This window comes from Glycomyces rhizosphaerae (assembly GCF_042647865.1).
GTDB classification, from domain to species: domain Bacteria; phylum Actinomycetota; class Actinomycetes; order Mycobacteriales; family Micromonosporaceae; genus Glycomyces; species Glycomyces rhizosphaerae.
In genome coordinates this window covers 1-57671 of the sequence record NZ_JBHRWO010000009.1, presented here as the reverse complement: position 1 = coordinate 57671, position 57671 = coordinate 1, and the positions used below count along the sequence as shown (strand labels likewise).

Genomic DNA, 57671 nt, shown 5'->3' with positions numbered 1-57671 from the left:
CTGATGAGCGAGGGGATGATGATCGCCCAGGGCGTGTTCGTCAGGCCGAGGTTGCTGAAGAGCAGGAAGGTGGGGACCGCGAGGGCGGTGCCGGGCACGGCGATCGCGCCGAGCACGACGGCGAAGTAGGCCTTGCGGCCGGGGAACCCGTATTTCGCCAGGCCGTACCCGGCGAGTGTGGCGAGCAGGGTGGCGCCGCCCGCGCCGACGACGACGTACAGCAGGGTGTTGCCGAGCCAGCGCAGAAAGATCCCGTCCCGGTAGGTGAAGGTCTGGACGATGTTGTCCCACAGGGCGAACGAGTCGCCGAAGGCGAGCCCGAAGCCGGAGAACAGGTCGCCTTGGGTCTTGCTGGCGTTGATGAACAGCCAGGCGAGCGGGACGAGCGCGTAGACCAGGAAGACGACCATGACCAGGGTGAGCACGATGGACTTGCGCGGGGCCGTGAACGAGTGCGGGCGGCGGCGGGCCTTGGGGTGGATGGTGCGGTAGGCGGACATCAGCGGTCCTCTCTGCGGGTGCCGCGGAGCTGGACCGCGTAGGCGATCACGGCGGTGATGACGCCCATGATGATGGCGATCGTGGCGGAGTAGTTGTACTGCTGGCCCGCGAAGCTGAGGTTGTAGGCGTACATGTTCGGGGTGAAGGAGCTGGTGATGACGTTGTTCGCCAGCGGCTGGATGACGTTGGGCTCGTTGAAGAGCTGGAAGCTGCCGATGATGGAGAAGATCGTCGCGATGACGATCGCGCCGCGGGCGGCGGGCAGTTTGATGGCCTTGAGGACCTCGAATCCGCGGGCGCCGTCGATCTCGGCGGCCTCGTAGAGCTCGTGCGGGATGGTCTTCAGCGCGGAGTAGAAGATCAGCATGTTGTAGCCGACGAACTCCCAGGTGACGATGTTGCCGAGGGAGGCGAGGATCCAGTTCGGGGCGAACGGGGTGATGGCGTCGGTGCCGAGGAGCTGGTTGAGGTCGGCGGCGAGGCCGAAGTTGTTGCCGTAGATGAAGCCCCACATGAGGACCGCGACGACCGCCGGGACCGCGTACGGCAGGAAGATCACGAGGCGGAAGAGGCCGGTCGCGTAGAGGCGGGCGCTGTCGATCGCGAGGGCCGCGGCGAGCGCGAGGACCAGCATGATCGGGACTTGGACGACGAGGAAGAGCAGCACTCTCCCGAATCCGTCCCAGAAGGCGAGGTCCGCGATCGCGGTCGCGTAGTTGTCGAGACCGACGAAGACGGTGCCGCCGATCATCCGGTTCTGGAACAGGCTCAGCCAGAGCGCGTAGAGCAGCGGAGCGATGAAGACGAGGAGGAAGACGATCGCGAAGGGTGCGGCGAACTGCCAGCCGCGCCAGTCTCGCTTCAGCTTGTGCGGGCGCGTTCGCCGGGTGCTCACTGGGCTCGCCGCGCGTTCGGTGACGGCGGTGGTCACGGGTGGGTCCTTTCGTTCGAGTCGGCGCGCTGCTCGGGGCGCGCGGTGGTGAAGGTCCGGGTCGCCCATGCATCGAGGGGCACTTCGGTGCCGGCGGGGAGGAGTTCGCCGGTGAGGGCGTCGGTGACGGTGCTTGCGAGGCGGAGGCTCTGCGGCTTCCAGCCCCAGTTGAAGACGAACCAGGTGCGGCGTCCGTCTGGTGTCGTCCCGGAGGACACGGTCAGCGGGTGGTCGACCGAGTCGGCGAGGGTCGCGGCGGTGGATGCGCCCCCGGCCCATTGGAGGAGGCCTTCGGCGAGGGCGGGCGAGGGGACGCAGCCGACGACGGTGATGCGGCCGTCGCCGTGGGGGTTGGTGGTGACGGCGGGGAAGTCGCCGAACCGCGGGTGCTCGTAACGGGCGAGGGTTGCTGCGCCGGTGGGGATCAGGCCGTCGATCCACCATTTCGCGGTCGCGGACTCGTTGAGTTCGAGGAGGCCGGTGCCGTGGACGGCGACCGGCGCTTCCAGGTTGGAGAACTCCTCGTAGCGCACGCCCGCGGCCTCGTGGAGGTGGGCGGGCTGGATCGCGACGCGGGCGCGGGCCTCTTCGTCGGCGTAGCCGGTGCGGATGCCGAGGACGAGGTGCCCGCCGAGGTCCGCGTACTCGCGCAGCAGCGCGAGTTCGGCGTCGGTGGAGATGTAGAGCCCGGCGGCGACGAGGACGGGGAACCGCCGGGCCAGTTCGGGGGCGCCGAGGTCGAGCGCCTGGTCGAGGTGCATGATGCGCGCCTGGCGTCCGGCGTCGACCGCGCCGCGGTGGAAGGCGGTGACGATGTGCTCGTACGACTCGTCGTCGGCCTCGCCGCCGGTGTTCAAGGGCGGCATGTACTGCATGGCGAAGCGGCTGGGGTTCGACCAGAGGACCGCGACGTCGGCGTCGGGGACGTACCCGTCGAGGTTCCCTCCCAGTCGCCGCAGTTCGGCGCCGAGTTCGGCCACCTCTTCGTAGACGCGGCCGGGCTCCAGGCTGTGCGGCAGGATGCCGCCCCAGTACGTCTCCGCTCCATAGGGGAGGGTGTGCCAGTGCCAGTACTCGATCATCGCCGCGCCGCGTGAGAGAAACAAGTACGCGGCCTGCTTGAGCTGGCCGGGATAGGGCGGGAAGTTCGCGTCGGCGGTGCCGATGGCCTGGGCGTTGGTCTCGGTGACGAGGTAGCGGGCCTGCTTGGAGGAGTAGATCCGGTCGGCTTGGCGCAGGAGCCCGGCGACGCCGGTGGTGGTCCAGTAGTTCGGTTGCGGCAGTTCGCGAGTGGCGTCGAGGTGGTCCTGCATCCCGTAGTACGGGTTCCCTGCGGTCACGTCGAGGCGCCGGTTCAGCCGCTCGTCGTCGAGGCCGCGGCGCGGGTACTGCAGGCACGTGAACGTGAACTGCTCGTCGCGGCGGTATTCGGCGACGAGGTCGGCCTGCCAGGCGATGAACTCGGTGGTCTGCTCGGCCTGGAAGCGGCGCCAGGCGAGGTCGTACTGGGGGAAGGTGTTGCCGTCGGGTCGCCACAGCTCGGACCAGTCGTCGATCCGGTGCGACCAGTAGGTCAGGCCCCATTCGCGGTTGAGGGTCGCGACGTCGCCGTAGCGCGCCTTGAGGTCGCGCACGAAACGGGTGAAGACGCCGTGGTTGTGGAAGAGCTCGAGGCCCGGTTCGTTGTCGACCTGGTAGCCGATGATCGCCGGGTGGTCCGCGTACCGCTTCAGGATCGCCCGGATGACCCGCTCGGCGTGGAACCGGAACGCGGGATGCGTGTAGTCGACCTCTTGTCTTGCACCCCAAGGAATCTGCTCTCCGGTGCGGCGTTCGCCGGCGATCTCGGGGTGGGCGGTCTGGAGCCACGGCGGGACGGCGTACGTCGGCGTGCCGAGGATGACGTCGATGCCCCTCCGGTGCGCCCCGTCGAGGACGGGCGCGAGCCATTCGAGGTCGAACTCCCCGTCCCGCGGCTCCCAGGTCGACCACACCGACTCCCCCACCCGGATCACCGTGAAGCCGGCCGCCTGCATGAGGTCGAGGTCCAGCTCAAGGCGTTCCGACTGGTGGTATTCGGCGTAGTAGGCCGCGCCGAACAGGATCCCGGGCGGAAGGGGGGCTGAGGGGCTTGGGTCCATCTCGTGATCGCTCCGTTGCTGTTACCGATGAGAGTGGTGAGAAGACTAACCCGTAATGTTTTCGAAAACAAGGCCGGTTTGGTGGGATGTTTTCGATAAACTTTCCCTCGCGAACCAGACTGGCCCCACCGGGGCGCAGTGCGTTACATTTCGCCGTGTTGTGAGCCGGAATCGGACTCGGAGGTAGTGGATGGACGTGGACGCGATCGGCGACGGGACGCCTCCCGCGGGGGGCACCCCGGCGACCGGCGACCAGGCGGCCGCGGCCAAGCCGGCCACGATCTACGACGTCGCCCGCGCGGCGGGCGTCTCGCACCAGACCGTCAGCCGCTTCCTGAAGGGCTACGAGGGCATCCGGCCCCACACCCGCGAGAAGGTCGTCAAGGCCCTCGCCGAGCTGAAGTACCAGCCCAACCTGACCGCGCGTTCGCTCAAGAGCGGCCGCTCGCACCGGATCGCCGCCCTCACCCACGAGATCGACCAGGTCGGCCCGAGCCGCATCGTCCAGGGCGCCAGCGTCGCCGCGCGCGAGGCGGGCTACATGCTCGACATCGTCACCCTCGACATGACCGACGACGACGCGATCCAAGAGGCCATCGGACTGATCACGCAGCTCGACATCGCCGGCGTCCTCGCGCTCGCCTCGAACGACGCGATGACCGAGGCCTTCGAGCAGACCGAGTTCCGGGTCCCCGCGCTCCTCGCGGTGGAAGAGGACGACGCCCGCACCGGACACAAGACCGAGCTGTCCGCCGTCGGATTCCCCTCGCTCATCGCCTATCTGGCGGGCCTGGGGCACACGTCGTTCCTCCACATAGCAGGTCCGCGCGCGTGGTCGTCCTCGCGCAACCGCTCCCGCGCCTACGAAGGCTCGCTCGCCGAACGCGGCTTGACGTCCACCGGCATCGTCCACGGTGACTGGTCGGCGAAATCGGGCTACGACGCGATCATGAGCATCGCCGAAGACCTGCGGGCCACAGTGGTCGTCGCCGCGAACGACCAGATGGCGTTGGGCGCCATGCTCGCCCTGACCGAACTGGGCCTGCACGTGCCCGAGGACGTCAGCGTCACCGGGGTGGACGACATCCCCGAGGCCGCGTACTTCTCGCCGCCGCTGACGACACTGCGGGTTGACTTCGCCGCCCAAGGCCGTTCCGTAGTAAGGGAACTGCTCAGCCGCGTGGACCAGACGCCCCCGAAACGGCGCGCTCCGGCACTGCAGACCGAACTGGTCATCCGGAAGTCGACCACGTGGGCGGCGGGAACCGCGCCCTAGAGCCGCGAACGCCGAACGGGGCCGGTCTCGTCCCATTGAGACCGGCCCCGTTCGAATCTAGATCGCGCTCCAGCCGAACTGCTGGTTCTGGCCGCCGTTGCAGGCGTACTGCTGCAGACGGGTGCCGTCGACCAGGGAGCTGCTCGGCACGTCGAGGCACTTGCCGCTGTGCCGCGCCACGAGCCGAACGTAAGCGCCCGCGTCCTGCACCTCCCATTGCTGGTTCGCGCCACCGGTGCAGGTCCACTGGACGACCCTGGCGCTGTCGGCGGTCGAAGCGCTCAGCACGTCGAGGCACTTGCCCGAGTGCCGGGCCACGATCTGGTGGTAGCCGTTGCCGAGAGCCTGGAACTCCCAGGACTGGTTCGCGCCGCCGTTGCAGGTGTACTGGGCGATCTCGGCGCCGTTCGCAGTCGACGCGTTGAACACGTCGACGCAGTCACCGGAGTGCCGCGCCGTCAGGTTCACCGCTCCGGCGGCGAGGCCGTCGTCCAGTCGCCATTCCTGCGAACCGTTGCTGTTCAAGGGCTGCAGCGTCGCCGCCGCCCCTTCGGCCCCGCCCGTGAGGTAGAGACTCGTGTTCGCGGTCGACTGGAGCCGGTAATAGCCGCCGCTGGTGGCGACGAGATTCCATGTGCCCGTCCCGGTGTCGTCCACCCACGAGCCGATGCGCTGGCCGGCGGTCGCGCTGCCGGTCCAGATGCCCGCCGCGCGGCCGCCCGACTTGTTCAGCAGCGTCACCGAATCGCCGCCCTTGGTGGCGAGGTGCCAGAACTGCGTGTCCGGGACCGCCGTGGCGCCCGCGTCCTCCAGCACGACGTCGGGGACGTCGCCGTTCCCGATGTTCGCGTCGGTGACATTGCCGCCGGTCCCGAGGACCTGGCCGGTCTGCCGGTTGACGAGCTGGTGGTAGGCGCCTTCCGAGTCGCCGAGGTCGACCTCGCCGAAGCGGATGATCGCCGCGCTGGTGGGCCCGCCCCAGGTGCCCTGCAGGATGACCACGCGGCCGGTGTCCTCGACGTACTGGACAGTGCGGCTGTAGCCCGCGCCGATGTTCGTCTGGTACTCGGTCCACGTGCCGGTGCTCGAACCGGTCTCGTTCACCCAGACGCTGCCGCTGCCGGCGGCGTTGTACACGATCCGGCCGTCGGGGAGTCCGATGAGGACCGGGCTGCCTCCCGTGGAGAGCGAGCGCGAGCCGCTGGAGACGGGCAGTCCACTGATCTCCGAACCCGCTTGTCCCCCAGTGTTCCTGAAGTCGAGCGGGCTGTTGGCGATCTTGTACCGGATGTTCGAGCCGCCGCCCCAGTACTCGTAGGTGAGCAGCCACCTGCCGTCCGATGTGGGCGCGATGGTGGTCATGCCCGGGCGGCCGCCGCCGATCTCGGTCTTGCCGTTGCCCATGTTCTGCGTCAGGCCTTGGACGTCGACGACCGGACTGCTCCAGTTGGCGCTGGTCCCGTTCCAGGTCTTGTGAACGAGGATCTGGCCTTGCGAGTCGGTCGCCGTGGCGTTGGCGGGGTCGAGGATCGGCACGCCCGCGGAGGTGACGCCGGTGTAGTCGTTCTCGTCCGAGTAGTAGGCGACCAGTTGTCCGTTGTAGACCATCAGGAACGGCTCCCAGACGGGGTCGACCTGCCGGTACGTGTTCGCGGCCGCGACGTTGACGCCGGTAGCCCCCGCGCTGCCGCCCTGCCAACCGCCCGTGGCGATGATGTTCACGACCCGCCAGGTCGTGCCCTGGTCGCTGCTCGCGTAGAGCGCGAGCGCCATGTCGGAACGGTCGCCGTCGTTGTTGGGCACCCAGTTCGGGTCGGCCGCTTTGCGTTCCAGGAAGTAGTGGTCGTCTCCCGTGACGATGCTGGCGAGCAGCAGGGTCCCGGAGGAGAGGTTCCCGACCTGCTGCGGGAGGGCGTAGAGGTACGGGCTGCCCCAGTGGCTGATGTAGCGGTCGTACGCGGGGTCGCTCGAGAGGTAGGCGGGCGCGGGCACCTCGGCGAGGTGCTGCCAGCTGGTGCCGTCGTCGTCGCTCTTGTAGATCGGGAGGGTCTCCCCGTCGGCACTGCCGGACTGGGCTACGACCGCGTTCTCGAAGGCCGCGACCAGGCGCCCGCCCGGCAGCTGCGTCGCCTTCGGGTAGACCGCGCAGTTCCCCAGGCCCTTCAGGCAGTCCCGGTCGCCGAGGTCGTAGAGGACCCCGCCCATCGGGTTGTACGCCTGCGCGGGCGCCGTCGGCGCCGCCACCAGCGCGATCGCCGCTAGGCAGACGATCAGCGCCCTCCACAACACTTGCCGTTTCGGCTTCATTGCCACTCCTTCAGGGGTCGTCGGTCAACGATGCGAGAGCCGCGGAAAGGCCCGGCTCTCGCAGGTAAGGGTCAAGGTAGCAGAAATGTTATCGAAAACATAGACGGCCGTCGACATAGTTGCGGAGAGCTGCAAAGGAGTGAGGACGCCGCAGGGGCGCGGTTCAGTACGTCGCCCATTCGTCGCAGGCCGCGTGGGTTCGGCAGAGCACGGGACGCGCCCAGGCCAGATCGGGGAACTTGTTCGACACCCCGCCCACGAAGTTGGCACCGGCCTGCGCCGGGTTGTCCACGGTCCCTTCCCTGTAGGCCTCGATGCGCAGCCAGGTCACGCCCTCCACCGGCACATCGATCACCTCGGGCTCGCCCCGCGTCACCTTGACGTGGTCCTCGAAGAGCGGCGAGTCGTCGAGGTAGACCTGGAAGAACCCCTCCTGGTCGCCCTCCTCGGCGTCGGCGTTCACCGCCGCCATGACGACGAACCGGTCGTAGGCACCGCCGATCTTGTATTCCACGCTGGCGGGCGCGCTGTCATTGCAGTAGAGCTCGCAGCGGTACCAGAGGCTCTTGTCGTACTCGTCGTTGAGGACGGACACGATTCCCGTGCCGACATCGAGATGGGGATCGTTGGCCGCCAGGTCCACCAGGTAGGCGACGTCGGGAAGGGACGGCGGTCCAGTGGTCTCGGCGGCAGGAGTCTCGCTGGGCAGTTCCGATGCCGTCGGCTCCTCGGACGAACTCGTCTGCGACTGCGTGGGTTCCTCGGCGCTCTCGGCATCGCCCGGCCCGCCGCCGAATACGGCGGTGAGGCTCACCCCGAGGATGACGCACACCCCTGCGACGATGACGGGCCCGCGTTCGAGGCGGACCCATACCGTGCGGCCTTTGGGTTTGGCATGTTTAGCCATTGTGGGTACTCCTGGTTCGGGGATTGGCCGTTACTAGCTTCCCCTGCGCGGGCGAGGGAAAGTGACGCCGTGGTCGGTTTGGAGCCTCCTCGCCTCCGCGACGCTCAGGAGCGTGACCGCGGCTGCGCCGCAAGCAGCGGTCGTCGCTCGGAGGTGGAGCGGCAGCGAGCCGGGGCCCAGGATTTCGACGGCGGCCAGGGTCCAGGCGATCACCGGGGCGAGCACCGGCGGGAGCAGGGGATGGACGTCGCCGGCCGCGAATACCGACTTGAGGACCAGGTAGGTCCCTCGGATCATGAAGCCCACCAAGAAACCTCCCGCCGCCGCCACAGCGAGGCGCGCGCCGAAAGACGGCGCGTCGACGCTTGCCAAAGCGAAGAAGACGGCTGCGGCGACCGCGTAGATCAGCAGCGCGGGCAGCGAGCGGGAGCCCGCCCGGGCCAGGAGTTCGCGGCGCTGCGAAGGGTCCGGCGTTCGGGCGGCGAAGCACGCGGTTCCAGTGGCCAGCGCGACCAGGCTGACCGCGATGCCCAGGACCGCCTTGGTGCCCATGTCCTCGGTCAATTGGTCGACCCCGCGGTCGACGTGGACGACGTAGAGCACCGCGACGACCGCGAATCCGACGAGAGTGCGGGCGGTCTGCAGGCCCGCGATGCGGGGGTCGTCGGGGAAGAGCGGGTCCTTCGACCGCAGTGACCGGTTTGCGGCCAGGACACCCCAGGCGATCAGGAAGTAGATCGGGACGGCCGGGAGGAACAGCAGGAACAGGAGCCAGGTCCAGCCCCCGGCCGGTCGGGTCCAGTGCCATCGGTCGCTTGTGGACATGAACGGGCGCTTCGTCATTGGGTTGAGGTCAGGCGGCTGCGGAGGCGATTCACCGTGACCGCGAAGCAGACGATCGTGATGGCGGCGAGCATCATCAGGTTCAAGGTCCATTGGCCGGTGCCGGCGCTCCAGAGGGTGTCGTCGCGGACCCGCGTGATCTCTTCGAGGTGGGTCGACGAGGCGGCCGCTGCCATGCCCCAGCGGGCGGGCAGGAAGCCGCTGATCAGGTTGAGCACCTCGTTCCCGGTGATGTCCACTGTGGCTCCGTTCAAGGCGACCTGTGCGATCGCGGCGCCGGTGGAGATCGAGACGGCCTGCTCGGTCTTGCTCGACAGCGCGGAGGCCATGAGTCCCAGTGTCATCGCGGCGATCGAGGTCATCACGAGGTCCAAGGCGAGTTCGCTGAAGCCGCCGAGGACGTTCGCGTGGTCCGGTCCGGGCCGGAAGAGCACGTACACTCCTGCGGCGGTGAGCGCCTGGAGCGTCGCGACGAGCGCGAATACCAGCCATTTCGACAGCGCCACCGCGCCGATGCGGGTGCCGGTCCGATACTCGCGCTTGATGATCGGGAAGTCGGCGACGAGGTCGTTGTAGGTCAGCGCCTGGCCGCCGAGGACGCACAGCGTCACCAGCAGGTTCAGCGCGACGGGGGCCTCTCGGTTTCGCACGTCGCCGCCCGGGTCGCCCAGGCCGACGTCGCCGCTGACCGCTGCGGCGAGGATCGCCCCGATCGCCGCGATCACCAACGGCAGCAGGGCGACGAAGGCCGCTCTGCCGCGCTCCCAGAAGTGGTCGCGGGGGTTGCGGGACAGGCCGCGCGTCATCACCAGCGCCGCTTGGCGCTGGAGCAGGACGGGAAGCTGCCTGCAGAAGGCGACGAATCGCCAATAGCGAACCATCGCAGGGTGTTTCGGTGGCGAAGTCTGCTTCGCGGCGAGGGTCGCCTCGCGTTCCGCTTCAGCGGCTCTGGGGCCGTTCCGGTAGTCCTCGGCCAGGTCGGCGGCGTCCTCGTCGAGCGTCTCCATGAGGTCCGCGTACGAATCGACCCCCATCGCCTCGAACAGCGGCCGCTCTGGCGGTCCGCAGTAGACCGGCCTGCCGCCCTTGGCGACGACGAGGACCGTGTCATCTGGGGAGAGATGCTCGGTGGAGTGGGTGACCACGATGACGGTCCTGCCGACTCCGCTGTCCTCCGGCGAGGCGTACGCGCGGAGCTTCGCCATGATGTCGCGGTCCATGCCGGGGTCGAGACCCGAGGTCGGTTCGTCGAGCAGCAGCAGGTCGGGTTCGGAGATCATGTCCACCGCGATCGAGACGCGGCGCCGCTGCCCGCCCGAGAGCGTGGCCACGAGCTGGTCGATCTGCCCCTCGAGGCCGACGTCCTCGCAGGTGCGCGTGATCCGGGCAGCGCGCTCGGCGCGGTTGCCGTGCCCGCCGCGCCGAAGCCTGTACGCGTAGTCGAGCGCCCGCCGCACCGTCAGTGTGCGGTGGAGGTCGTCGTGCTGCGGGACGAAGCCGAGCATGTCGCGGATCTGGTCGGTGTGCGGTCCGAGCCGGTGCCCTTTGAAGTAGGCCTGGCCACGGGAGTCGACCTCCAACTCCCCCATCAGGGCTGAGAAGAGTGAGGACTTTCCGGCGCCGGAGGGACCGAGGATCACCAGGACCGACCCCTCCCGCTGCACCAGCGACATCCCCGCCAGCCGAGGCGTCCCCTTCCGGGTCTTGGCCGAAAGGTCGTGCACGATGAGATCGCAGAACGGGAGACTCGGACGCAGCCCGCTCCCGTCCGCGGTGAACTCATAGCGGGCCCGGGCCAGTTCGAACGCATCGCCGGGTTCCATTCGGGCCGAGCGCACCGCCACGCCGTCGACGTAGACGGGACTGCCCTCGCCGACGACCTTCAACCGGAATGCCTTGCCCGCGCGCGTGATGGTGACGTGCACCGGCATCACGCCGTCGCCGGGGATCACGTGATCGGCCGGCGGCGACGCCGAGCCGAGCATCGTGTGGTCCCCGAGCGGGAGTGGACTTGAGTCGTCCTGCCTTGGTTCCCGCACTGGAGGATCGGCTCTATGCCGGCCCGGGGGCGGCTCCGCGGTCCGGCGCGACTCGGCCCAACCGGGGACCTCGGGCTTGTCGAAGCCCATCTGGTCGTTGACCCAGGCCCCGTGCGGATGGACTTGGACGAGGCGACGCCGGTATGCCGCCATGCGCTGGTGGATGTACTCGTGGACCCGCTCGACACGGATGCGCGCCGCCGTCTGCTCCCGCTCGATCTCCCCCCGAACCGCGGCCGCCTCGGCCTCGGCGCGATCAACGGTCAATGTCGCTGCGGACACCTCCAAGGTCACCTCGGCGATCGCGCGATCGCGTTCCCGTTCTCGGCGTTTGCGAACCGTCTCCCGGTGCAGGCCCGACTCGCCTGGCATCCGCGACTCGAGCCGCGACGACCCCCACTCGGACCGGACCTCGGCCAGGCGCCCCTCGCGCTCGGCCAGCGCTTTACGGGCCATCGCGACCTCGAGAGCGGTGGTCTCCTCCCGTAGAGCGAGCTTTTCAAGGCGCTCCTGCAGGCGCAGGTGCTCGACGGTGAACAGGTGCTGGCCCGAGCGGATCAGGTATTCGCGATGGGGTGTGGTGGGCGGGTTGGGGATCGGCTGTCTCGGCGAGGGCCGTCCCGGCAGGCCCGCGAGGCCGTCCCGCCACCCGTGGTACCAGTCGGAGAACCGCTCCTGCGGCCGGTAGGGAATCGGCTCCATCGCCGTTCCCTAACCCGCCGGGCAGGCGAGCTCGACGACGACCGCGCGGTTCTTCGCGGCCGGGCCGGGCAGGAGTTCCCCGCCGGCGCCGATGTCGTTCTCCCGTCCGGGCCAGTGGGATCCGACGCCTTCGGTCGCGATCCTGTCCGCGGGGACGCCCAGGTCGACCAGGACGGCCTTGACCGCCTCGGCCCGCGACTCGGAGAGCACCATGTTGTCTTCGTCCGCGCCTTCGCTGGAGGTGGTGCCGGTCAGCTTGATGCTCAGGCGGTCGTCCGCGAGGGCGAGGTCGGCGATGCCGGACAGGGTCTCGCGGGCGGCGTCGGGGTCGACGAAGACGTCCTGGTCCACGTTGAACCGGAGTGCGCTGCTGCTGTCGTAGACGGTGGTGCCGCACTGCTCCGGGGGCGCGGGGCTCTCCGGGATCGCGGTCGGGGTGACCGAGGCGAAGTCGTCGTGAATCGGAGCGGCCGAGAGCGGCTCGTCGGGGAACTCGACGCAGCCGCCGGCCGCCTCGATCACGGCCGTCCAGATGCGGCGGAGGTCGTTGCGCTGCGGCGTGGGCAGGGCCTCCTGGGGTGCGGCGGTGTCGCCCAAGCCCACCCAGACCACGGTCTGCCCCTTGAGGTCGGGGAGGTAGTCGGTCTCCTCCAGGTAGGCGGCGACGTCGTCGGGTTCGGCCGCGAGCAGGCCCTCACCGGGGAAGTCGAGCGGGGCGAGCGTCTGCAGGCCGGAGTCGACGACGAGGATGACGCCCGGTTCGGTCATCGACCGGCCCGCCAGGGACAGTGCTCCGAGCGTGTCCGCTTCGGCCTCTTCGCTGCGGAGGGCGGCGAACTCGGCTCCCAGTGCCGCCCGGTACTCCTCGAACTCGAGCTTGAGGGCGTCGTCGTTGCCGGCGGTCGGCTCGAACTTGAACGTGGTGGTCCCGGTGGGTGCGCCGTCGGGGACGACGACTTCGACGGGCCTGGAGTCGGCGAGGGCGTCGTACAGGATCTGGTCGGTGGGGGCGGGCAGCTCCGGCGCCGGGTTGTTGGCGCGGGCTCCCCACACCAGGCTCAGGTGGTTCGAGGCCGGTTCGCATTCGAGGTCGGGCGGAGTGAAGGTGAGGCCGGACTCGCCACCGCAGGCGGCGATGAGCGGCACGAGCGTCGCGAGCGCTCCGGCGGCGGTCAGGCTTCTGGTCAGGGTGGACGTCGGCATGGGTGGCTGGCTCCAGGATGGTCGGTCGGTGGAACAGGGGGCGGTCCGCGGGGCGACTCAGTCGGCGGTGTTCAGGGGCGGTGACCGGAAGAGCGCGTCGGTCATCGCGGGGTCTTTGAGGATCTCGGCGATCTTGTGCCGCGCGAAGTTCTGCAACTCGTCGCCGACCAGGGCCAGGCGGACGCGTTCCTCGGCGGCGATCAGCTCGCTCTTCGCTTTGAGCTCAAGCAGATGCGCGTGGCGCTGCCGGATGCGGCTGAGCCGTTCGGCATCGGCCTCGGCTTCGAGGCAGGCCTTCTCATAGGCGTGCTTCACCCGGCTGTAGCGCGCATGCGCGGGATCGTGCAGCGCATAGGCGCCGGACGCGGCGATGATCCCCGCGACCAGGTACAACGCCGCGAACAGGATGGCGTTGAGGATCATGGTCTCGCTGGGCCCGGTCGACAGCGGTTCCGTCGGGGCGGCAGGAGTCTCGGTGGGGCTGAAGCCGCCGGAGTCGACGGCCGACAGCGCCGATCCGAGCGGTTCGACGGTGAGCCGGATGTAGCAGGCGATCACGCCGAGCCCGAGCCAGGCCACGGCCATCCCGAGCGCGACGCCGCCGGGCCGCCATCGGCCCTCTTCGGCGCGGTGGCGGATCGACACGCCGATCATATGGGCCAGGAAGACGACCGCGAGCGAGATGGCCGCGGTCATCATGATGTGGAAGGACTCGGAGTTCTCGGGGATGGCGAGCTTCATGATCTGGTAGAACGCGACGACATCCGCGCCGAGCGCGACCACCAGCGCCACCAGGTAGAACCAGGTGGCGCGGGAGCGTCCGGCGAGGATGATCTTCTCGACCATGCCGTTCCTGCGCGCGGGTGAGGGCTCGGAAGCAGCGGTCGGCTTGAGCTGCACCGTGTCCCCGTCCGGTTCAGGTGCGGCCGCGGCCCAGAAGTCGTTCTTCGGCGGCGCGGGCACGACGGCTTCGCGGACGGTCTTCGCGTCCTCGAGCCGGCTGCGGAAGATCTCGTGGCGGTGCCAGGCGGCCTGGAGCCGGGCCTCCGCGACTTCGATCCGGCCCTGAAGGGCCGCTTGGTAGACGTTGAGCTGCCGGTCGATCTGGCCGATCCACTGCTTGACCCGGTCGCGAATGGCCTGGTCGTAGGGCGCTGCCAGCGAGCCCTCGTCGAGCCCGTCGGGCACGAGCCGGGCGATCCGGGCCTCGATCTCGCGCTCGAACTCGCGTCGGCCGGTGTCGTCGACCGGCGCGAACGGGGCCGGATCCGGTCCTTCGGCAAGGGCGTCGCGGCGCCGGTCGCGGATCGTCCGCATCCATACGTTCAAGTGGTCACCACTCTCGGGGTTCGCTGTCGAGGTCGTCAACGCGGTCCTGTTCGGACAGGACCAGCCGCGGGTCGTCGACCCACGCGGGCAGGTCGGGCTCGGCCTGCTGGAGGAGCCGGTTGAGGCGCTTGCCCTCCGGATGGGTCCGCACCAGCTGCTGCGAGTAGATCGAGCGGCGGATCTGGTAGTGGTGCCAGTACGCCCGCGCGCGGTGCGCCGCCGCCTGGCACAGGGCGTCGATGTCCTTCCGGTGGGCGTCGGCCGCGGAACGGGCCCGGTTGAACTCGTCCCACCTGGCGATGTACGCGGCATCGGCCCGGTCGTACTCGCGCCGATGGTCCGCCAGCCGGCGCCGCCGGACGGTGTCCTCGGTCAGGTCCTCGCGGCCCTCCTCGAAGGAGCGCCGCAGCGGCGGTTCGGTGGTGTCGGGTTTGCCGATCGCATCGCGGCGGGTCAGGGCCGCGCTCACTCTTTCGCGCAAGGCGCCGAGCCCGTTCAGGGCGGCGGCCTGCCGCTTGGACGATTCGACGCAGGCCTCGACGCACGCCTTCCGCACCGCGGCGACCTCTTGCTGGGCCTGATTGGTGAGCATCGAATGCATCTGGCTGACGTTGATGCCCGACTCGGCAATCGCTGTCACCGGGGGTTCGGATCCGTGCGGCGCATTGCCTTCGTTCACATTGGCCACAGGAAGCTCAGGAATGCCTTTCCTGCCGTCACGCCACCCGTGCCACCGGTCCATCATTCGCCGGGAGAACGAATAGGGGATCGAGAGGTCCGTCGACCGCGATGACCTCGGCGATCGCGGAGAAAAGGAACCATTCGGACCGGGGGAATCATTGATCATGAGCGGCGGCCTCGGGGGCAGAATGCGAAGGGGCTGCCAAGGTTATATCGCGTTCGCCGCCAACCGCATTCGGGGTGCCCCGAGTGCGGTCGCAAATTGATCTTGGGCTTGCGCCGATCAGGCGAATGCCGTCGTCACGTCTCGCATGCATGACTCATTCTGCAATGAGCCATCACGAGTTCTTCATGAGTTCCCACGGAAGGATTCGTGAAGGAATCAGGATGGCGATCCTGCCGATCCATGCCATTCCATCCGCGATGGCCGATCGCCCGGTGCAGCCGAAAGGGGGCCCGTCGCCGGGCCCCCTTTCGGGTCGGTCACTCGCCCGAGGGCGGGTTCAAGACTCGGCCGCTGGGGACCGGGGTGCCGAAGTTCGGGGTGCCGTCGGCGTTGAAGGTGAAGGGCTGCACGCGGGTCTCGCGGTTGGAACCGCAGCCTTGGCCCGTCTGCGGGTTGGCGTGGTAGACCAGCCAGTGCTGCGAGCCGTCGGGCGAGGTGAAGAACCCGTTGTGGCCCGTGCCGTAAGAACCGGCGGCCTGCTGGAACACCGGCGTGGAGCGCTTCGTCCACGACGAGGCGGCGACCGGGTTCGAGCCGGTCAGCTCGAGCAGGCCCAGCTTGTAGTCGTCCGTCGTGCACGACGAGGCCGAGTACGTGACGAAGGTCCGGCCGCCGTGCTGGAGCACGACCGGGGCCTCGTTCACGTTGGCGCCCACGGTCTCCCAGCTGAGCGTCGGCGTCGCGATCGTGACCTGCGAGCCCGTCACGGTCCACGGGTTCGACATGGCGGCGATGCGCACCGACTGGTTCGCGCCGACCCACTCGCTCCACATCAGGTACAGCGAGCCGTTGACCTCGAGGTAGGTGCCGTCGATGTTCCACTGGTTCGGCAGCGGCGTGCCCATGAACTCGTACGGGCCCATGGGAGTCGAGCTCGTCGAGCGCAGCACGTGGAGGCGCTGGCCGTCGAAGTTCGTCTGCGAGTTGCCGGAGGTGTACATGAGATACCAGACGCCGCCGATCTGGTGGAACTCCGGCGCCCAGTGGGAGCAGCAGCGCGAGGTGTTGCCGGAGTCGTTCCACACCGTCGAGTCCGTGGCGGTCTTCAGGCCGGCGAGGGTGGTGGCGCGGCGCATGTTGACCGTGGAATCCCAAGTGGTCGTGGACATGTAGTAGTAGCCGTCGTGGTACTCGATCCACGGGTCCGCGCCGTTGGAGCGGATCGGGTTCGCGACGCCGGTGTTCGCGGCCTCGCTCAGCCACCACTTCTGGGCGTTGAGGCCGTTGTAGGTGTACTGCGAGACGCGGGTGCCCGCGGTCGTCGACCATTCCCACAGGTCCAGGGCCTTGCCCGAGAAGCGGTTGATGAAGCTGTACGAGCCGTCGGCGTGCTCGGTGACCGACCACTGCTGGTTGGTGAAGTTCTGGTCGGTCGCCTGGGCGATGGTCGCGCCGTCGGCGGCGTTCCAGCCCCACGCGTCCAGGACCATGTTGGAGTGGCGGGCCTGGATGCGGTAGTAGCCGCCGCCGGAGGAGACGAAGCGGAACTGCTGGTTCGTCCCGGCGGTGCGCTGCCACTGGGTGAGTTCGGCGCCGGCCGCGGTCGACGCGTCCTTGATGTCGAGGGTGTAGTTGGAATGGGCGCTGCTGATCGTGAACCAGACGCCGGTGGTCACGGCGGCCTTGGCGGGCGTCGGCGTCGCCGCGACCAGGGCGAAGGTCATCAGGAGGGCGGCGGCGACGAGGGCGATGAGCGCCCGGCCTCGCCGTATCACTGAAACGGACATCGTTGTCTCCATTGCTGGTTGACGGGTGGATGGGACGGCGTTCCGGCCGATGGGCGGCGCGGAGCGCAGGGAAATGCTAGGTGGAATCCGATTGTTTGCATCGTTGTAGGATGGCCCCGACCGAGGAGGTGCGATGGCCGCGACCCTGCGCGATGTCGCGAAGCTGGCAGGCGTGTCGTTCAAGACCGTCTCGAACGTCATCAACGACCATCCGCACGTCCGCCCGGCGACTCGGGACAAGGTCGAGCGCGCGATCGCCGAGCTCGGCTACAAGCCGAACCTGAGCGCGCGGAGCCTGCGGTCGGGCCGCACGAACACGATCGCCCTCGCCGTCCCCGAACTGAACCTGAGCTACTTCGCCGAGCTCGCCGGCTACATCATCGCGGCCGCCGAGGAGAAGGGCCTGGTCACGCTGGTCGAGCAGACCGGCGGGGACCGCGAGCGGGAGCTGGCGCTGCTGCACAGCCCGCGCCTGAGCATGACGGACGGCCTCATCATGAGCCCGCTGGGCATGGGGCAGGAGGACACCGAGGCGCTCGACGTCCCGTTCCCGCTGGTGCTGCTGGGCGAGCGGACCTTCGACTGGCCGTGCGACCACGTCACCATGCGCAACGAGGACGCCGCCCGCGCCGCCACCGAGTACCTCATCAGTTCGGGCCGCCGCCGGATCGCCGTCATCGGCGAGAACGAGGCCGAGGTCATGGGCTCGGCCCGGCTGCGGCTCCGCGGCTACCGCGAAGCGCTTGCGGCCGAGGGCATCGAGTACGACGAGCGGCTGGTCGCACGTGCGACGCTCTGGCACCGCGCCGACGGCGCGCGGGCGATGCACGAGCTGCTGGAGCGCGGCGTCGCGTTCGACGCGGTCTTCGGCTTCAACGACACGATGGCGCTCGGCGCGATGCGCGTGCTCCAGGAGGCGGGACTGCGGGTGCCCGAGGACGTGGCGGTGCTCGGCTTCGACGACCTGGACGAGGCCGCCTACTCCATCCCGTCGCTGACCACAGTGGATCCGGGCCGGGAGTGGCTGGCCCGCACCGCGGTCGGCACGCTGCTCGAACGCATCGGGCAGGGCGGCGCCGAACTGCCGCCGCGCACCAAGCTGGCGGATTTCAGCATCGTGGAGCGGGAGTCCGCCCCGAGGGTGTGACCCCCGGGGCGGCGGGCTCGTCGCCCGCCGGCCCCGGTGGCCGCTTATTGGATGCCCTCTTTCACGAGCCGCCACTGCTGGCACGTGAAGCCGTTGGACGGCCACTGCTGGGCGACGGCCCCGTCAGCGGTCGAGCAGCCGTCGATCTCCAGCCTGTCGCCGCTGTTGGCGTTGGCGAAGGTCCACCAGCCGCCGGTGGTCGCGGCGTTCCAGGACTGGGTGGCGCTCCCGGTCGGGCCCCATTGGACGGCATTGGTGCCGTCGGTCGTGGACGCGTTCGGGATCTCCAGGAGCTTGCCGCTGTTGCGGTTGGTGAACTTGACGGTGCTGGTGCCGCTCACGGTCCAGCGCTGGGTCGCGTTGTTGGTGTCGCCCCACTGCCCGACGGCCGCGCCGTCCGCGGTCGAGGCGCCCAGCACTTCGAGGAACTTGCCGCTGTTGCGGTTCGCGACCTGGAAGACGGGGTCGAGCGCGGTGCTCCGGTACAGGTGCACGACGTCGAGTTCGGCGAAGTTGGTGCCCTTGGTGAACCGGATGGTGTTGCTGCCCGCGTTGAGGCTCACGGACTTCTGCGCCCAGTTGTACCGGCCCCAGTCGACCGTGGCCGGGTAGCTGATCGAGGAGCCCGCCCCGCCGTTGACGCTGACGCTGTGGGTCGCGGTGGACCCGAAGCCGTTGTCGTAGCGGACGTTCATCGTGTAGGTCCCGGCGGCCGGGACGTTGACGGTGAACTCGACGTAGTCGCCGGCGTCGTTGATGTTGCCGACCTTCGAACCGTTCGAGGCCTGCACGTGGGCGACGGTGGAGGCGCTGTTCACGGTGGCGTTCTCGGCCTCGTACTGCTGGGCGTCGAGCGGGATCGAGCCGACCCTGATGTCGTTGAGGTCGGTGGTCAGGTTCTCGACGTTCGTGGCCTGGTAGAGCGTGCGGCCGTCGGCGCTCACGTCGATGCCCTGGGCGAAGCCGGAGAAGTTGCCGCCCTGGGTGTCGGAGGCGTCGTAGGTGACCGCCATCGGCAGCCGCTCCCACGGGCCCTCGCCGAGGTTGTAGTTGACGTAGAAGTTCTGGCCGCCGTCGATGGTGCCGTTCCCGTCGAGCGACCACTTCGAGGCCACCACGACCATGCCCTTCGGGCCGCCGGAGGGCGCCCAGGTCACGTACGGGGAGGAGCCGATGCCGCGGCCGTTGGCGAGCTTGATCGGCGTGCCGATGGAGGTGGTGGTCCCCCAGTTCAGGCCGTCGGCGGAGGTCTTGTAGTAGACCGGCGCGGTGTTGTTGGACTGGCTGGGGCGGTTGACGACCTCGAAGGTGGCGAGGTAGCGGCCGTCGCCCATCTTCGTCACGGTGATCATGCCGGGGCGGTCGCTCTGGTTCGTCGGCGCCGAGACGTTGACGAGGGAGCCCCAGGTGTGGCCGCCGTCGGTGGAGCGGCGGTAGGAGATGGCCTGGAGGACCCCGTTGGCCTTCTGGCGCTCGTCGGAGAAGTACGCGGCGAGGCCGCCGTTCCCGTCGATCGCGAGCGAGGGCTCCCACACGGTGGTCGTGGTGGAGGACGGGGACGGGTCGTAGACCGCCGGGCCGCCGGAGTCGATGGTGCTCAGGTAGCTCCAGCTCGTCCCCTGGTTCGTGCTCTTGTACACGACCAGGCGGCTGGAGGAGCGGTCCTCGGGCATGATCATCCCGGCCAGCAGGATGGTGCCCGCGGCCAGGTCGCCGGTGGTCTGGGTGACCTCGAAGAGGAACGGCTGGGCGGTGCGGGTCAGGGCAGGGAACTGGTCGCTGGGGTTGACGTCGGCGATCTTGGTGAAGCTGGTGCCGTTGTCCGTCGAGCGGTAGATCGGGTAGACCTGCTCGCCGTTCTGGAGGACGAGCTGGTCGTAGGTGACCAGCTGGGTGCCGTTCGAGAGCACGATGATCTTGGCGTAGGTGGTGCCGGCTGGCGCGGCGCCTTCGGGGTTGAACGAGCTGCCGGCTGCCGGCGAGTACACCAGCGCGCCGTTCCCGGTGGTGACCGCCTGTGTGGGAGATTGCCATCCGAGGGTGACGAGCAGCGCCATAAGGGCCGTCAGTGCGCAGGCGGCGCTGAAGCGTCGCATGTTGCGCGTTTGGACAAGTGACATGAGCGGTTCCGTTTCTTACAACGTTGTATGTTAGGAGGAGCACATCCTAGATCCGCTGCCGTCGATCGGTCAAGTCCCCGGTCACGGAATGGAAAAGAAGTGGAAACGAAGCCCCCACGGCGTTGACAGCCGCCATGACGGGTCCTTAGGATTCACGAAATTACAACGTTGTACAAGGCGTGCCCGGTTGCCCAGGCCTCCCGAATCGGCGTTGCACCAATCAAAGACAGCGCAGTCTCGCGTTGGGAGGGAACACGGAAATGACACGCACACGGATCCTGCTCGGCTCAGGGGTCGCCGCACTCGCGCTCATCGCGACCGGCTGCTCCGGGAGCGACGAGGCCGGAGGCCCGGTAGAGCTCACGTTCTGGCACGGCTACACCGAGGCCGACGGCGACGTGCTCGAGGGCATCGTCGACGACTTCAACGCGTCGCAAGAGGACATCACCATCACCACCGAGGTGAAGACCTGGGCGAGCATCGACGACTCGCTGCTGACCGCGCTGTCCGCGGGCGAAGGCCCCGACATCGTCGCGATGCCCGCCGAGCGCCTGCCGGTCTACGCCGACAAGGGCGCCTTCCAGGAGCTCGACGACTTCTACGCCGGTGAAGACAGCAACACCGCGAACCTCGTCGAGGGCGCAGTGTCCATGGTCGAGGTCGACGGCGCCAAGTACGGCGTGCCCACCGGCTTCGTGCCGCTCGCGGTCTACTACAACACCGCGCTCTTCGAGGCCGCCGGCGTCACCGCGGCCCCGACCACCTGGGACGAGTGGGTCGCCACCTCGCAGCAGCTCACGGTCGACGAGAACGGCGACGGCACGCCCGAGCAGTACGGCACGGTCCTGCCCGACCACGCCACCGTCGCCAACGGCCTGTGGCCGTCGCTGTTCTACGGCAACGGCGGGAACATCGTCGAGGACGGCAAGGCCGTCATCGACTCGCCCGAGAACGCCGAGACGCTCGAGTTCTGGCGCAACGCGATCGTGGACGAGCAGATCTCGCCCACCGGTGTGGACGGCATCGGCGCCGACGAGCTGTTCAGCGCCGGCAAGGCCGCGATGACCGTCGGCGGCCCCTGGATGGCCTCGATCGCCGACGAGAACGGCATCGCCTACGAGATCGCGCCGATCCCGGCCGGTCCCGTCGAGCAGGCCGCCTCCGCGATCGGCGTGACCATGTCGGTCACCGCCGACACGAGCAATGACGAGCAGGCCGCCGCCGAGGAGTTCTTCTCGTTCTTCCTCAACGACGAGAACGCCGTCGCCTGGTCGCTCGGCTCGGGCTGGCCACCGCTGCGCACCGACGTCCCGGCCGAGGCCGTCGCCGAGAACCCGGTCGTCGTGTCGCTCAGCGAGATCGCCGACACCGGTCGCCCGCTCCTGCCGGGCGTCGTGAACAGCGTGGACGTCCTCGCCGCGGTCGACGAGCTCACTCAGCGGGCCGTCGCCGGTGAGGACATCGACGCCCTGCTCGCCGAGGCGCAGACCGAGATCCAGACCGCGCTCGACGAGTAATCAGTACCGGCGGGGGCGCCCTCGGGCGTCCCCGCCCTCTTTCACGAACGGAGGAAACGAGGAGACCATGAGTGCACAGCAGTCACCGGCCCGCCGGTACCGCCCGCCCGCACCGCTCGGAGGGAGGCCCCGCCGGCTCGACAGCCCCTTGCGCCGCAACGCGATGGCCGCCGCGTTCCTCGCACCGGGCCTGATCATCATCGGCCTGTTCACCGTGTGGCCGATGCTCTCGGCGCTGCGCCTGTCCTTCACCGACGCGAGCGGCTTCGGCGACCCCGAATGGGTCGGCATCCAGAACTATGTGGACGTCTTCTCCGACCCCGACCTGCTCAAGGCCGTCACGAATACGGTGCTCTACACCGTCCTGTTCACCCCGACCGCGGTCCTCGCCGCCCTCGGCCTGGCGCTGCTGCTCAACAGCCCGCACCTGCCGTTCCGCTCGTTCTTCCGCACCGCGCTGTTCGTGCCCTTCGTGGTCTCGTTCGCCGTGGCGGCCTTCGCGTGGAGCTACCTCATCGACCCGCAGGTGGGCCTGCTCAACTACTGGCTGCGCGGCATGGGGATCCAGCTCGGCAACGTCCTGCAGGACCCGGAGCTGGCGATGCCCGCCGTCGCGTTCGTCGCGGTGTGGAAGCTCTTCGGCTTCTACTTCGTGATCTTCCTGGCCGGGCTCCAGGACATCCCGTCCTCGCTGTACGAGGCCGCCCGCATGGACGGCGCGGGCCCGTGGTCGCGGTTCCGCAACGTCACCCTCCCGCTCCTGTCGAACACGATGGCGTTCGTGCTGATCTTCGCGATGATCGCCGCGCTCCAGGCCTTCGACCAGATCTACGTCATGACCGGCGGCGGCCCTTACGGCAGCACGCAGACCCTCGTCATGGAGATCTACGAGTCCGGTTTCCGCAAGCTCGACATCGGCTTCGCCTCCGCGCTCTCGTACGTGCTGCTCATCGCCACGCTGATCCTGAGCCTCGTGCAGTTCGCGTTCTTCGGCCGCAAAGAAAAGGACATCGCATGAGCACCGCCGCCGCCAAGCGCAGCCGCTTCCGCGAGCTCCGGCCGAGCACCGTGGCCGCCACGGTCGCCCTCATCCTCGTCAGCGCCGTCGTGCTGCTGCCCATCGTGATCATCGTGCTCACCGCGTTCAAGCCGGTCGCCGAAGTGAACGCCTACCCGCCGAGCCTGCTCCCGGACACCTGGACGCTCGACAACCTGAAGACCGTGACGTCCGAGCTGCCGTTCCTCAGGCTGGTCGGCAACAGCTTCGTGTTCGCGGGCGGCGTCACCGTGTTCGCGCTCGTCTTCGACTCGCTCGCGGCGTACGCCCTGGCCCGCATGGACTTCAAGGGCCGCAAACTCCTGCTCGTCGCGATCATCGCGACCCTGATGATCCCGTTCCAGGCCACGCTGATCCCGCTCTACCAGCTGGTCGCGGACCTCGGCTGGGTGAACACGTACACCGGGCTCATCGCGCCGCGCGCGGCCGACGCGTTCGGGATCTTCTTCCTGCGCCAGTTCTTCCTCGCGCTCCCCCGCGACATCGACGCGGCCGCGCGGATCGACGGCGCGGGCGAGTTCCGGATCTTCCGCTCGATCGTGCTGCCGAACGCCGTGCCCGCCCTGCTCACCTTGGGGCTGTTCACGTTCGTGAACAACTGGAACGACCTGCTGTGGCCGCTGGTGTTCACCACCGACGCCGAGATGGGCACCATCACCTCCGGCCTGACGCTGCTGACCGGACCGAGCGGCATCGTGCCGCACGGCGTGATGATGGCCGGCTCGCTCATCGCGATCCTGCCGCTCGTCATCGCGTTCCTCTTCATCCAGCGCCGCTTCATCGAGAACATCGCAACGACAGGACTCAAATGACCTCCCCCCATTGGCACCGCGACGGCGCCCTCCACTTCGCGGTCGGCGTCGAGGACACGTTCGTGCCCCAAGCGGCGCCCGGCGAGCGGCCGATCGACGAGTACGAGCTCACCCAGCACTACGCGAAGTGGCACTCCGACCTGGCTCTGGCGAGCGGGGCGGGCGCGGAGCTCGTGCGCTGGGGCGTGCCGTGGTACCGGATCGAACCTGAAGCGGGCCAATGGCATTGGAGCTGGCTCGACCAGGTCATGGACCGCTTCGCGGAGCTCGGTCTGCGCCCCATCGTCGACCTCATGCACTACGGCACGCCGCTGTGGATGGAGGACCAGTTCGCGAACGCCGACTACCCCGCCCGAGTGGCCGAGTACTCGGCGAAGGTGGCGGAGCGCTACGCGCACTTGGGCTTCACCGACTACACGCCGGTGAACGAGCCGATGATCCACGCCCTGTTCTCCGGGGAGTACGCGTACTGGCCGCCGTATCTCAAAGGGCCGCAAGGTTTCAGCGAGATCGTGCAGCAACTCGCCCGCGGCTTCGTGCTCGCGCAGCGCTCCATTGCCGACGTGCTCGGAGAGAAGGCCGTCTTCGTGCACGTGGACGCCGGGATGCGCTACGTCGGTGACATCGACGCCCCCGAGCACCGGGAGCACGCCGCCAGGCTGAAGGAACAGGTCTTCCTCGTGGAGGACCTGGTGACCGGCCGGGTCGACGAATCCCATCCGCTGCAGCCGTTCCTGGCCGCGAACGGCTGGAACGACGAGTACTTCGCGTGGTTCACCGAAGCACCTGTCCTGCCGGACGTGATGGGCGTGAACTACTACCCGCTGCACTCGACCGAGGTGTTCGAGGCCGGGGTCTTCCACAAGGGGGGCTTCAAGGACCCGCGTCCGTGCCAGGACGACGGCGTCACCGGGCTCGCCGAGCTGCTTCGCGAAGCGGCGGACCGGTATCAGGTGCCGGTCATGCTGACCGAGACCTGCGTGACCGGTTCGGTCAAGGAGCGCACCGACTGGCTCGACGAGTCGGTGGCGGCCATGCACGACCTGCGAGGGTCCGGTGTGGACGTCGTCGGGTACACCTGGTGGCCGCTGTTCGACATGTACGAGTGGACCTACCGCCACACGGAGCTGCCGCGCGAGTCGCACCGACTCACCATGGGACTGTGGGAACTCCAGGAGAACGACGGCGACCTCGCCCGGATCGAGACCCCGGTGGCCGACCGCTTCCGCCACCACGCCGGTCGCGGCCGGTAGCTACGCCGCCGCGGCCCTTCGCAGCAAGTAGCGCTGCTCGGGCCGACTCGTGGTGAGACGGGCCGCCTCCCGGTAGGCGGCTTCGGATTCGGTCCTTCGACCGGCCAGTTCAAGGAGATGGGCCCGGACGGCGTGCAGCCGGTGATGCTTCTCGAGACTGCTGTTCTGCAGCAACGACTCGAGCATCGCCAGCGCCGTTTCGGGCCCTTCGGTCATCGCGACGGCGACCGCACGGTTCATGGTGACGACGGGACTCGGCGCGATGGCGTCGAGCATCCGGTAGAGCTCGGCGATCTGGGGCCAGTCGGTGGCGGCGTAGTCGGCGGTCTCGGCGTGGACGGCGGCGATGGCCGCCTGGAGCTGGAACGGTCCGACCGGGCCGGTGGGGAGCGCGTGTTCAAGCAGCGCAACCCCTTCGGCGATCAAGTCTCGGTCCCAACCGGACCGGTCCTGCTCGGCGAGCGGTACGAGTTCGCCTTCGCCGTCGACCCGCGCCGCGGTGCGGGCCTCGGTCAGGAGCATCAGGGCGAGCAGGCCCGCGGTCTCGGTGTCGCTGGGGAGTCGCCGGTGCAGTTCTTGCGCGAGCCGGATCGCCTCCGAAGTCAGCGAAACGTCGACCAGGGCGGTGCCGCCGCTGCTGGCGTACCCCTCGTTGAAGATCAGGTAGAGGGCCTGACGCACCGATCGCACGCGTTCGGTCAGGTCGTCGGCGGCAACAGCACCAACGCGCGCACCAGCCTTCGACAGGGTCGACTTCGCCCGGCTGATCCGCTGGGCCATGGTCGCCGCGGGCACCAGGAACGCCGAAGCGATCTGCTCGGTGGTGAGCCCGCCGACCGCTCTTAGCGTCAAGGCGACCTGCGAAGCGGCGGAAAGAGACGGATGACAGCACAAGAGCAGCAGATGCAGCGAATCATCCTGGTCGATCGCTTCGGTAACCGGTGCCTCGGCTTTGGCCTCGCGGTCGACGCGGGCGAGATCGCTGCGCAGGGCGTCGATCAGGCGCCGGGACGCGACCTGGATGAGCCAGCCGCGCGGGTACTCCGGGACGCCCTCCTCCGGCCAGTGCAGTGCCGCCGCGACCAGGGCCTCCTGCGCCGCTTCCTCGCAGCGGTCGAAGTCCTGGTAGCGGCGGACGAGCGCCCCGAGGACGTGTGCCGACTCGCGCCGCCACACCTCCTCGAGGCGGTCCGGTCCCACTAGTGGTCCTCGCCGCCGGGCCACATCGCCGGACGCAGCTCGATGGTCTCGCCGGGACCGGAGAACACCCTCGCGATCTCCTGGGCGCGTTCGGGTCCGGAGACGTCGACCAGGAAGAACCCGGCCAGGTGCTCCTTGTATTCGGAGTACGGGCCGTCGGTCGTCAGCGGCTTGCCGTCCTGCCAGCGGTACAGCGTCGACGTGCTCGGGTCGGCCAAGGCCTCGGCGGCTACCAGCTCGCCGCTGGCGCTCAACTCCTCCAGCAGCGCCTCGAACTCGGCGTTCATCCGCTCGCGCTGCTCAGTGGGCAGCGCCTGGTTCTCGGCGATGAAATCGCCTGTGGGATGCCCCCAGGGCTGCGGGTTCGAGTGGATAAGAATCACGTACTTCACGGTGACCTCCGGGTCGCTCCAGGCCAGGTTATTCCGGCCGTTCGCATGAGACGACGGAGTCACGCCACCGTTCTCGACATCCCGGGGCGAAGTTTTTCAGCGACGTGGCCCCGGCGGGAGCCAGGGCCACTTTCGATGAACTTGCGACCGTGCCGTCTTGCCAGGTCTTTAGCTGCAGGCGACCGTCGGCCAGTTCCAGTTGCCGTTGGCCTGGATGGTGAGGCCGAAGTTGTTGCCGTTGCCGTTGGGGGTGGCGACGAGCTGCTGAGCGGTCGGATACGTGGCGTTGCAGTTCCAAGTGGCGATGACCTTCGCCGGCGAGGGGATGTTCAACGTGGTCTGCCAGTCGCTCTTGCCCGACACGGCGACGTTGAGGTTGTAGCGGTCGCTCCAGCTCTGGCCGGCCGACAGCGTCGCCGTGCAGGCGCCGCCTCCTCCTCCGCCGCCGCCGGTGCTGCCGATGGTGATGTTGGAGCTGCCGCTGGACTGGTAGCCCTCGGACGCCAGGACCATGTAGTAGTTGAACGCGCCGAGGTTCAGGCCCGCGCGGGCCCAGGCGTCGAAGTGGGTGCCGGTGTTGATGGTGCCGCCGGTGCGCTTGGACTGGCGGACGCTCCAGTACTGGTCGAAGGTCCTGGTGCCCTCCACGGACGGCTGGTTGTAGCGGGTGGTCTTGTAGATGTCATAGGTGCCGCCGTCGTCGGTGACCGTGCCGCGGCGGTCGTTACCGCCGGGCCGGTAGGTGCCGTAGTTCTCGACGATGTAGTACTCCACCAGCGGGTTCGCGGTCCAGCCGTACAGGGCCAGGTATCCGTTGCCCGGCGAGTTGAAGCTGCCGGAGTACTGGACGGCGCGGCGGCTGCCGTTGGACCAGCCCTTGCCGCCGACCCAGTTGTTGACGCCGGACCACTGCGAGCTGTAGTTCCCGCCCGCGCCGAGGGTCATCGAGGCGCGGCCTTGGGTGTCGGTCCAGAACGAGTAGTAGTACCCGTTGTGGGTGCCCTCCTGATTGGTGTTGATGACCTGCTGGGCGTTCGCCGTGCCGGGCAGCAGCAGCCCCGCGCCGCCGAACACCAGGGCGGCGCCGCCGCCGAGCAGCATGCTGCGGCGACTGAATGGACCCATGGACGCGTTGTCCTTGGACATCCTTCCTCCTTTTGAAGGGTGCGAACCGGCCCGCTCCAGGCAGACCGGATTGAACTCCATCGATATAGATCGATGAGAGTATCGTGTACCGACCAGATCGGACTGTCAATGACTTCCGGAAAATTATCGGAACTTTCTTGCGCCAGAAGGAGCAACTGAACGAGCATCAGTACTGCTGAGAACGCCGTCCGTTCGGAATCCCTCGAAATCCACCAGCTTCGACCAGCAAAGCGGCACACCCGAACTGCGAAACTTCCGGAAATTATCAGGCCCGTGGAAGTAGACCACGAACTTCCGCTTGCGTCAGCCGAAGTCGGTCAGGGGGCCGTAATCACCAAGGCCGGCAACGAGGTCGGTGGGTTCGTCGCGGAGGGTGGCGTCGAGGAAGAGGGTCCGCGCCGGAAGGTCCCGGCGACGGGCTTCGACGCGCCCGGGAAGGCACTTCGTTCAACGATAGTCACGCATGGCCTCGCAAAGGGCGTCTACGAGGAGTCTGCGGGACGGCTGGGTGGTGTGGCCGGGGCGGGCGAACAGGACGATGTTGCGGTGGTCGGCCTCGGCCAGGTCGATCAGGTCGAGGCCCTCCGGTCGCATTCGGAGCATCATGCGGGTTGCGGGCGTGACCCCGAGACCTGCCGCGGCCATTGCCAGGCAGGCTCCGGTTTCGGTGACCTCGTGGATGACGTCGGGTTCGTATCCCGCTCGGCGGCACATCGCCCGGGACGCGATGCCGAAGTGGGAGGTCGGGGCGGCCATGATCCAGGGGGATGCTGCGAAGTCGGCCAGAGAGGCCGGTGTCCTGACTGCCGGCCAGTCGTCAGGTACGGCAACGGCCATCGGTTCGGTCACCAGGACTGTTCGATCCACGCCTGCGGTCACCGCGGGCGGCGTTGAGGCGTAGTCGACGGATAGCGCGAGGTCGACCGATGCGCGGCGGACCGCTTCGGCGGCGGCGTCCACTTCGAGTTCGACTGAGCGGACTCGAATCCAGGGTGCTTGCCGCCGAAGGGCTTCGAGGGCCGGGCCGAGGGCCACCGCGGCCGGGCTGCCGAAGACGCCGAGCCGGATGTCGACCTGGGCTTGGCCCGGCCGCCAAGGGCCTTCCATCGCGGCGATCGCCTCGGACTCGGTGATGAGGATCTGCTCGGCGTAGTCCAGGAACCGCGCGCCGCGTTCGGTCAGGCGCAGGCCCCGGCCGACGCGTTCGAATAGGGCATGGCCGAGTTCGCGCTCCAGTGCCGCGATCTGCTGCGACACCGCGCCCGTGGTGTAGCCGAGCGCTGCGGCGGCGCTGGTCATGGCCCCGGAGCGGGCCGTTTCCACGAAGGCGCGCAGCCTGACGAATCCTAGATCCATGCAGCGATGCTAAACGGTTTCTTGCAGGACCGTTCGATGGACCTGAAGGGTCCTGGTCGGGATACTGAGGTGCATTGGAGGTGCGCCTTGAAGGTTCTTCCCCGTTCTGCCGAGGTCGTCGTCATCGGCGGCGGCGTCATCGGGTTGAGCATCGCATTTCACCTTGCCGACGCCGGTGTTCGCAATGTCGTTGTGGTGGAACGGGACTTGGTCGGCCAGGGGTCTTCGGCCAAGCCGCTCGGCGGGGTCCGGGCGACGTTCTCCGATCCGGGGAACATCATGCTGGGACAGCGGAGCCTTGAGGCCTTCGAGCAGTTCCGCGCCGACATCGGGCTTCGCCAGGTCGGATACCTGTTTCTCTGCCGCACCGAGGATTCGGTCGCCCAGGTGGAGGCGAGCACCGCGTTGCAGCGGAGCCTGGGCGGTTCGGGTCGGATGGTCTCGCCAGCTGAGGCCGTCGCGCTCAATCCGTTCCTGAACGGCGATGCCCTCCTGGCCGCTTCCTTCTCCCCCAGGGACGGTTACGCCGAACCGGGTCGAGTCGTGGCGGCTTACCGCGCCGCCGCGGTCGAACTCGGGGTCCGGGTGATCGAGAGGGCCGAGGTGCTCGGCATCGACCGCACTGGGGCCCATATCAACTCGGTGGCGACGACTCGCGGCGCGATCCGCACGTCGCGGGTCATCTGCGCCGCGGGGGCCTGGTCGGCTCCGATCGGTGACATGGTCGGCGTCCCCCTGCCCGTCGAGCCGGTCCGGCGGCAGATCGGCGTCACGCCCGATGAGCCCGGCCTGCCCACCGTTCCCTTCACGCTCGATCTGGCCACCACCATGTACTTCCACAACTCCGGCGAGGGGCTGCTGCTGGGGATCTCCAATCCGGAGCAAGCGCCCGGGTTCGGCCGGGACTTCTCTCTCGAGTGGCAGCCCTCCTTCGACCGGGCAGCCTCGGTCGTCGCGCCGTCCCTGGTCGGGCGGACGTTCGCGTCGGGTTGGGCCGGGCTGTACGAGAACACGCCCGACCACAATGCCCTCATCGGCGCCTCGGCCTTGATACCCGGGTTCTCCTACGCGACGGGTTTCTCCGGACACGGTTTCCTGCAGGCGCCCGCCGTCGGCGAGGTCGTGCGGGACCTCTTCCTCGGCCGCGAGCCTTTCCTGGATCCCGCACCGTTCCACGCCGACCGGTTCGCCGAATCCGCACCGGTGCGTGAGGTACACATCATCTGAGCCGATCGAGAAGGAGGACACGCATGGTCCCCACGTGGCAGTTGCGGGCGCGATTCGCGTTGCGCCTGGCCGAGATGTACGGCAGCGAGGTGCCCGCGTATCACACCCTTGTGGACGTCTGCCGCGACGTGAACGACGAGACCGCCAGCGCCCGAGGCGAAGCCGGGCTGCGGCTCGGCAGCATCGAGCGGGTGACCGCCGAGCGGCACGGTGCGATCCGGGTGGGTTCGCCGCGCGAGCTGGCGCAGGTCGCCCGGGTCTTCGCGGCGTTCGGGATGCTCCCGGTCGGCTTCTACGACCTGCGGGACGCCTCGAAGAGCTCGGTCCCGGTCGTCTCCACCGCGTTCCGTCCGATCGATCGCGATGAGCTGGCGCGCAACCCGTTCCGGGTATTCACCTCCATGCTCGTCACCGAGGACCGGCGCTTCTTCGACGCGGAGACCCAAGAGAGGCTGGAGGCGTTCATCGCCGCCCGCGAGTTGTTCGGACCCGAGTTGCTGGCGCTCGCCGACCAGGCGGTCTTGCAGGGCGGGTTGGACGACGTCGATGCCGACCGGCTGCTGGGACTCGCGACCGACTCGTTCCGGCTCACCGCCGAACCCATCGACCGCGACTGGTACGACACGCTCGAGACGATCTCCGCCGTCGCCGCGGACATCGGCGGCGTCCCCGCGACGCACATCAACCACCTCACGCCCCGCGTGCTCGACATCGACGAGCTCTACGCGCGCATGCAGGCCCGCGGGATCGCCATGATCGACGAGATCCAGGGCCCGCCCGCTTGGGAGGGCCCGGATGTCCTGCTGCGCCAGACCTCGTTCCGGGCCCTCGCCGAGGAGCGGGTCTTCCGACACGCGGACGGGAGTGTCCAGCGCGGGTCGCTGCGGGTGCGTTTCGGGGAGGTCGAGCAGCGCGGGATCGCCCTCACCCGGGCCGGGCGGGAACTGTACGACCGGCTCGTCGTCGAGGTGGACGCGCGCCTTCGCCAGGCCGGGGACGGGGCCACCCGGCAGGAGGTCGCTCGTGAGGTCTGGCGTGAGTCGCTGCCTCGCACCGAACGTGACCTGGTCCTGCAGGAGCTCGGGTACTTCACCTTCCGGGCCACCGAGGTCGCGCCGGACGGCAGCGCCTTGAAGGACCTCCTGGAATCGGGGGCGCTCGTCGCCGAGCCGATCGTGTACGAGGACTTCCTGCCGCGTTCGGCCGCGGGCATCTTCCAGTCGAACCTGTCCGACGAGGGCACGCGCGACGACGATCAGGCCGGCGCCGACTACGACCTCCCCCGGCTGTCCGAGCTGGTCGGCGCCCACATCCATGACCCGTTCGATCTGTATGCCGCCCAACAGGACGAGTCGTTGCGCGAGGCCGAACGGCAACTCGGCCTGCGCATCGACACCGACTCATGATCCGGAGACGCACATGACCAATCCCCACAACGCCCCGCCCGCGGCGGGCGAGCAGACCGCCGCCGTCGCCAAGGCGCTCCGGGCCCTCGGCGTCGACCTTGACGCGTTTGCCGGGCCGCGCGAGACCCGTTCGCCCGCAACCGGAGAGGTCCTGGCCCGCACCGTCGAGCACACCGAGGCCGATGTGGACGCCGCCGTCGCCGCGGCCCACGAGGCCTTCCTGACCTGGCGGGACGTCCCCGCTCCGGTGCGCGGCAACCTGGTCAAGCGCTGGGGCCGGCTCCTCACCGAGCACAAGCGGGAGCTGGCGGTCCTGGTGACCGCCGAGGTCGGCAAGATCGAGTCGGAGGCGCTCGGCGAGGTCCAGGAGATGATCGACATCTGCGACCTCGCGGTCGGCCAGTCCCGGCAGCTCTTCGGCAAGACGCTCCCGTCCGAGCGCCCCGGCCACCGGCTCGCCGAGACCTGGCATCCGCTCGGCGTCGTCGCGGTCGTCTCCGCGTTCAACTTCCCTGTCGCCGTGTACGCCTGGAACGCCGCGCTCGCCCTCGTCGCGGGCGATGCGGTGGTGTGGAAACCCGCTGAGGCGACGAACCTGTCCGCCATCGGGGTCGACGCGCTGCTGGCCCGCGCCGTGCGCGAGGTCGGTGCGCCCGAAGGGATCCACCGGTTGGTGCTCGCCGACCGCGTCGTGGGGCGGCACCTGGTCGACGACCCGCGGGTGGCACTGGTCTCGGCGACCGGTTCAGTGCGGATGGGCCGCGAGATCGGGCCGCGCGTGGCCGAGCGGTTCGGGCGCGTGCTGCTGGAGTTGGGCGGCAACAACGCCGCGATCGTCGCGCCCTCGGCCGACCTCGATCTCGCGTTGCGCGGCATCGTGTTCGCCGCGGCGGGCACGGCCGGGCAGCGGTGCACCACGTTGCGGCGCCTCATCGTCCACACCTCGATCGCCGATGCGCTCGTCGAGCGCATCGCGGCCGCATACGGGACGCTCACCATCGGCGACCCGAGCGCCGAAGGGACCTTGATCGGGCCGCTCATCAACCGCGGCAGTTTCGAGGCGCAGCAGGCAGCGCTCGTGCGCGCGGTGGCAGAGGGCGGCACGGTGGTCGCCGGCGGCGCTCGGGTCCTGGAAGGCGAAGCGCCCGAAGCGTTCTACGTCGAGCCCGCCGTGGTCCTGATGCCGGGCCAGGACGGTGTGGTGCAGGAGGAGACGTTCGCGCCGATCCTCTACGTGCTCACCTACGACGACCTGGACGAGGCCATCGCCTTGCAGAACGGTGTCCCCCAAGGCCTCTCGTCGGCGATCTTCACGCAGGACCAGGCCGAGGCCGAGCGGTTCCTCTCCGCGAGCGGCTCGGACTGCGGCATCGCCAACGTCAACATCGGCACCTCGGGCGCCGAGATCGGCGGTGCCTTCGGCGGCGAGAAGGAGACGGGTGGCGGCCGCGAGTCCGGCACCGACGCGTGGCAGGCGTACATGCGCCGGGCCACCAATACCGTGAACTACTCCGGGCAGCTGCCGCTCGCGCAAGGGGTGAAGTTCCTCTAGAGGCAATGCGGTTCGGTTTGGGCTGGGGCCGTGGCTGTCTGGTCCGGGCTGGACCCGGGGTGGGCTGGGAGCCGGGACGCGGTGGAGGCGTATCGCTCCGTGGTGGCCTGCGCTTCAGGCGGGCGGCGACGGAGGAGTGGGCGGTGGGGCGGGGTCGGTTGGTGGGCGGCGGGATCGGTTTTGGTTGGGGTGCAGGCGGTTCGAGGCGGAACGTGAATAGTTTCTCGTCTTATGGGTGATGCGGCAGCCCTTGGGAAGCTGGATAATTGAGGTACGCACAGGGATATGGATTCCGTACAGGAGTCGAGTAGGTGCAAGCAGACTAAGCCAAGCCTCTGGCCGACTCGACCACCCGGCGGAAGCCGAGACCACCCGCCCGTAGCTCGGGCCGGTCTCAGCCCGGGGCTCGCAGGCATGCCCCACGTGCTATCGGGACTCGCTCCCAGGCCGAGAAAGCATCAATGACGGACTCGGAACCAAGGAGCGGGAGATCGCCGGGCGGGATCACCCCAACCGGAGGCAGTGCCCCGAACGAGGCACACCACCACGCATCCGCAGGGCACCTGGAAGGGACACACGGCAAGGGCACGGCGGCCTCAAAGTCGGCCGGGCGCTTCGTCCCCCTGTCCTGGTGTCGCCACCACGGGGTCAGTCCCGCAGGGGCGAGGGATGCAGCACGCCAAGCCGGACCAGACCAGGATCTGGCGACGGTCGAGGCGGAAACGAAGCCCACCGGCACGACCGACGATGCGAGAACAAGGATCGAAGGCCGCAGGTCCGCGATCGAAGGCCAAGAGCCACAGAGGAAGACCGAGAGACGAAGCGAAGGGAGATGTCGGTCATGGCGAACTCGACTTTGATAATGCTGCGCGAACGCACCACGCCACGCCACGCCACGCCATCACGTCGCCGCGCTTCGCCGTCCCCGCGACCGGCCCGGCAGGTGCGGCGGCAATCAACCCCGCAGTGCCGGCCACCCCGAACCGGACTCGCCCGGTCCCGGCTACAAGCCCCGAGCGGATCGCAGCCTCACCGTCGCTGACAGCCTGCAACCGAGCCGACAACCGCCCGGCCCCAGTCTGCGACCTCGGCAGACACCCACCTCACCGTCGCTGACCGTTTGCAGCCCAACTGGAACGGGCCCGAACTCGGCCAGTCGCCTGCGGGCGATCCCCACCTCTTCGTCGCTGATCGGTTGAAGCCCAACCGAAAACCGGCCCAGCCTCAGCCGGACACCCCGGGTATTCCCCCACCTCTTCGTCGCTGATCGGTTGAAGCCCAACCGAAAACCGGCCCAGCCTCAGCCGGACACCCCGGGTATTCCCCCACTTCTTCGGCGCAGCTGGTTGAAGCCGAACCGACGATCGGCCCAAACCGTCACCGAACGACATCGTCTCTGTCGACTCCGGTCTTGACAGCGCTCTCAACGCCGCTCACTATTGATCGAAATTGTTAGATGTTGAGATACGGCCCGAAGGCGGATGTCATGGCGTTGAGGTTGCGGGCTTGGGCGGCTTGGGCCGCTGCGGTGATCGTCGCGGCAGGGGTGCTCCTCATCGGGCCGGCCGCATCCGCCGCACAGTCCGAGGAGGGCGAGCCGGTGCCGGTGGGCCAGACCTGGAACGACACCAGCGGGAACCCGATCCAAGCCCACGGCGGCGGCTTCCTCGAGCACGACGGTTGGTACTACTGGGTCGGCGAGAACAAGAGCCACAACTCCGCGCTCTTCCTCGCTGTCAGCCTCTACCGGTCCCAGGACCTCCGGAACTGGGAGTTCGTCGGCGACCTGCTCACCCAGGACACGCCCGGCGTGTGCACCACCGGCACCTACGACGGCGCGGCGTGCAAGATCGAGCGCCCCAAACTCGTCTACAACGAGGCCACCGACACCTTCATCCTCTGGGGACATTGGGAGACCGCCGAGAACTACGCCGCCTCCCACCTGATCGTCGCCACCAGCGACACCATCGACGGCGACTACGCGATCGTGCGCAACTTCCGCCCCGGCGCAGGCGAAGTCGCCACAGAGCACGCCGACCCCACCTACGCCGGGACCGACGGCCTCTGGGGCTACGGCTCCCGCGACTTCACCGTCTTCCAAGACCCCGACACCGGCCAGGCCTACCTCGTGTCCTCCCAAGACCACCTGAGCATGCGCCTCTACCCGCTCACCGCCGACTTCACCGACGTCGACTGGCAGCACTCCTACCCCCTGTTCGAAGGCCGCCGCCGCGAAGCCCCCGCCCTCGTCAAGATCGACGGCGAATACGCCATCGTCACCTCCGCCCAATCCGGCTGGTACCCCAACCAGGCGCTGTACGCCACGACCAGCGACATCGCCGACCCCGACGGCTGGTCCGAACTCACCCCGGTCGGCAACAACACCACCTACTACAGCCAGCCCACGAACATCATGACCATCGAGGCCACCGACGGCACCCGCCAATACCTCTACATGGGCGACCGCTGGAACCCCGGCGCACTCGGCTCCTCCACGTACGTGTGGCTCCCGCTCCAAGTCGACGGCACCGAGCTGACCATGGGCTTCCACCCCGAATGGAGCTTCGACGCAGCCACCGGAACCGTCCAGGTCCCGAACGTCGCGCTCGTCTCCGAAGGCCGACCGGTCGAGGCGACACAAGCCGACGCGGCCTTCCCGCCGAGCGCCGCGAACGACGGGATCGCGTACAACCTCAATACGAGCGGCGACAACACCAACTACTACAAGCCGGCCGGGGTCCCGTTCACGTGGGACGTCGATCTGGGCCGCATACGCGACCTCAGCCGCGTGGATCTGAGCTGGCGCAGCTACAACGGATCGGAGACCTACAGCGGGTACACGGTGTCGGGCAGCGTCGACGGCGAGACCTGGGTGTCGCTGGCCGACCGGTCCGCCAACACGACGGTCGGCTTCACGACGGACGGGCTCTCCGGCCGATACCGCCACGTCCGCATCGAAGTCCACAAGGTCGTCAACGACCACAACGGCAACGGTGCCGCCTGGGCCGCAGGACTGGTGGAAGTGCAGGTCTACGCCAAGGTTCCCGGTTGCGCGTTTACGGGAGCGGGTCGCCCGGCTTGACCAGGCCGGTCTGGTAGGCGATGACGACCAGTTGGGCCCTGTCGCGGACGCCGAGCTTCGTCATGGCCCGGTTGACATGGGTCTTCGCGGTGAGCGGCGAGAGGTACAGCTTGGCCGCGATGTCGTCGTTGGAGAGGCCGTGGGCCGCCAGCGCCAGCACCTCGCGTTCGCGTTCGGTCAGGGCCGCAAGGGGTTCGGGGGTGGAGAGCGGACCGGGTTCGTTCTGGCTGAGGAAGCGCCCGATCATCGTGCGGGTCGCCTTGGGCGACAGGAGCGCTTCGCCCCCGGCGACGACGCGGATCGCGCGCACGAGATCCTCGGGTTCGACGCCCTTGCCGAGGAAGCCGCTGGCGCCCGCGCGCAGGGCGAGGACGATGTTGTCGTCGTTCTCGAAGGTGGTCTGGACGAGGATGCGCACGCCCGCGAGGTCCTCGTCGGCGGCGATCCGCTTCGTCGCCTCGATGCCGTCGAGTTCGGGCATGCGGATGTCCATGAGCACCACATCGGCGCGTTCGGAGCGGGCCAGTTCGACCGCCTCGCGGCCATTGTGAGCCTCGCCGACGACCTCGAGGTCGGGCGCGGAACCGATGATCATGGCGAACCCGGCGCGGATGAGCGCCTGGTCGTCGGCCAGCAGGACTCGGATGGTCACGGCGTCTCCTTCACGGTGGCGGGCAGCGCGGCGTGGACCGCGAAGCGCCCGTCCACAACTCCGGCGGTGACGGTGCCGCCCGTGGCGGCGGCGCGCTCGCGCATCCCGACCAGACCGTAGCCCGAACCCTTGCCCGCCTTCTCAGCAGCGACCGCGTTGGACACGTCGATGAGGACCGCGTCCGGTGTGTACGTGACCATGAGTGTCGCTTTGCCGGTGCCGTGCTTCTGCGCGTTCGTCAAGGACTCCTGGACGATCCGGTACGCGGCGAGGTCGACGACCGCGGGCAGTGCCCGCGCGTCGCCGCGCTGGCGGTGCTCGACCTGGAGGCCGGAGGCGGCGAACGAGTCGAGCAGTTCGGCGAGGCGGGCCAGGCCGCGCGTGGGCTCGGTCGACTCGTCGAGCTCGTCCTCTCCGCGGAGGACGCCGACGACGGAGCCGAGTTCCTTCATCACGGTGTCGGCCGCGCGCCGGATGTGCGCCAGCGCCGGCCCGACGGCCTCGGGGCGGGTCTCCAGGACGTGGGCGGCGGCGCCGGCCTGCACGTTGATGACCGCGATGTGGTGGGCCACAACGTCATGGAGTTCCCGGGCGATGCGCAGCCGCTCCTCGGCGACCCGGCGGCGGGCCTCCTCCTCGCGCGTCTCCTCGGCGCGGCGGGCGCGGCCCTCGACCTCGGCGATGTAGTCGCGGCGGCTGCGGGTCGCGTCGGCGACCGCCACCACGGCGATGGGCCAGGCGGTGGCGCCGAGGTTGGACGGATCGGTCCAGCCGCCGGCGCCGAACAGGCCGCCCGCGAGGTACATGGCCGCGATGCAGGAGCCCGCCACGAGCCACGAGCGGCGCCGGTTCGTGCGCCGGGCGAATGTGTAGGCGACGATCATCCAGGCGAGGATCAGCAGCGGGTGGCGGTCGCCGGTGGCGATGATGACGCCGACCGAGACCGCCGTGTCGAGGATCAGGAGCCGTTCGGGCCAGCGCCTGCGGGCGGCGAGGACGACCAGTGCCGTGGCGCCCGCGATGACGTGCGCCGGGACCGAGTCGGCGAAGGTGACGTCGGGGCCGCGTTCGGGGCCGTGATCGTCGCCGAAGAAGTAGGCCGTGAAGAACAGTCCGACGAACACGATCGCGAAGACCGTGTCGATGAGCGTCGCGTGCTTTCGCGTCCACGCGCGCGTCGTCCCCCATGCCATGCCGAAATCGTACGCGTGAACGTGTTCGCAGGTCATCGTCCACGCGCAGTAGCGGCGAACGGTGCGTCTACTGCCGTTGCGGTAGTCGGACGGCCCATGGTCGGAGGACGACGATTACGGCCGTCGGATCCGAGACTTGACCGCATGATCGAAGTACACGAACTCACCAAGCACTACGGCGACAAGGTCGCCGTCGACGGGCTCACGTTCACCGTGAAGCCGGGCATCGTGACCGGGTTCCTCGGCCCGAACGGCTCCGGCAAGTCGACCACCATGCGGATGGTCCTCGGCCTGGACCGGCCTACCTCCGGCACGGCCGCGGTCAATGGCCGTCCGTACGCCGAGCACCCCGACCCGATGTTCCAGGCCGGTGCGCTGCTCGACGCGAAGGCGGTCCACACCGGCCGCACCGCCTACCACCACCTGCTCGCGCTCGCCGCGACCACGGGCGTGCCGAAGTCCCGTGTGGACGAGGTGATCGACCTGGTGGGGCTGCATGAGGTGGCCCGCAAGCGGGTCGGCGGGTTCTCCCTCGGCATGGGCCAGCGGCTGGGGATCGCCTCGGCGCTGCTGGCCGATCCTGAAGTGGTCGTTCTGGACGAGCCCACGAACGGGCTCGATCCCGAAGGCGTGCTGTGGATCCGCAACCTGATGCGGGATCTGGCGGCCCGGGGGCGGACGGTGTTCGTCTCCTCGCACCTGATGAGCGAGATGGCGCTGACCGCCGAGCACCTGATCGTGATCGGCAAGGGCCGCTTGATCGCCGACGTGTCGGTGAGCGGGTTCATCGAGAGCGCCTCCAACGAGTCGGTCCGGGTGCGGTCGCCGCACGCGAACGAGCTGCACGACCTCATCGCCGGGCCCGAGACCACGGTGCTCAGCGTCGATCGGGGACTGTTCGAGGTCACGGGCCTGTCCGCCGAGGAGATCGGCGACCGGGCCGCGGGCGCGGGGATCCCGATCCACGAACTCACCGTCATCCGTCCGTCCCTTGAGGAGGCCTTCATGGAGCTCACCAAGGACGCCGTCGAATACCAGTCCGCCCTGATCGGAGAAGCCCGATGACCACCGCCGCCGTTTCCCTCCCCCGCAAGCGGGTCAGCCTGCCGCGGGTCGTCAAGAGCGAATGGATCAAGTTCTGGTCGGTGCGCTCGAGCGTCATCACCCTGGGCGTCGCGGTGCTGCTGCTGGTCGGCTTCGGGCTGCTGGCCTCGTCGCTGTACGGCAGCCCGTCGCAGGGCGGCCCTCCCGGCGGCGAGCCGACCGACCCGGTCGGCGCGAGCCTCACGGGCACCAACTTCGCGATGCTCGCGTTCGGCACGCTCGGCGTGCTGCTCACGGCCGGCGAGTACAGCACCGGGATGATCCGCTCCTCGATGACGGCCGTGCCGAAGCGACTTCCCGTGCTGTGGGCCAAGATCGCGGTGTTCACCGGCGTGGTGTTCGTGGCCGCGCTCGCCGCCTCGGCCGTCGCCTTCACCGCCGGCCAGGCCCTCATCGGCGACGCCGGCGCGTCATGGTCCGACCCGGGCGTGGCCCGCGCGGTGATCGGGACCGCGGTCGTCATGACCGGTTGCGGCCTGCTCGGCATGGGACTCGGCGCGCTCATGCGCTCCACGCCCGGCGCGATCACCACACTGTTCGGCGTCATGTTCCTGCTCGCCATGGTGGCAGCCCTGCTGATCCCGGACAGCTGGAGCGACCTCGTGCAGTACCTGCCTTCCGAGGCGGCCGACTCGTTCACGGCCCTGACGCAAGCGGAGGGCGCGCTCTCGCCCTGGGCAGGGCTCTCGGTGTTCGCCGGGTACGTGGTCGCCGTGATCGGCGCGGCCGCATGGCGCATCAAGCGCTCCGACGTCTGACCACCACCGGGAAACCGACGGCCCTGGACCGCGAGGTCCGGGGCCGTCGCCGTGCGCCGAAAACTGACCGGCCGGTTGTATGGCCTATTGAGCCGAGCGGATACTTTTGACGACTGTCAGTAGCCGAGCGAAGCGGATTCAATGGGGACGTATTCACACAACCCGATGACAGGATGACCCACTGTGCGACGCATCATCGTTCCGCTGACCCTCGCCTTCGCCGCTCTGCTCGCGATCGGTCTGGCGGCCCCTGGCCTCGCCGATGACGCCGACCTCGCGGGCAACGGCTGGGGCAACGGCGCCCCGCCGGCCAATCAGCCCTGATCCCCGCCGCCGCCCCGGCACCGAGAGCGGCATCGCACCCAGGCGGGTGCGATGCCGCTCTCGTTGTAGGCGTTCAGATCAGGTCGGCGTCGCTGATGAGGCCGCGGGAGGTCGCCAAGGCGCCCAGCTGGAAGCGGCTGCGCGCGCCGAGCCGCTTGGTCAGGTCCTCCGAGAGCCGCCGAATGGTCCGGTGGGAGACCTTCATCTGGCGCGCGGCCGAGGCGTCGGTGTGGCCTTGGGCCCAGAGCTTGAGCACGTGCTGCTCTTGGGCGGTGAGCGGTTCGGAGCGGTAGGGGCGGCGCCGGGTGAGCGGCTGCGCCTCGGCCCAGATGCTGATGAACAGCGCCACCATCGCCTGGATGATGACGCGGTTGCCGAGCACGAGCGCCCCGATCTCGCAGTCGAGATCGTCGATGGGGATGATGGCGCGCTCGCGGTCGAAGATGATCATCCGCAGCGGCAGCGAAGGCGCCGTTCGGACCTCGCCCCCCGCCTCGATCTCCCAGTCCAGGGCCTCCATCGTGTAAGGGTCGTTGCGGACGGCGTCGAGGTAGACCGACTTCATGCGCACGCCTCGCTTGAGGACGTCCTCGTCGACCGCCTGGGACTCTTCGAACGTCGCTGCGGAGAGCTTGCCCACAGGGGCGAGGATGAGCTGCTCCTCGACGCAGTCGCCGGCGAGTTCGGCGATGCGGTCGCGGATGGCCTTGAGCCCGATGATCTGCTCGACGCCGCTGTCCTTGGGCACTTTGGCCCCGTACTTGGAGAGCATGCGGGTCATGGCCATCCGGCCCTCTTCGAGCTGGTGCTGCATGTTGGCGACCGCGGCCTGCTGTCTGGCGAGGAGCGAGGCGAGGCCGACTTCGGGGTCCACCAGGGCGAGCCGGTCGTTCTCGTGGGTGATGAGCGCGGCCCGGGTGAGGTTGTCGATGGCGGTCTCGACCACGGCCCGCTCGTGCGGGAGCAGCTCGGCCAGTTCCGCCTCCTCGATGGTGGGGTTCTCGAGGAGCGCGAGGTAGACGGCTTCGGTCTCGGAGTCGAATCCGAAGGTGCTCAGCATGATGGTCCTTCCGAGGGGTGAACTCGCTCGGGTCCCGGGCGGGTTCGACGACGGCAGGTATTGCGGCACAGGGGAATCAGGCGGGTCATTAGCAATCCGTGTCCAGATCGTCGCGTTCCGGTCCCCCGCTCGAAATATAACATGGTCCCGCCCCTGCTGGGAGCGCTTACATTGACGCTGGGGAACGGTGTCGACCACACTCGTCCGTCCCTCCGAAATGATCTTGCGGGACGTCCCGGGAACCCGATCGGTTGCACCACTGCGACCTACCGCACGTGGCGGAAATGGCCCGCTCCCTCACGCGCACAAGTGACCACTGACAGCGGCGCCCCGGGACGGCCAATGTTGTGGCGGAACCATCCCATGACCCCACTCCGGAAGGAACCGGTGGCCGCCACATGAGCACCCAGACCGCCTCCGCCGACTGCCTCGTCTGCGACGCGCCCTTCACGATCGACGCCGCTTGGGAGAAGGGCGAGATCATCGAATGCGCCTCCTGCGGCCAGGAGCACGAGGTCGCCGAGACGACCCCCGAACGCACCCGGATCGAACTGGCCCCCGAGGTCGAAGAGGACTGGGGCGAGTGAACCAGCTGCAGGCCGACGTCCTGCTGTCGGTGACCATGCTGCGCCCCGAGGAGAAGCTCCTCGGGGCGGCACTGCGGGAGCGCGGCCTCGATGTCGCCACGGTGCTCCCTCCCGACCTGGGCGCGATCGTCCGCGGTGGAGCGTCCGCCCGGGTCGGGCTCATCCGCAACCTCTCCCACCAGCAGGCCGTCTCGACGGCGCGGCTCCTCGAGCACCTCGGCATCGGGGTGCTCAACCGCACCTCGGCCATCGAGGCCTGCGGCGACAAGGGCATCCAGGCGCTCATGTTCTCCCGCCACGGCGTCCCCCACCCCGAGTCCCACCTCGCGTTCAGCTTCGAGCAGGTGCGCGAGGCCGTCGAGGCGTTCGGCTGGCCCTCGGTGGTCAAGCCGGTCAGCGGCTCCTGGGGCCGCGGCGTCACCAAGATGGTCAACGCCGAGTGCGTCGACGCGTGGATCGGTGGCCGCGAATCCGCCGACGCCGCCGGGAAGCTCTTCCCGGTCCTGGTGCAGGAGTATGTCGACAAGCCCGGCCATGACCTGCGCGTCGTGGTCGTCGGGGCCGAGCCCGTGGCGGCCATCCGCCGGGTCTCCGACCACTTCCGCACCAACACCACGCTCGGCGCCGACGTCGAGCGGATCGACGTCACCGCCGAGATGGCCGACCTGTGCCGCCGGGTGACCGACATCATCGGCGAGGGCTTCTACGGCATCGACCTGGTCGAGGACCGTGCCGTCGGGGCGCTCAAAGTCCTTGAGGTCAACGCCAACCCCGAGTTCGCGAAGTCCTCATCGGTCCACGGCGTCGACATCGCCGCCGCCGTGGCCGACCACGTCCTGGCGACCCTCGCCGCCCCCCTGCCGAGCACCCCTTGAAGGAGGAGTCCGCATGGAGCTGTATGACACCGCCGTGGTGCTCACCCGGGTCATGACCTCGGGCACCGTGATGAGCATCGAGAAGGGCGACCGGGAGCTGCCCGGACTCGAACGCCTGCTCGCCAAGCAATGCGGCCGCAGCCGCGTGTCCCTGGTCAACTCGTCGAGCGCCGCGATCCACGCCGCCGTGGCCGGCCAGGGCCTCGGCCACGGCGACCGCATCGGCGCGGATGGGCTCGACGAGTCCACCGTCGCCTTCCTCGCCTGGCTCGGGATCACCGCCGTTGACGACGGGCCGGTCCCGTTCGAGCGGATCCGCCTCACCGCCGAGAACGCCGGAGACCTGCGCGCCCTCGCCGCGGGCGTCACGGCGCCGGCCCTCGTGGTCGACCTGTGCGACATGGGCTTCGGGCCTGCGGCCGCCGTCCTCACCGACGACGAGACGAGCTGGGCCCGGGCCGAGCGCCTCAAGATCTTCGGCGCCTTCGACCTGCGGACGATGTGGACCCAAGAGGAGTCCAATCCGGACCTGGTACCGGGCGTCCAGTGCAACTACCGACTCAGTCCCCTGGTGGCGGCCTGCATCAGGGTCGCCCTCAACCAAGCCGTCAAGAGCCAGGCCGCACAGGCCGCGCCTTCAGGAGCCTCCTGATGATCGCACCGATGTCCGGGACCGAGATTCTTGGAGCCGCATGATGATCACTGACCACCCGACGGCCCCGCTCGATCCGCCTGCGGCGGCCGACCGCGAGGCCGAGCTGGCCGCCCTCGGCGGCTCGGCCATGATCGGCAAGGACGTGCGCCGCACCGCCTTCCCGGTCATCACCAAGGAAGACGTCCTGCACATGCTGCTCGCCCAGCGGCAGGACCCCGCCAAGATCGTCGGCGGCTTCGCCGAGTCCTATCGCGACTACGTGGGCGCGGCCTTCGCGCTGCCCACGGCGTCGGGCACGGCGAGCCTGCACATGGCCCTGGTCGGCGCCGGAGTCGAGCCCGGCGACGAGGTCATCGTCCCCGCGTTCACCTTCATCGCCACCGCTCAGGCCGTCGTTGCGGCCCATGCGATCCCGGTGTTCGTCGACATCGACCCGGTCACCTACTGCATGGACCCCGCCGCCGCGGCGGCGGCCGTGACCGACCGGACCAAGGCGGTCATGCCCGTCCACGTGCACGGGCTCCCGGCCGACATGCCCGCACTGCGGCGCCTGTGCACCGCGCAAGGCCTGGCCCTGGTCGAGGACGCCTCGCACGCCCACTCGGCGCGCATCGGCGACCGGATCGCGGGCTCCATTGGGGACGCCGCGGGGCAGAGCCTCATGGCCGACAAGAACTTCCCGCTCGGCGGCGAGGGCGGCATCGCCTTCTTCGCCACCGAGGAAGCCCACACCCGCGCCGTCGACTACCTGGCGCGGCACGGCATCGACTACCGGATGGCGCCCATCGCGGCGGCCTTCGGCGCGAGCCAGCTCGAACGCCTGCCCTACTACGACAAGGTGCGGGCGCGCAACGCCGCGATCCTCGCCGAGTCGCTGCGCGGGACCGGCCTGTTCGAGCCGCCGCACGTGCCCGAGGGGCACGTCCACGCTTACAACATGTACCGCATCGGCCTGCACCCCGAGCGGATCGGCCTGGACGACCTGCCGGTCCACGCGGTCAAGCAGGCCGTGCACGAACTGCTCGTGGCCGAGGGCGTCCCGGCGCGGGAGTGGCAGAACACGCCGATCCCCTGCCACCTGCCGTTCCGGCACCGCGACGGGTTCGGCAACGGCTATCCGTTCTCGCTCAACCCGAGAGCGGTGCGCGACCACCGGCCCGAGGACTTCCCGAACACGGTCGCGATGTTGGAGAGCACCCTCGTGCTGTGCCGCGAACTGCGATCCCCTGTGGAGTACGAGCGGGTGCTGCGCTACGGGGAGGCCTTCGCGAAGGTCGCCGCCCGCCCCGACGCGATCCGCAAACTGGCCTCGGGCGACGTCCCGCGGCCGCAGCACCGGGCGGCCCGCCTTGGGTGACGAGCGACGCCTGAACGTGGCCGTCATCGGCGCGAGCGGCTACACCGGCGGCGAGACCGTCCGCCTCCTGGCCGACCACCCCCATGTGCGCCTGGCGTTCCTGTCCGCCGAACGCCACGCCGGGTCCACTGTGGGGGCCGTCCATCCGTGGCTGCGCAACCATCCCGTGGTCGGGCGGCACCGGCTCAGGCCGCTCGAGGAGATGCCCGAAGTCGACGTGGCGTTCTCGTGCCTGCCCACCGGGGCGCTCCCGAAGGCACTCCCGCACATCGCGAAACACGCCGATCGGGTCCTCAACCTGGCCGGGGACTTCAGGCTCCACGACCGGGCCGAGACCCGCCGCCACTACCCCGATGCCGAAGCGGTCGACGAGAAGTTCGCGTACTTCGTGCCGGAGCTGTCGGCCGACCTGGGCGCCGAGCGGTTCGTGAACCTGCCCGGGTGCATGGCCGTGGCCTCGATCTACGCGCTCTACCCGCTGTTCTGCGACAACCTCGTCGAATCCCGGGTGGTCGTGGACGCCAAGACCGGGTCCTCGGGCTCGGGCAAGGGCAGCGGCGAGCACCCGGCCGAGCGGGCCGGGAACTTCCGCGTCCACAAGCCGCACGGCCACCGGCACGCGCCGGAGATCCGCCAGGCCCTCGCCGAGTTCACCGGCTTCGAACCGGAGCTCCAGTTCTCGACCCACAGCCTCGACATGCCGCGCGGCATCATGGTCTCCTGCTATTCCCAACTGCGGGAAGGGGTCACGGCGCTCGAAGTGAAGCGCGCGTACGCCTCCGCATACGCGGGCAAGCCGTTCGTCAAGTTCCGCACGGCTCCCAAACGCCCGCAAGACTTCCCGATGCTCAAGGCCGTCGTCGGCTCCAACCTCGCCGAGGTGGCGGTCAGCGTCCAGGGCACCGAGGTCGTGAGCGTGGCCGCGCTCGACAACCTCGTCAAGGGCGCCGCCGGACAGGCGGTCCAGACGATGAACCTCATGATGGGCCTCGACGAGTCGACCGGCCTGCCCACGACGGCGGTGGGACCGTGACGAAGCCGCTCTACTGCGTCAAAGTCGGCAGCTCCACACTGGATCGATCGGACATCGGCGACGGCGGGATCTACGCCGAGATCGCCACCCTCGTGCGCCGCGGCGCGCGGGTGCTCATGGTCGCGGGCGGCGCGGCCGGCATCGAACGCCACTACCGGACCATCGGCCGCTCCATGCCCGAGCTGGGGTTGAGCAGCGGCGACGCCGTGCGCTACTGCCCGCCCGAGGAGATGCCGCACCTGGTCGAGGCCTACCGCCGCGTGACGCTGCCCGCGGTCGAGGCGGGTCTCAAAGCACAGGGGCTCACGGTGAACACCGCCACCGCGACGCACCTGGTGCGCGGCAAGGCGAACCGCCCGCTCAAGGTCCGGTCCACGACCGGCGGGACCCGTCTGGTGCGCGACCACCGCGCGGGCATGCCGACCGAAGTGGACACCGTACGGCTGGAGGCGCTCCTCGACGCCTTCGACGTCGTGTGCCTCTCCCCGCCCGTGGCCGACGCTGAAGGCGATCCGCTCAATGTGGATGCCGACGTCCTCGCGGCCGTGCTCGCGAACTCCTTGCGGGCCGACCACCTCCGCCTCGTCACCGGCACCGCCGGGCTCCTGGCCGACCCGCACGACCCGGCCTCCACCCTCACCGACCTCTACCCCGGCGAGGGCGCGGCGTTCGCGGGCGGTCGCATGAAGCAGAAGGTCCGCGCCGCCGAGATCGCCTTGGACGCCAGCGCCGACGTGGCGATCTGCGGCCCCGACACCCTCACCGACCCGACCGGCTGGACCCGCTTCTGGCCCAGCCGCGAGCCCGCACCGGACCTGGCGCTGCTCACCCGCGCCGCCGCGATCCCGTCCGTCTCCGGCGACGAACGCGAGCTCGCCGAATACCTCCAGGGCTGGTGCGCCGCAGAGGGACTGGATGCCGAGATCGATCCGGCCGGGAATCTCGTCGCCACGAAGGGCGGCGGTCCGCGGCGCCTGCTCATGCTCGGCCATCTCGACACCGTGCCGTTCCACTGGCCCACTTCCTGGCAGGAGGACGGCACGCTGTTCGGGCGCGGCACGGTCGACGCCAAGGGCTGCCTGGTCAACTTCCTCGAAGTGCTGGCGGCGGCCGACGTGCCCGCCGGCGCGCAGATCCGCGTGGTCGGCGCCGTCGAAGAGGAGATCTCCTCCTCCAAGGGCGCCTTCTGGGTCCGCGACCACTATCCGGCGGACGCGGTCGTCATCGGCGAGCCCAGCGGCTCGGGGACGCTCACGCTCGGGTACCACGGGCTGTTCAAACTCCGCATCACCGCCACTGTGGACAGCGGCCATTCGGCGGCCCGGGACGCGGTGTCCGCACCGGACGCGCTCATCGCGGCCCTGGCGCTGTACCGCGAAGCGGTACTCGCCGAAGCGCCCGAATCGCTCAGCGCGGTCATCGACACCTGGACCGGCCGCGAGCCGGGCCGCGACACGGCGACGGCCATCCTGAATTTCCGGACTCCCCCCGGAGCGGCACCGGAGGCGCTCATCAAGGCGCTCCCGGACCTGCCGGGGGTGGACGCGGCGATCCTGCGCGCCACCCCCGGCTTTCAGGGCGGGCGCACTTCACCGCTGGCGAAGTCGTTCGCGAAGGCCTTCGCGGCCAATGAGATTCGGGCCCGGCACGTGGTCAAGAAAGGCACCTCCGACATGAACACGCTCGCCACGACCTGGGAGGGCGTCCCGATGGTCGCCTACGGTCCCGGCGACTCGGCGCTCGACCACACCGACGCCGAGCGCATCGGGGCCGACGAGGTCCGCCGCGCCCGCGCGGTACTCGCCGCCGCGGTGGCCGACTGGCTCGCCAGGGAGGCGCGATGAGCAGCCTGGCCCTCCTCCAAGATCTCGCGGCCGAGCGCAGTCCAGCGTCCCGGGCGGTGGCCGCGCGCCGCCTCATCGTGGACATGGCCGCCAGTGAACGCGGCTGCCACCTCGGCGGGAGCCTGTCGGTGATCGACATCCTCCTGGCCGCGTTCGACCGGGCCGAGGGCGACGACGGGACCCGCGTCGTGCTCAGCAAGGGCCACGCCGCCGCCGGTCTCTATGCGGCCCTATATGTCACGGGTCGACTGACCGAGAACCCCGCCCCGCTGTACGGGAAGGCCGGGCACCCGTACACCGGGCACCCCGGCCCGAAGGTCCCCGGCGTGGCGTATCCGACGGGCAGTCTCGGGCACGGTCTCCCCTACGCCGCCGGTTGGGCCTGGTCGCAGCGTCTCAAGGGCCTGCCCGGTCTCGGCATCGCCGTCAGCGGCGACGGCGAGCTCCAAGAAGGGCTCGTCTGGGAGAGCCTGCAGGTCGCCGCCGCGCGGCGCCTGGGCAACTTCGTGCTCGTCGTGGACCGCAACGGCGGGCAGAACGACGGGCTGGTCGATGACATCTCGCCGCTGCCGGACCTCGCGGACCGCTTCCGCGCCTTCGGGTTCGGCACGGCCGAAGTGGACGGCCACGACCACGCCGCGCTGACCGCCGTCCTCGCCGGGTCCCGCGCGGGCGACCGGCCGCTCGCGGTCATTGCGAACACCGTGAAGGGCAAGGGCGTCCGCGCCGTCGAAGGCAAGGCCGGCTCCCACTACGTCAGCATCGACGCCGACCGGGCCGAGAAATGGAAGCGGGGCATCCGATGACGTTGTCCGGCCGCGACGCCTACCGCGCCGCCCTCACCGAACTCGCCGAGACCGACCCCGCGATCGTCTGCATCGAAGCCGACCTCGGCGGCAAGAAGCACCCGTTCGCCGAAGCGCACCCCGACCGCTTCTTCAACGTGGGCATCGCCGAAGCGGCCATGATCGACATGGCGGCCGGGCTCGCCTCGGGCGGCTTCAAGCCGTTCGTGAGCACCTTCGCGCCCTTCGCGACCCTGCGCGCCGCCGAGAGCTTCAAGCTCGCGCTCGGCTACCTCGGCGCGAACGTCACGGTCGTCGCCCCGTACGCCGGGGTCTCCGGGGCCTGGTTCGGCACCACCCACCACTGCCTCGAGGACCTCGCGGTCGCCCGCGCCGTCCCCGGCGTGGTCGTCGCCGCGCCCTACGGCGAGGCCGAGATGCGCGCCGTGGTCGCCTCGGCGGCGGCCTCGGGCCGCCCGCATTACATCCGCACCGGCCGCAGCGCGGCCTATGAGAGCTTCTCCCCCGCCGACGCGGGAACGCCACTGGTCTACTGGGCCAACGAAGGAGCATCGGGTGCCGCGTGCCTGGTGTCGGTGGGGGAGGAGGCCACCAGGCTGTGCCTGGAGGCCACTGAGCAGGACCCGGGCCTCGCCCACGCGCATCTGTGCTATGTGGACAACGAGCACTTGGCGGCCGCCGCGAAGGACCTCGCGTCCCGGCACGACCGCCTCACCGTCGTCGAGGAGCACCGCCGCGCGGGCTCCGTCGCCGAAGCGCTCGCCCTGCTGCTGCCCGAATGCCGCGTCAACAGCGCGTGCGCCGACGACCGCTGGCCCACCGAGGGCGGCGACCACGCCGAGACCATGGCGCAGCTCGGACTCACCAGAACCGCCGTCCTCGACGCGGCGGCCCAGCACCGACACCACCAGGAGACCGCACCGTGCACGTCCTCATGATCGAATGCAACCCCAACGGCATGGCGGGCATCGCCAACGCCCTCGAACTCGGCCACGACGTCACCCTGATCTCGGTCGACCCCGACTTCTACCTGGCGATCTCGCCGCTGACGGCGGGCACTTACGCGCACCCGAACTGCACCGTGGTCAAGAGCGAGGCCGCGTTCGACATCGACGAGCTGGTCGCGCTCGCCCGCGAGATCGACGCCGAGAACCACGTTCACGGCGTCACGACCTACAGCGAGTACCACACCGTCCACACCGCCGCGGTCGCCAGCGCACTCGGCCTGCCCGGCATGAGCGTCGACGGGGCCCGCAACGCCCGTCACAAGCACCGCACCCGCCTCGCCCTGGACGGCGTCGAGGGGATCCGGCAGCCCCGGTTCCGGGCCGTCTCCGACCCGTCCGAAGTGGAGTCTGCGGTCCGCGAGATCGGCTTCCCCTGCGTCGCCAAGCCCTCCGACGGCACCGCCAGCCTCCATGTCCTGCATCTCAAGGACGAGGACGACCTGCGCGACTACCTCACCGAGCTCGAAGGGGTCGCCGACTACGGGCGCGGCGTCATCCGCGTCCCCGAGATCGTGATCGAACAGTTCGTGCCCGGCGAGCTCATCTCCGTCGAATCGTGCGTGCTCGCGAACGGCGAGATCGTCAACCTCGGCCTCACCGACCGGCCCCTCAGCGGCTTCCCGCACTTCATCGAGATGGGCGCCACCTACTTCACCGGCCACCCGCTGCAGGACGAGCTGTTCGCGACCACCACGAAGGTGCTCAAGGAACTCGGCGTCGACTTCGGGTTCATCCACACCGAGTTCCTGCTCGGCCCCGAAGGGCCGGTGCTGTGCGAGGTCAACGGCCGCTTGATCGGCGGGATCGTGCCCTCGCTCATGCAGATCACCAGCGGCGTCGACGCCTACCTGGAGGTCATCCGCCAGGCCCTGGGCGAGCAGCCCGAGCTGCCGTTCCCCGGCGAGACCACCGCCGGCGGGCACTGGTTCGGCGCGCCCATCGACGGCGTCGTGGAGTCCATCGAGTTCGACCTCGACGGGCAGCCCGGCTTCCATTCCGCCTTGGCGTACAAGAAGCCCGGCACCACGGTGTCCCGCCTGTCGAAGTCCAATTTCGACTGGATCGGCCACGTCATCTTCACCGGCGCCGACCGCGCCGAGGTCAACAAGCGCTGCGAGGCGGCCCTGGACCACGTCGACCTGCGGATGCGGCTGGACGTCGCCCGATGACCACCCACATCTACAAGGGCATCGCGATACCGTCGCTCGACCGCGCGACGCTGTTCGATGTCGTCGTGGACGACGGCGTCTTCACCCACGTCGACGCCGTGCCACGGCCGCGCGGCGGCGGCGAGACCGAGCTGTGGCCCGGTTACACCGAGGCGCACGCGCACTTCGCGCTGCCGTGCAACTGGGACGACTCGCTCGACTCGCCGCGCATCACCGCCCTGCAGTATCTCTACCACGGCGTCACCCAGGTGGTCGACATGTTCGGCTTCCCGGTCATCGCCGACGAATGGGAGGCGGGCCGCGCCGACTCCCCTTGGCCCTACCCGGAAGTGGTCCACTGCGGGTACGCGGTGACGGCGATGACCGACGGGGCCGGGCGCAACGGCCACGGCGTCGAGTTCCCCGCGCCCGTCTACATGCTCGCGGTCGAATCCGACCTCGAGATCGCCTTGCGCGCCAACGCCGAACGCGGCGCGACGTTCCTCAAGGCCATGTTCACCGACGGCACCGAGCAGCCGGGCAGCCCGGTGCGCTTCTCGCGCCTCTCCGAGCGGATCCTGCGCTTCACCGCCCGCATGGCCGAGGAGCGCGGCATCCCCGCCGTCATCGACTGCAACACGTTGGAAGAGACCCGCTTCGCCTACGAGTGCGGCTTCCGGCTCTTCGCCCATTCGGTGCGCGACACCGAGCTGACCGAGACCGACTGGAAGGAGTTCGACGGCGCCCGCTTCGTCTCCACCCTCGCCGGCCTGCGGCCGATGATCATGAGCGGAGACGACTTCGCCGCCGAATACAGCCGCGAAGGCTTCGTCCAAACCCAGGACCCGCACAACCTCGCGTTCGTCCAGAAGATCGAGCAGCCCTTCGGCATCGAGTACGGCGTGCAGGAGACCCGCACGGCCGCACTCCAGGACATGCGCCGCAACGCGCTCGCGGCGCTCGACCGCGGCCGGCTCCTTGTCGGCACCGACTCGGGCAATCTCGGTGCGTACCACGGCTACTCGTTCCTCTCCGAGCTCGAACTGCTGCGCGGCGAGGACCCGACGCCCGACCTGGCGTTCCGGCTGCGCGAGCAGGCCACCGTCGGCGGGCGCCGCTACTTCGACGAGCTCGCCGGGCGCCCCTCCCCCGAGCACCCGATCAGCGTCGGGCAGCCCGCCACGTTCAACCTCCACGACCCCGCCAGTCCGCTCTCGGCCCTGCCCGAGACCACGGTCGTCCAGGGCGTGCCGATCGACCGCGACGCCATCGCCGCAGAGATCAGCGCGCTCCGCGCCACCGACACGAAAGGCAAGGTCATCCTGTGACAGCCCAACGCAGACGGACCCTCATCGGGGTCAACGCCGGCATCTTCCTCGCCCACATCGGCAACTTCATCTGGTTCCCGATCCTGATCGCCGCGCTCGGCGAGACCGAGTCGGGGTTCCTGGCGGGCCTGGTCATGTGCATGACCTATGTGGGCCGCCTGCTCGCGACGTTCTCGTACGAGGGGTTCGCGGCCCGCACCGGCATCCGGGGCGCGGTCTTCGCGGGCACCGCGCTCGAAGCGCTCGCGCTGCTCGGCATGGGGTTCTCCAGCGGCGTGGTCCTCTACTGCGTCCTGGCGTTCTTCATCGGCTTCGGCTCCGGCACCGCCTTCCCGGGGCTCAAGAACGTGCTCATCTCCTACCCCGAAGACGAACGCGCCAAAGCGTTCTCGACGTTCCAGATGTCGGCCCAGGTCGGCCTGTTCGGCGGCGCGCTCCTGGGCGGTCTCATCGCCGGGTTCGACCTGCGCCTGGTGTTCACCATCGTCTTCGTCATCTTCATCGGCTTCTGCCTCTCGGCCTCGGCGTTCATCCCGAAGCACGGCTACGAGCCGTCCACTGGGGATGCCGCACCGGAGCCCGCGACCGAGGGACGCGCACCCCTGTTCAGCCTCAGGGTGTTCAAGGGCATCGAGGTGCGCGGCGCGACCGCCTACTTCGTGCTGTCGGCCGTGTTCTGGTTCCTGGAGATGTGCTTCATCGTGGGCATCCCGCTCCACATGCAGCAGTTCGCGCCCGATCTCGTGCCGTCCGCGCCGTTCTGGGTCACCGGGCTCACGCTCCTGGTCCTCCAGTACCCGCTGTTCAAGTTCCTGATCAAGCACCTTCGCCCCGGGACCGTCATGGCCGTCGGCCTCGCGGGCATGGTCGCCGCGTTCCTGGCGTTCGGCATCGGGCAGACGTTCGCGTGGGTCCTCGCCGGCTGCTTCGTCGTCGTGCTCGGCGAGATCCTCTTCGCGCCGTCGTTCGACATGTGGGTGGCGCGCAAGGTCCCCGAAGACCGGCTCGCGAAGGCCATGGGCGCCATGCACTTCTTCCGCAGCGCCGGGAACATGGCCGGGGCGCTCCTCGCCGGCCTCATGTACGACCTCGCCGTGGCCGCCGACGCCCCGAGCGCGCACTGGTTCCTCATCGCCGCCGTCGCCGCGGTCTGCGCGCTCATCTGCCTCTTCAGCAAGGAGGCGCCCGCCGAACCGGTGGAGGAGACTGAAGCCGAACCCGCTGCGGCAGCGGCGACCTAGCAAGGGAGACAGATCATGGCAGACATCTGCGTCATCGGCGGCACCCGGTTCTTCGGAAAGCGCCTGGTCCACCGCCTGCTCGGCGACGGCCACCGCGTCACGCTCGTCAACCGCGGCATCACGCCGGACCCATTCGGCGACAAGGTGGAGCGGCTCGTCGCCGACGCGACCGACACCGCATCGCTCACCACCGCCGTCGCCTCGTCCCGCTTCGACGCCGTGGTGCACCAGATGTGCTACTCCCCCAGGACCGCCGTCGCCGCCTGCGAGGCCTTCGGCGACCGGGCCGGAAAGTTCGTGCTCACCTCCAGCATGGAGGTCTACAACGCCGACACCTTCCGCTGGGAGATCCCCGCGCCGCCCATGAGCGCCTTCGCCCGCGAGAGCGAGCTGGACCCGGCGGACTACCGGTACGACCTCGATCTGCCTTGGGACGACGAGGGATTCCTCTGGCCCAACTACGGCGAGGGCAAGCGCCAGGCCGAGGCCGCGATGACTTCACAGGCGGCGGTTCCGGTCGCGATCGCCCGCATCGCGCACGTGCTCGACGCGAACGAGGACTTCACCGGCCGCGTCCAGTTCCACGTGGACCACCTCCGGGAGGGCCGCGAGATCCTGGCGCACGCCAACCCCGGCAAGACCTCGCTGGTGCCCGCGACCGAGGCCGCGGCGTTCCTGGCGTGGCTGGCGACGAACGAGGTCGAGGGCCCGGTCAACGCCGCGGCGCCGGAACCGGTGAACGTGTACGACGTACTCGCCGCCTTCGAAGAGGCCGTGGGCCGCAAGGCGACAGTGGTCGAGCAGGAGTCCCCTTCCGGCGACGACCTCTCCCCCTATTCATGCCCGGCGGACTTCGGCATGAGCGTCGACAAGGCCGCCGAACTCGGCTTCGCCTTCCGACCCGCTGCGGACTGGCTCCCCGAACTGGCCGCCGCAGCAGTGAAGGAGTCCTGATGTTCGACCTTCTCGTGCACGTCAGGGTGACCGACCCCGCCGAGGCCCCGGCGGTGGCCGAGGCCTTCGCCGACATGCGGCCGCTGTGCCTCGCCGAGGACGGCTGCGTCCACTGGAACGCCTACCAGTCCCTTGAGGACGAAACCAGGTTCACCCTGGTGGAGCGCTGGGCCTCCCGCGAGTCCTGGGAGGCCCACGGCACCGAGAAGGCCATCCAGGAGATCTACCTGCCACGCGTGCTCCCGCGCGTCGAGCGGGAAGTCCACCCCAGCCGCACCCTGGGAACCGAAGGAGACCAATGAGCCAGCACCGCATAGCCGTCGTCGGCGGCCGACCCGCACCGATCCACGGCGCCAAGGAACTCGGCATCGACGTGGTCCTCGCCCACGCCGAAGGCCAGTACGACCCCGCCGAGTCCGAGGCGCACTGCTCGCAGATCGTCACCGGCGACATCACCGACACCGACGTGCTGCTGCGCATGCTCGCGCCGCTGCACGAGGAGCGGCCGTTCGACCGCATCCTGACCACCACCGAGCTCTCCGCAGTCCCCGTCGGCGAAGTCAACGCCAAGCTCGGCCTCCCCGGCACGCCCGTCGAGGTCTCGCGCACGATCCAGGACAAGGCCCTGACCCGCCAAGCCCTGGACCGGCACGGCCTCAGCCCGGTGCGGCACCGCATCGTGACCGACCCCGCCGACGCGGCGGCATTCCTGCAAGACGCGGGCGGACGCTGCGTCCTCAAGCCGGGCAAGGGAGCGGGAAGCCTGCACATCAACGTGGTGCGAAACGCGGAGGAAGCCGAGCGGGCATTCGACGCGATCACGGCCTTCGGCTACGGAGGAGTACTGGCGGAGGAGTTCCTAGAAGGCCCGGTGGTGAGCGTGGAGGCCTTCTCTAGTCAAGGTCGCCATGTCGTCCTCGGCATCTGCGAATACCAGGTCAACGACCACTTCGTGGAATGGGAGTGCAGCGTCTCCGCCGATGTGGCCCTGCCGCACCTGCCCGCGCTGCACCAGCTCACCGCCGACGTCCTCGACGCGGTCGGACTCAAGGACGGCCCTTCGCACAGCGAATTCGTCCTCACCGCGGCCGGCCCGCGCCTCTTGGAGACCCACAACCGCCTGTCGGGCAACGGCATCCCGGAACTGGTCCGCCGCGCCACCGGCTGGGACCCGGCCCGCCTTTTCATGACGGTCCCGCTCGGCATCGAGCAGCTGCCGTCCGAAGCACCGGAGCCCCTGCGCGGCGCCGCGATCCGCTTCCTCGCCGCCGCCCCGGGAATGGTCACCGCCGTCACCGCCGACCTCGACGTACCGGTCCGCCACCTCCCGCCCGCCACCTTCCACCCGCACACGATCCCGTTCCTGAAGGACCTCGCCGACGCCGAAGCGGCCGCGGTCATCGGCAAGCACGAGGGCGACACCATCGCCCCCATGCACTCCCTCCTCGCCTGCGACAACGGCTACACGGTCGCCACGGCCCCGACCCGGGAAGCAGCAGTGCAACGCTGCGCCGACCTGGCAGCCCAGATCAAGTTCCACACCACCTGACCCCTGCAAACCAATCGGCCGCCGCATCTCATGCGGCGGCCGTTTGCGTCGAACACTGCCAGGTTGAACGCCGAAATCGGGTTCTTGAAAGAATGCCGTGTGACGTTGACACCCATGTGCCTGGTCTTCCTGACCCGCCCCACTCCTGACGGAAGACGAGAAGTCCTGCTTGGGCGCAAGAAGACCGGCTTCGGCGCCGGCAAGATAGTCGGACTCGGCGGACATGTGGAACCGAACGAGACCGCAGTCCAGGCCGCAGCGCGTGAGACCGCCGAAGAGTCAAGTCTGGTCGTGGCCGTCGGCGACCTCCGCGAAGCCGCGAACTTGACATTCCGGTTCCCGGCAAGACCTGCCTGGGACATGCAGGTAGCCGTATTCGTCGCAGACCAGTTCACCGGCGACGCACACGAGTCCGAGGAGATCGCCCCACGCTGGTATCCGACCGATGACCTACCGGTCCAAGACGTGTGGGACGACAATCAATACTGGCTCCCGCAAGTGCTGGAAGGTCAGCAACTCAACGCGGAGTTCGAGTTCGCCGACGATTGCGAGACCGTCGCTACGGTCCAGATCGTTCGCGTGTCTGAGAATCAGCCCGAGTAGCGAACTGCCCTACCTTCTACCGGAGCACTAGCCCCGGACCTCCACTTCGGCCTTCGGCTTTGACTGGGCCTGGGTTCAAGATGGCAGCGACAACGGGTGGCTGTTTCCTGGGTCTGGTCTTCAGCATTCGGGGCGGACTGGGTTGTGGTTCAGGCAGTCAGCGACAACGGGGTGGTTGCGTCCTGGGCCTGGTCTTCGGCTTCGATGTCTCGGGGCTTGCGGTCAAGGCAGTCAGCGACAACGAGGTGGTGTCAACCCTGGCGAGTTCTTCGGCCTGTGGGATCGATTGGGTTCTGGTTCAGGCGGGCAGCGACAAAGGGCTGAGTGGAGGGCTGGGCTCGCTCTTCGGCTATAGGCGGTGCCTGTTCCGGGTCCTTGCCTGGGTGGGTTTGTTGCCTGTGCATGCTGAGGGGCCCGAACCCATATGGGTGTCGGGCTGCGCTGCTGGTGTTGCGGCGCTTCCCCTCAGCAGTCGCCCGCTGAGGGCACAGTAAGAACGGTGGTTCCCCGTAGTCGACCTCCCGGTCCGGGCCAGCCATCACCTTCAGAGGTTTGCTGGGTTCGGAAGGCTTGGGGGCCTTGACGATCGGCGGCGTGACCTGTTGTGGTGGTGCCGGTGTTGCCTGGTTGGGTGTCGTGAACTTCGCTCGGCATTTCGCTCTCGCTGCCTTCATGGCTTTGAGGGCGCGGTCCCGGTCGATGGCCTCGGCCAGGGCATCGAGGTCGGGTTTCATGGTCTCGGACCATTCGGTCCGGTAGAGCCCGGTGGGGAACACGTCCCAGTCGGTGCCGGTGTGCTCAGTGTCCATGTCCTGGTCGGTGCGCCAGTCGGAGCAGCCGCACCCAGCCGTGGTGTCGGTGGGGTCGCTCTGGATGCCAGCGTGGTCGTGGTGGGTGATGATGGCTTGTCCGGGGCCGGTCTTCTCCACGGTCCAGCCGGTGGTGTGGATGCGGCCGTGGTGGAACCGGCACAGCAGGATCAGGTTCTCCGCGATTGTGGGGCCGCCGTCGGCCCAGTGCTGGATGTGGTGGGCTTCGGTCCAGGCGACCGGGCGCCCACACCCGGACCAGGCGCAACCTCCTGGCTGCTCAAGCTCCAGCTTCCGCCGCAGGGCCGTGTTCGGGAGGCGCAGTGCCCGACCGAGTTCGATCGCTTCGCCTGTGGCGTAGTTGAACACCGAGGGGATCACCACGCCCTCGCAAGCCAGGAGGCGCGCCCTGGGAACCGAGATCGGGTCGCCCTCCAGCAGCGGGAGGCGGCCGGTGTCCTTGCCCTGCAACGTCTCGATATCGACCGTGAGATCGAGGGTGGCGGTGTGCCCGTGTCTTGTTGCGGCTTGTGGGGAGGAACCGTAGCCGGCCAGGAGCTGGTGGAGGGCTTCAGCGTGCCGGTGTTCTTGCGGGGGCAGGAGACCGTCGCTGTCCTGGTCTTCTTGACGCGGTGGCGGGCAGGCGGTCTGCAGGTACTTGTCCAACAACCGGCCCGTGGTGTCGGAGAGCTCCGCCGAGAGGC

48 protein-coding genes (1 of these 48 running past the window's edge) are annotated in these 57671 nt (G+C 69.1%); 28 read left to right on the top strand and 20 right to left on the bottom strand.

Features of this window, described 5'->3' with window-relative positions:
- The 3 genes in view from ACFO8M_RS09490 to ACFO8M_RS09480 are tightly spaced (each overlapping or abutting the next) and all read right to left on the bottom strand, a layout consistent with a single transcriptional unit that may run on beyond the window.
- Positions 1-500: the 5' portion of a carbohydrate ABC transporter permease gene (locus ACFO8M_RS09490; RefSeq protein ID WP_387973854.1), read on the bottom strand. Its footprint begins 400 nt before the window's first position; the window shows 500 of its 900 coding nt (coding positions 1-500); it begins with the start codon at positions 498-500; the stop codon falls past the left edge of the window.
- Positions 500-1432 carry a carbohydrate ABC transporter permease gene (locus ACFO8M_RS09485; RefSeq protein WP_387973851.1) on the bottom strand — a complete coding sequence of 311 codons (933 nt, stop codon included), beginning with the start codon at positions 1430-1432 and terminating at the stop codon, positions 500-502. The genes ACFO8M_RS09490 and ACFO8M_RS09485 overlap by 1 nt, the downstream gene beginning before the upstream one ends.
- A complete protein-coding gene (locus ACFO8M_RS09480) occupies positions 1429-3573 on the bottom strand; it encodes a beta-galactosidase (RefSeq protein WP_387973848.1) in 2145 nt (714 codons plus the stop codon). The genes ACFO8M_RS09485 and ACFO8M_RS09480 overlap by 4 nt, the downstream gene beginning before the upstream one ends.
- Before the next feature lie 190 nt (positions 3574-3763).
- Between ACFO8M_RS09480 and ACFO8M_RS09475 the strand changes: the two genes are divergently transcribed.
- Positions 3764-4849: a LacI family DNA-binding transcriptional regulator gene (locus ACFO8M_RS09475; RefSeq protein WP_387973845.1), complete on the top strand. Its 1086-nt coding sequence runs from the start codon at positions 3764-3766 to the stop codon at positions 4847-4849.
- Between the two features lie 57 nt (positions 4850-4906).
- Here the strand turns inward: ACFO8M_RS09475 and ACFO8M_RS09470 are convergent, their stop codons facing one another.
- The 8 genes from ACFO8M_RS09470 to ACFO8M_RS09435 all read right to left on the bottom strand — a co-directional run bounded on the left by ACFO8M_RS09470 (position 4907) and on the right by ACFO8M_RS09435 (position 16813).
- A complete protein-coding gene (locus ACFO8M_RS09470) occupies positions 4907-7156 on the bottom strand; it encodes an RICIN domain-containing protein (protein ID WP_387973842.1) in 2250 nt (749 codons plus the stop codon).
- Between the two features lie 163 nt (positions 7157-7319).
- Positions 7320-8063 carry an NPCBM/NEW2 domain-containing protein gene (locus ACFO8M_RS09465; protein WP_387973839.1) on the bottom strand — a complete coding sequence of 248 codons (744 nt, stop codon included), beginning with the start codon at positions 8061-8063 and terminating at the stop codon, positions 7320-7322.
- A 33-nt stretch (positions 8064-8096) separates the two neighbouring features.
- Entirely contained in the window at positions 8097-8888 is a 792-nt protein-coding gene (locus ACFO8M_RS09460) for a hypothetical protein (protein WP_387973836.1), read from the bottom strand.
- Between the two features lie 14 nt (positions 8889-8902).
- A complete protein-coding gene (locus ACFO8M_RS09455; RefSeq protein ID WP_387973833.1) occupies positions 8903-11647 on the bottom strand; it encodes an ATP-binding cassette domain-containing protein in 2745 nt (914 codons plus the stop codon).
- Positions 11648-11656: 9 nt separating this feature from the next.
- Positions 11657-12850, bottom strand: a complete 1194-nt coding sequence (locus ACFO8M_RS09450) for an OmpA family protein (RefSeq protein ID WP_387973830.1) — start codon at positions 12848-12850, stop codon at positions 11657-11659.
- 57 nt (positions 12851-12907) lie between these two features.
- On the bottom strand, positions 12908-14179 hold the full coding sequence (locus ACFO8M_RS09445; RefSeq protein ID WP_387973827.1) for a hypothetical protein: 1272 nt from the start codon (positions 14177-14179) through the stop codon (positions 12908-12910).
- Between the two features lie 4 nt (positions 14180-14183).
- Positions 14184-14819 carry a hypothetical protein gene (locus tag ACFO8M_RS09440; protein ID WP_387973825.1) on the bottom strand — a complete coding sequence of 212 codons (636 nt, stop codon included), beginning with the start codon at positions 14817-14819 and terminating at the stop codon, positions 14184-14186.
- A 524-nt stretch (positions 14820-15343) separates the two neighbouring features.
- A complete protein-coding gene (locus tag ACFO8M_RS09435; RefSeq protein WP_387973822.1) occupies positions 15344-16813 on the bottom strand; it encodes a family 43 glycosylhydrolase in 1470 nt (489 codons plus the stop codon).
- Between the two features lie 133 nt (positions 16814-16946).
- Here ACFO8M_RS09435 and ACFO8M_RS09430 point away from each other — a divergent pair, with 133 nt between their 5' ends.
- On the top strand, positions 16947-17960 hold the full coding sequence (locus ACFO8M_RS09430) for a LacI family DNA-binding transcriptional regulator (RefSeq protein ID WP_387973819.1): 1014 nt from the start codon (positions 16947-16949) through the stop codon (positions 17958-17960).
- Positions 17961-18004: 44 nt separating this feature from the next.
- On the opposite strand, the gene ACFO8M_RS09425 is transcribed toward ACFO8M_RS09430, so the two are convergent.
- On the bottom strand, positions 18005-20080 hold the full coding sequence (locus ACFO8M_RS09425; protein ID WP_387973816.1) for an RICIN domain-containing protein: 2076 nt from the start codon (positions 20078-20080) through the stop codon (positions 18005-18007).
- 260 nt (positions 20081-20340) lie between these two features.
- On the opposite strand from ACFO8M_RS09425, the gene ACFO8M_RS09420 reads away from it, so the two are divergent.
- The 4 genes from ACFO8M_RS09420 to ACFO8M_RS09405 all read left to right on the top strand — a co-directional run bounded on the left by ACFO8M_RS09420 (position 20341) and on the right by ACFO8M_RS09405 (position 24719).
- Complete coding sequence (locus ACFO8M_RS09420; RefSeq protein WP_387973813.1) at positions 20341-21597, top strand: ABC transporter substrate-binding protein; 1257 nt, start codon at positions 20341-20343, stop codon at positions 21595-21597.
- A gap of 67 nt (positions 21598-21664) precedes the next feature.
- A complete protein-coding gene (locus ACFO8M_RS09415; RefSeq protein ID WP_387973810.1) occupies positions 21665-22615 on the top strand; it encodes a carbohydrate ABC transporter permease in 951 nt (316 codons plus the stop codon).
- Positions 22612-23466 carry a carbohydrate ABC transporter permease gene (locus ACFO8M_RS09410; RefSeq protein ID WP_387973807.1) on the top strand — a complete coding sequence of 285 codons (855 nt, stop codon included), beginning with the start codon at positions 22612-22614 and terminating at the stop codon, positions 23464-23466. Before ACFO8M_RS09415 ends, ACFO8M_RS09410 begins: the two co-directional genes overlap by 4 nt.
- Complete coding sequence (locus tag ACFO8M_RS09405) at positions 23463-24719, top strand: family 1 glycosylhydrolase (protein ID WP_387973804.1); 1257 nt, start codon at positions 23463-23465, stop codon at positions 24717-24719. The genes ACFO8M_RS09410 and ACFO8M_RS09405 overlap by 4 nt, the downstream gene beginning before the upstream one ends.
- Here ACFO8M_RS09405 and ACFO8M_RS09400 read toward each other — a convergent pair whose 3' ends face one another.
- From ACFO8M_RS09400 to ACFO8M_RS09385, 4 genes are all read right to left on the bottom strand, one after another.
- Complete coding sequence (locus ACFO8M_RS09400) at positions 24720-25919, bottom strand: RNA polymerase sigma factor (RefSeq protein ID WP_387973801.1); 1200 nt, start codon at positions 25917-25919, stop codon at positions 24720-24722.
- Positions 25919-26311, bottom strand: coding sequence for a YciI family protein (locus ACFO8M_RS09395; RefSeq protein ID WP_387973798.1), 393 nt, complete (start codon positions 26309-26311; stop codon positions 25919-25921). Before ACFO8M_RS09395 ends, ACFO8M_RS09400 begins: the two co-directional genes overlap by 1 nt.
- Before the next feature lie 168 nt (positions 26312-26479).
- Positions 26480-27412, bottom strand: a complete 933-nt coding sequence (locus tag ACFO8M_RS09390) for a glycoside hydrolase family 11 protein (RefSeq protein WP_387973898.1) — start codon at positions 27410-27412, stop codon at positions 26480-26482.
- Positions 27413-27904: 492 nt separating this feature from the next.
- Positions 27905-28813 (bottom strand): LysR family transcriptional regulator, encoded by a 909-nt coding sequence (locus ACFO8M_RS09385; RefSeq protein WP_387973795.1) that lies wholly within the window; start codon positions 28811-28813, stop codon positions 27905-27907.
- An 87-nt stretch (positions 28814-28900) separates the two neighbouring features.
- Here ACFO8M_RS09385 and ACFO8M_RS09380 point away from each other — a divergent pair, with 87 nt between their 5' ends.
- The 4 genes from ACFO8M_RS09380 (at position 28901) to ACFO8M_RS09365 (ending at position 36080) form a co-directional block, all read left to right on the top strand.
- Positions 28901-30040 carry an NAD(P)/FAD-dependent oxidoreductase gene (locus ACFO8M_RS09380; RefSeq protein ID WP_387973792.1) on the top strand — a complete coding sequence of 380 codons (1140 nt, stop codon included), beginning with the start codon at positions 28901-28903 and terminating at the stop codon, positions 30038-30040.
- 23 nt (positions 30041-30063) lie between these two features.
- Positions 30064-31446 carry a 2-oxoadipate dioxygenase/decarboxylase gene (gene hglS / locus ACFO8M_RS09375; protein ID WP_387973789.1) on the top strand — a complete coding sequence of 461 codons (1383 nt, stop codon included), beginning with the start codon at positions 30064-30066 and terminating at the stop codon, positions 31444-31446.
- A gap of 13 nt (positions 31447-31459) precedes the next feature.
- The gene (gene amaB, locus ACFO8M_RS09370; protein ID WP_387973786.1) at positions 31460-32998 is read left to right on the top strand and encodes an L-piperidine-6-carboxylate dehydrogenase; all 1539 of its coding nucleotides are present in this window, start codon (positions 31460-31462) and stop codon (positions 32996-32998) included.
- Between the two features lie 1486 nt (positions 32999-34484).
- The gene (locus ACFO8M_RS09365; RefSeq protein WP_387973784.1) at positions 34485-36080 is read left to right on the top strand and encodes a discoidin domain-containing protein; all 1596 of its coding nucleotides are present in this window, start codon (positions 34485-34487) and stop codon (positions 36078-36080) included.
- Here the strand turns inward: ACFO8M_RS09365 and ACFO8M_RS09360 are convergent.
- Entirely contained in the window at positions 36055-36732 is a 678-nt protein-coding gene (locus ACFO8M_RS09360; RefSeq protein ID WP_387973781.1) for a response regulator, read from the bottom strand. The genes ACFO8M_RS09365 and ACFO8M_RS09360 overlap by 26 nt on opposite strands.
- Positions 36729-37925 (bottom strand): sensor histidine kinase, encoded by a 1197-nt coding sequence (locus tag ACFO8M_RS09355; RefSeq protein ID WP_387973778.1) that lies wholly within the window; start codon positions 37923-37925, stop codon positions 36729-36731. The genes ACFO8M_RS09360 and ACFO8M_RS09355 overlap by 4 nt, the downstream gene beginning before the upstream one ends.
- Positions 37926-38069: 144 nt before the next feature.
- On the opposite strand from ACFO8M_RS09355, the gene ACFO8M_RS09350 reads away from it, so the two are divergent.
- From ACFO8M_RS09350 to ACFO8M_RS09340, 3 genes are all read left to right on the top strand, one after another.
- Positions 38070-38990, top strand: coding sequence for an ATP-binding cassette domain-containing protein (locus ACFO8M_RS09350; RefSeq protein WP_387973775.1), 921 nt, complete (start codon positions 38070-38072; stop codon positions 38988-38990).
- Positions 38987-39787 (top strand): ABC transporter permease, encoded by an 801-nt coding sequence (locus ACFO8M_RS09345; protein ID WP_387973772.1) that lies wholly within the window; start codon positions 38987-38989, stop codon positions 39785-39787. Before ACFO8M_RS09350 ends, ACFO8M_RS09345 begins: the two co-directional genes overlap by 4 nt.
- Before the next feature lie 183 nt (positions 39788-39970).
- Positions 39971-40111 (top strand): hypothetical protein, encoded by a 141-nt coding sequence (locus ACFO8M_RS09340; RefSeq protein ID WP_387973769.1) that lies wholly within the window; start codon positions 39971-39973, stop codon positions 40109-40111.
- A gap of 73 nt (positions 40112-40184) precedes the next feature.
- Here the strand turns inward: ACFO8M_RS09340 and ACFO8M_RS09335 are convergent, their stop codons facing one another.
- Complete coding sequence (locus ACFO8M_RS09335; protein ID WP_387973766.1) at positions 40185-41171, bottom strand: LuxR C-terminal-related transcriptional regulator; 987 nt, start codon at positions 41169-41171, stop codon at positions 40185-40187.
- Positions 41172-41569: 398 nt separating this feature from the next.
- On the opposite strand from ACFO8M_RS09335, the gene ACFO8M_RS09330 reads away from it, so the two are divergent.
- The 15 genes from ACFO8M_RS09330 to ACFO8M_RS09260 all read left to right on the top strand — a co-directional run bounded on the left by ACFO8M_RS09330 (position 41570) and on the right by ACFO8M_RS09260 (position 56158).
- Positions 41570-41758, top strand: a complete 189-nt coding sequence (locus ACFO8M_RS09330) for a lysine biosynthesis protein LysW (protein ID WP_387973763.1) — start codon at positions 41570-41572, stop codon at positions 41756-41758.
- A complete protein-coding gene (locus ACFO8M_RS09325; protein WP_387973760.1) occupies positions 41755-42633 on the top strand; it encodes a RimK family alpha-L-glutamate ligase in 879 nt (292 codons plus the stop codon). Before ACFO8M_RS09330 ends, ACFO8M_RS09325 begins: the two co-directional genes overlap by 4 nt.
- Positions 42634-42646: 13 nt before the next feature.
- Complete coding sequence (locus ACFO8M_RS09320) at positions 42647-43285, top strand: degT/DnrJ/EryC1/StrS aminotransferase (RefSeq protein WP_387973757.1); 639 nt, start codon at positions 42647-42649, stop codon at positions 43283-43285.
- A gap of 43 nt (positions 43286-43328) precedes the next feature.
- Positions 43329-44645, top strand: a complete 1317-nt coding sequence (locus tag ACFO8M_RS09315) for a DegT/DnrJ/EryC1/StrS aminotransferase family protein (protein ID WP_387973895.1) — start codon at positions 43329-43331, stop codon at positions 44643-44645.
- Complete coding sequence (argC, locus tag ACFO8M_RS09310) at positions 44638-45678, top strand: N-acetyl-gamma-glutamyl-phosphate reductase (protein WP_387973754.1); 1041 nt, start codon at positions 44638-44640, stop codon at positions 45676-45678. Before ACFO8M_RS09315 ends, argC begins: the two co-directional genes overlap by 8 nt.
- Positions 45675-47522: a M20/M25/M40 family metallo-hydrolase gene (locus ACFO8M_RS09305; RefSeq protein WP_387973751.1), complete on the top strand. Its 1848-nt coding sequence runs from the start codon at positions 45675-45677 to the stop codon at positions 47520-47522. Before argC ends, ACFO8M_RS09305 begins: the two co-directional genes overlap by 4 nt.
- A complete protein-coding gene (locus tag ACFO8M_RS09300; protein ID WP_387973748.1) occupies positions 47519-48328 on the top strand; it encodes a 1-deoxy-D-xylulose-5-phosphate synthase N-terminal domain-containing protein in 810 nt (269 codons plus the stop codon). Before ACFO8M_RS09305 ends, ACFO8M_RS09300 begins: the two co-directional genes overlap by 4 nt.
- Positions 48325-49266, top strand: a complete 942-nt coding sequence (locus tag ACFO8M_RS09295) for a transketolase family protein (protein ID WP_387973745.1) — start codon at positions 48325-48327, stop codon at positions 49264-49266. The genes ACFO8M_RS09300 and ACFO8M_RS09295 overlap by 4 nt, the downstream gene beginning before the upstream one ends.
- Entirely contained in the window at positions 49251-50504 is a 1254-nt protein-coding gene (locus ACFO8M_RS09290) for an ATP-grasp domain-containing protein (protein ID WP_387973742.1), read from the top strand. The genes ACFO8M_RS09295 and ACFO8M_RS09290 overlap by 16 nt, the downstream gene beginning before the upstream one ends.
- On the top strand, positions 50501-51811 hold the full coding sequence (locus ACFO8M_RS09285) for a hydrolase (protein WP_387973740.1): 1311 nt from the start codon (positions 50501-50503) through the stop codon (positions 51809-51811). Before ACFO8M_RS09290 ends, ACFO8M_RS09285 begins: the two co-directional genes overlap by 4 nt.
- Entirely contained in the window at positions 51808-53052 is a 1245-nt protein-coding gene (locus ACFO8M_RS09280) for an MFS transporter (protein WP_387973737.1), read from the top strand. Before ACFO8M_RS09285 ends, ACFO8M_RS09280 begins: the two co-directional genes overlap by 4 nt.
- A 15-nt stretch (positions 53053-53067) precedes the next feature.
- Positions 53068-54006, top strand: a complete 939-nt coding sequence (locus tag ACFO8M_RS09275) for an NAD-dependent epimerase/dehydratase family protein (protein WP_387973734.1) — start codon at positions 53068-53070, stop codon at positions 54004-54006.
- Positions 54006-54308: a putative quinol monooxygenase gene (locus ACFO8M_RS09270; protein WP_387973731.1), complete on the top strand. Its 303-nt coding sequence runs from the start codon at positions 54006-54008 to the stop codon at positions 54306-54308. The genes ACFO8M_RS09275 and ACFO8M_RS09270 overlap by 1 nt, the downstream gene beginning before the upstream one ends.
- On the top strand, positions 54305-55555 hold the full coding sequence (locus tag ACFO8M_RS09265) for an ATP-grasp domain-containing protein (protein ID WP_387973728.1): 1251 nt from the start codon (positions 54305-54307) through the stop codon (positions 55553-55555). The genes ACFO8M_RS09270 and ACFO8M_RS09265 overlap by 4 nt, the downstream gene beginning before the upstream one ends.
- A 63-nt stretch (positions 55556-55618) precedes the next feature.
- Positions 55619-56158: an 8-oxo-dGTP diphosphatase gene (locus tag ACFO8M_RS09260; RefSeq protein WP_387973725.1), complete on the top strand. Its 540-nt coding sequence runs from the start codon at positions 55619-55621 to the stop codon at positions 56156-56158.
- 251 nt (positions 56159-56409) lie between these two features.
- Here ACFO8M_RS09260 and ACFO8M_RS09255 read toward each other — a convergent pair.
- On the bottom strand, positions 56410-57671 hold a 1262-nt coding region (locus ACFO8M_RS09255), incomplete at its 5' end, for an HNH endonuclease signature motif containing protein (protein ID WP_387973722.1).

Coding starts and splice junctions, on each gene's coding strand:
- ACFO8M_RS09350 (WP_387973775.1), top strand. CDS start 38,070: ATGATCGAAGTACACGAACTCACCAAGCACTACGGCGACAAGGTCGCC.
- ACFO8M_RS09385 (WP_387973795.1), bottom strand. CDS start 28,813: ATGGATCTAGGATTCGTCAGGCTGCGCGCCTTCGTGGAAACGGCCCGC.
- ACFO8M_RS09460 (WP_387973836.1), bottom strand. CDS start 8,888: ATGTCCACAAGCGACCGATGGCACTGGACCCGACCGGCCGGGGGCTGG.
- ACFO8M_RS09405 (WP_387973804.1), top strand. CDS start 23,463: ATGACCTCCCCCCATTGGCACCGCGACGGCGCCCTCCACTTCGCGGTC.
- ACFO8M_RS09295 (WP_387973745.1), top strand. CDS start 48,325: ATGACGTTGTCCGGCCGCGACGCCTACCGCGCCGCCCTCACCGAACTC.
- ACFO8M_RS09390 (WP_387973898.1), bottom strand. CDS start 27,412: ATGCTGCTCGGCGGCGGCGCCGCCCTGGTGTTCGGCGGCGCGGGGCTG.
- ACFO8M_RS09315 (WP_387973895.1), top strand. CDS start 43,329: ATGATCACTGACCACCCGACGGCCCCGCTCGATCCGCCTGCGGCGGCC.
- hglS (WP_387973789.1), top strand. CDS start 30,064: ATGGTCCCCACGTGGCAGTTGCGGGCGCGATTCGCGTTGCGCCTGGCC.
- ACFO8M_RS09415 (WP_387973810.1), top strand. CDS start 21,665: ATGAGTGCACAGCAGTCACCGGCCCGCCGGTACCGCCCGCCCGCACCG.
- ACFO8M_RS09435 (WP_387973822.1), bottom strand. CDS start 16,813: ATGTCCGTTTCAGTGATACGGCGAGGCCGGGCGCTCATCGCCCTCGTC.
- ACFO8M_RS09410 (WP_387973807.1), top strand. CDS start 22,612: ATGAGCACCGCCGCCGCCAAGCGCAGCCGCTTCCGCGAGCTCCGGCCG.
- ACFO8M_RS09420 (WP_387973813.1), top strand. CDS start 20,341: ATGACACGCACACGGATCCTGCTCGGCTCAGGGGTCGCCGCACTCGCG.
- ACFO8M_RS09455 (WP_387973833.1), bottom strand. CDS start 11,647: ATGGAGCCGATTCCCTACCGGCCGCAGGAGCGGTTCTCCGACTGGTAC.
- ACFO8M_RS09470 (WP_387973842.1), bottom strand. CDS start 7,156: ATGAAGCCGAAACGGCAAGTGTTGTGGAGGGCGCTGATCGTCTGCCTA.
- ACFO8M_RS09330 (WP_387973763.1), top strand. CDS start 41,570: ATGAGCACCCAGACCGCCTCCGCCGACTGCCTCGTCTGCGACGCGCCC.
- ACFO8M_RS09425 (WP_387973816.1), bottom strand. CDS start 20,080: ATGTCACTTGTCCAAACGCGCAACATGCGACGCTTCAGCGCCGCCTGC.
- ACFO8M_RS09275 (WP_387973734.1), top strand. CDS start 53,068: ATGGCAGACATCTGCGTCATCGGCGGCACCCGGTTCTTCGGAAAGCGC.
- ACFO8M_RS09300 (WP_387973748.1), top strand. CDS start 47,519: ATGAGCAGCCTGGCCCTCCTCCAAGATCTCGCGGCCGAGCGCAGTCCA.
- ACFO8M_RS09270 (WP_387973731.1), top strand. CDS start 54,006: ATGTTCGACCTTCTCGTGCACGTCAGGGTGACCGACCCCGCCGAGGCC.
- ACFO8M_RS09265 (WP_387973728.1), top strand. CDS start 54,305: ATGAGCCAGCACCGCATAGCCGTCGTCGGCGGCCGACCCGCACCGATC.
- ACFO8M_RS09465 (WP_387973839.1), bottom strand. CDS start 8,063: ATGGCTAAACATGCCAAACCCAAAGGCCGCACGGTATGGGTCCGCCTC.
- ACFO8M_RS09355 (WP_387973778.1), bottom strand. CDS start 37,925: ATGGCATGGGGGACGACGCGCGCGTGGACGCGAAAGCACGCGACGCTC.
- ACFO8M_RS09365 (WP_387973784.1), top strand. CDS start 34,485: ATGGCGTTGAGGTTGCGGGCTTGGGCGGCTTGGGCCGCTGCGGTGATC.
- ACFO8M_RS09345 (WP_387973772.1), top strand. CDS start 38,987: ATGACCACCGCCGCCGTTTCCCTCCCCCGCAAGCGGGTCAGCCTGCCG.
- ACFO8M_RS09335 (WP_387973766.1), bottom strand. CDS start 41,171: ATGCTGAGCACCTTCGGATTCGACTCCGAGACCGAAGCCGTCTACCTC.
- ACFO8M_RS09320 (WP_387973757.1), top strand. CDS start 42,647: ATGGAGCTGTATGACACCGCCGTGGTGCTCACCCGGGTCATGACCTCG.
- ACFO8M_RS09480 (WP_387973848.1), bottom strand. CDS start 3,573: ATGGACCCAAGCCCCTCAGCCCCCCTTCCGCCCGGGATCCTGTTCGGC.
- ACFO8M_RS09430 (WP_387973819.1), top strand. CDS start 16,947: ATGGCCGCGACCCTGCGCGATGTCGCGAAGCTGGCAGGCGTGTCGTTC.
- amaB (WP_387973786.1), top strand. CDS start 31,460: ATGACCAATCCCCACAACGCCCCGCCCGCGGCGGGCGAGCAGACCGCC.
- ACFO8M_RS09450 (WP_387973830.1), bottom strand. CDS start 12,850: ATGCCGACGTCCACCCTGACCAGAAGCCTGACCGCCGCCGGAGCGCTC.
- ACFO8M_RS09285 (WP_387973740.1), top strand. CDS start 50,501: ATGACCACCCACATCTACAAGGGCATCGCGATACCGTCGCTCGACCGC.
- ACFO8M_RS09475 (WP_387973845.1), top strand. CDS start 3,764: ATGGACGTGGACGCGATCGGCGACGGGACGCCTCCCGCGGGGGGCACC.